This window comes from Pseudomonas sp. H3_D04, assembly GCF_054669175.1.
This window is the reverse complement of record NZ_CP162801.1, coordinates 3724459-3781354: the sequence shown is the minus strand read 5'-3', so window position 1 is coordinate 3781354 and position 56896 is coordinate 3724459. Positions and strand designations below refer to the sequence as shown.

At 58.8% G+C, this 56896-nt stretch carries 48 protein-coding genes, 2 tRNA genes, 3 rRNA genes and 4 pseudogenes (2 of these 57 running past the window's edge); 31 read left to right on the top strand and 26 right to left on the bottom strand.

The annotated features are described in order from the left end of the window. The 4 genes in view from AB4N91_RS17375 to AB4N91_RS17360 are tightly spaced (each overlapping or abutting the next) and all read right to left on the bottom strand, a layout consistent with a single transcriptional unit that may run on beyond the window. Positions 1–250: the 5' portion of a DUF6162 family protein gene (locus AB4N91_RS17375; RefSeq protein WP_010461172.1), read on the bottom strand. 323 nt of this gene lie to the left of the window's left edge; the window shows 250 of its 573 coding nt (coding positions 1–250); the start codon lies at positions 248–250; its stop codon lies beyond the left edge, outside the window. After that, a complete protein-coding gene (locus tag AB4N91_RS17370) occupies positions 247–570 on the bottom strand; it encodes a hypothetical protein (RefSeq protein WP_427700429.1) in 324 nt (107 codons plus the stop codon). Before AB4N91_RS17370 ends, AB4N91_RS17375 begins: the two co-directional genes overlap by 4 nt. Continuing rightward, positions 567–1109, bottom strand: coding sequence for a thiamine pyrophosphate-binding protein (locus AB4N91_RS17365; protein ID WP_460111336.1), 543 nt, complete (start codon positions 1107–1109; stop codon positions 567–569). Before AB4N91_RS17365 ends, AB4N91_RS17370 begins: the two co-directional genes overlap by 4 nt. Next, a complete protein-coding gene (locus AB4N91_RS17360; protein ID WP_460111333.1) occupies positions 1106–2299 on the bottom strand; it encodes a PepSY-associated TM helix domain-containing protein in 1194 nt (397 codons plus the stop codon). The genes AB4N91_RS17365 and AB4N91_RS17360 overlap by 4 nt, the downstream gene beginning before the upstream one ends. A 404-nt stretch (positions 2300–2703) precedes the next feature. Between AB4N91_RS17360 and leuC the strand changes: the two genes are divergently transcribed. Together leuC and leuD are read left to right on the top strand one after the other, a co-directional pair. After that, on the top strand, positions 2704–4125 hold the full coding sequence (gene leuC / locus AB4N91_RS17355) for a 3-isopropylmalate dehydratase large subunit (RefSeq protein ID WP_427700428.1): 1422 nt from the start codon (positions 2704–2706) through the stop codon (positions 4123–4125). Continuing rightward, positions 4122–4736, top strand: a complete 615-nt coding sequence (gene leuD, locus AB4N91_RS17350; RefSeq protein ID WP_102594889.1) for a 3-isopropylmalate dehydratase small subunit — start codon at positions 4122–4124, stop codon at positions 4734–4736. Before leuC ends, leuD begins: the two co-directional genes overlap by 4 nt. 96 nt (positions 4737–4832) lie before the next feature. Here the strand turns inward: leuD and AB4N91_RS17345 are convergent, their stop codons facing one another. From AB4N91_RS17345 to soxR, 4 genes are all read right to left on the bottom strand, one after another. Further along, positions 4833–5783: a LysR substrate-binding domain-containing protein gene (locus tag AB4N91_RS17345; RefSeq protein WP_077747879.1), complete on the bottom strand. Its 951-nt coding sequence runs from the start codon at positions 5781–5783 to the stop codon at positions 4833–4835. Positions 5784–5801: 18 nt separating this feature from the next. Then, complete coding sequence (locus AB4N91_RS17340) at positions 5802–6677, bottom strand: alpha/beta fold hydrolase (protein WP_427700427.1); 876 nt, start codon at positions 6675–6677, stop codon at positions 5802–5804. 241 nt (positions 6678–6918) lie between these two features. Continuing rightward, positions 6919–7377, bottom strand: a complete 459-nt coding sequence (locus tag AB4N91_RS17335) for a VOC family protein (protein WP_311099035.1) — start codon at positions 7375–7377, stop codon at positions 6919–6921. Between the two features lie 280 nt (positions 7378–7657). Then, on the bottom strand, positions 7658–8125 hold the full coding sequence (gene soxR, locus AB4N91_RS17330) for a redox-sensitive transcriptional activator SoxR (RefSeq protein ID WP_010461153.1): 468 nt from the start codon (positions 8123–8125) through the stop codon (positions 7658–7660). A gap of 95 nt (positions 8126–8220) precedes the next feature. Here soxR and AB4N91_RS17325 point away from each other — a divergent pair, with 95 nt between their 5' ends. Further along, positions 8221–8586 (top strand): antibiotic biosynthesis monooxygenase, encoded by a 366-nt coding sequence (locus tag AB4N91_RS17325; RefSeq protein WP_010461151.1) that lies wholly within the window; start codon positions 8221–8223, stop codon positions 8584–8586. On the opposite strand, the pseudogene AB4N91_RS17320 reads toward AB4N91_RS17325, so the two are convergent. Next, positions 8583–8768: pseudogene (locus tag AB4N91_RS17320) on the bottom strand (sigma-54-dependent Fis family transcriptional regulator); the annotation flags it as partial. The gene AB4N91_RS17325 and the pseudogene AB4N91_RS17320 overlap by 4 nt on opposite strands. Before the next feature lie 119 nt (positions 8769–8887). Here AB4N91_RS17320 and AB4N91_RS17315 point away from each other — a divergent pair. The 4 genes from AB4N91_RS17315 (at position 8888) to AB4N91_RS17300 (ending at position 13110) form a co-directional block, all read left to right on the top strand. Further along, positions 8888–9157, top strand: coding sequence for a hypothetical protein (locus AB4N91_RS17315; RefSeq protein WP_010461147.1), 270 nt, complete (start codon positions 8888–8890; stop codon positions 9155–9157). Positions 9158–9259: 102 nt separating this feature from the next. Beyond that, complete coding sequence (locus AB4N91_RS17310) at positions 9260–9874, top strand: LysE family translocator (protein ID WP_077747875.1); 615 nt, start codon at positions 9260–9262, stop codon at positions 9872–9874. Positions 9875–10078: 204 nt separating this feature from the next. Beyond that, complete coding sequence (locus AB4N91_RS17305) at positions 10079–11236, top strand: cysteine desulfurase family protein (protein WP_010461142.1); 1158 nt, start codon at positions 10079–10081, stop codon at positions 11234–11236. 65 nt (positions 11237–11301) lie between these two features. Next, positions 11302–13110 (top strand): aminopeptidase P family protein, encoded by a 1809-nt coding sequence (locus tag AB4N91_RS17300; RefSeq protein WP_460111326.1) that lies wholly within the window; start codon positions 11302–11304, stop codon positions 13108–13110. On the opposite strand, the gene AB4N91_RS17295 is transcribed toward AB4N91_RS17300, so the two are convergent. Beyond that, complete coding sequence (locus AB4N91_RS17295) at positions 13103–14011, bottom strand: LysR family transcriptional regulator (protein WP_411960626.1); 909 nt, start codon at positions 14009–14011, stop codon at positions 13103–13105. The two genes, AB4N91_RS17300 and AB4N91_RS17295, sit on opposite strands and share 8 nt — an antisense overlap. 115 nt (positions 14012–14126) lie before the next feature. Between AB4N91_RS17295 and AB4N91_RS17290 the strand changes: the two genes are divergently transcribed. Next, positions 14127–15125, top strand: coding sequence for a zinc-dependent alcohol dehydrogenase family protein (locus AB4N91_RS17290; RefSeq protein ID WP_460111322.1), 999 nt, complete (start codon positions 14127–14129; stop codon positions 15123–15125). On the opposite strand, the gene AB4N91_RS17285 is transcribed toward AB4N91_RS17290, so the two are convergent. Together AB4N91_RS17285 and AB4N91_RS17280 are read right to left on the bottom strand one after the other, a co-directional pair. Further along, positions 15122–15712, bottom strand: coding sequence for a 2-hydroxychromene-2-carboxylate isomerase (locus AB4N91_RS17285; protein WP_010461134.1), 591 nt, complete (start codon positions 15710–15712; stop codon positions 15122–15124). The two genes, AB4N91_RS17290 and AB4N91_RS17285, sit on opposite strands and share 4 nt — an antisense overlap. A 39-nt stretch (positions 15713–15751) precedes the next feature. Then, the gene (locus AB4N91_RS17280; RefSeq protein WP_314638526.1) at positions 15752–16480 is read right to left on the bottom strand and encodes an SDR family oxidoreductase; all 729 of its coding nucleotides are present in this window, start codon (positions 16478–16480) and stop codon (positions 15752–15754) included. 92 nt (positions 16481–16572) lie between these two features. Here AB4N91_RS17280 and AB4N91_RS17275 point away from each other — a divergent pair, with 92 nt between their 5' ends. After that, positions 16573–17145, top strand: coding sequence for a TetR/AcrR family transcriptional regulator (locus AB4N91_RS17275; RefSeq protein WP_102595806.1), 573 nt, complete (start codon positions 16573–16575; stop codon positions 17143–17145). Here the strand turns inward: AB4N91_RS17275 and AB4N91_RS17270 are convergent. Together AB4N91_RS17270 and rhtA are read right to left on the bottom strand one after the other, a co-directional pair. Further along, the gene (locus AB4N91_RS17270; RefSeq protein WP_010461128.1) at positions 17132–17413 is read right to left on the bottom strand and encodes a hypothetical protein; all 282 of its coding nucleotides are present in this window, start codon (positions 17411–17413) and stop codon (positions 17132–17134) included. The genes AB4N91_RS17275 and AB4N91_RS17270 overlap by 14 nt on opposite strands. Before the next feature lie 168 nt (positions 17414–17581). Next, entirely contained in the window at positions 17582–18469 is an 888-nt protein-coding gene (gene rhtA, locus AB4N91_RS17265) for a threonine/homoserine exporter RhtA (RefSeq protein ID WP_460111317.1), read from the bottom strand. A gap of 670 nt (positions 18470–19139) precedes the next feature. Here rhtA and AB4N91_RS17260 point away from each other — a divergent pair. The 5 genes from AB4N91_RS17260 (at position 19140) to rrf (ending at position 24370) form a co-directional block, all read left to right on the top strand. Then, a 16S ribosomal RNA gene (locus tag AB4N91_RS17260) occupies positions 19140–20678 on the top strand. 123 nt (positions 20679–20801) lie between these two features. Further along, positions 20802–20878 (top strand) — tRNA-Ile (locus AB4N91_RS17255). 10 nt (positions 20879–20888) lie between these two features. After that, positions 20889–20964, top strand: a tRNA-Ala gene (locus tag AB4N91_RS17250). Between the two features lie 240 nt (positions 20965–21204). Next, positions 21205–24096: ribosomal RNA gene (locus AB4N91_RS17245) — 23S ribosomal RNA — on the top strand. Positions 24097–24254: 158 nt separating this feature from the next. Beyond that, positions 24255–24370 (top strand): 5S ribosomal RNA (gene rrf, locus AB4N91_RS17240). Together the 16S, 23S and 5S rRNA genes with 2 tRNA genes alongside form the textbook arrangement of a ribosomal RNA operon. Positions 24371–24484: 114 nt before the next feature. Here rrf and AB4N91_RS17235 read toward each other — a convergent pair. After that, a complete protein-coding gene (locus AB4N91_RS17235; RefSeq protein WP_010458390.1) occupies positions 24485–25408 on the bottom strand; it encodes a TIGR03571 family LLM class oxidoreductase in 924 nt (307 codons plus the stop codon). Between the two features lie 274 nt (positions 25409–25682). On the opposite strand from AB4N91_RS17235, the gene mrdA reads away from it, so the two are divergent. Next, entirely contained in the window at positions 25683–27575 is a 1893-nt protein-coding gene (gene mrdA, locus AB4N91_RS17230; protein ID WP_010458391.1) for a penicillin-binding protein 2, read from the top strand. Between the two features lie 12 nt (positions 27576–27587). Here the strand turns inward: mrdA and AB4N91_RS17225 are convergent. Continuing rightward, positions 27588–27725 (bottom strand): annotated as a pseudogene (locus tag AB4N91_RS17225) (LysR family transcriptional regulator); the annotation flags it as partial. Between AB4N91_RS17225 and AB4N91_RS17220 the strand changes: the two are divergent. From AB4N91_RS17220 to qhpG, 5 genes and pseudogenes are all read left to right on the top strand, one after another. Further along, a pseudogene (locus AB4N91_RS17220) lies at positions 27724–27930 on the top strand (histone deacetylase family protein); the annotation flags it as partial. The pseudogenes AB4N91_RS17225 and AB4N91_RS17220 sit on opposite strands and share 2 nt — an antisense overlap. A 246-nt stretch (positions 27931–28176) precedes the next feature. Then, a complete protein-coding gene (locus AB4N91_RS17215; protein ID WP_460111313.1) occupies positions 28177–30081 on the top strand; it encodes a sigma-54-dependent Fis family transcriptional regulator in 1905 nt (634 codons plus the stop codon). Further along, entirely contained in the window at positions 30081–31799 is a 1719-nt protein-coding gene (locus AB4N91_RS17210) for an ABC transporter ATP-binding protein (protein WP_010458394.1), read from the top strand. The genes AB4N91_RS17215 and AB4N91_RS17210 overlap by 1 nt, the downstream gene beginning before the upstream one ends. After that, on the top strand, positions 31789–32466 hold the full coding sequence (gene qhpE, locus AB4N91_RS17205) for a subtilisin-like serine protease QhpE (protein ID WP_010458395.1): 678 nt from the start codon (positions 31789–31791) through the stop codon (positions 32464–32466). Before AB4N91_RS17210 ends, qhpE begins: the two co-directional genes overlap by 11 nt. After that, entirely contained in the window at positions 32463–33752 is a 1290-nt protein-coding gene (gene qhpG / locus AB4N91_RS17200) for a flavin-dependent monooxygenase QhpG (RefSeq protein ID WP_458369370.1), read from the top strand. Before qhpE ends, qhpG begins: the two co-directional genes overlap by 4 nt. A gap of 50 nt (positions 33753–33802) precedes the next feature. Here qhpG and AB4N91_RS17195 read toward each other — a convergent pair whose 3' ends face one another. Next, a complete protein-coding gene (locus AB4N91_RS17195) occupies positions 33803–35293 on the bottom strand; it encodes an aldehyde dehydrogenase family protein (RefSeq protein ID WP_083374666.1) in 1491 nt (496 codons plus the stop codon). A gap of 274 nt (positions 35294–35567) precedes the next feature. Here AB4N91_RS17195 and AB4N91_RS17190 point away from each other — a divergent pair. Next, positions 35568–35795: pseudogene (locus tag AB4N91_RS17190) on the top strand (DUF1652 domain-containing protein); the annotation flags it as partial. A gap of 72 nt (positions 35796–35867) precedes the next feature. Here the strand turns inward: AB4N91_RS17190 and AB4N91_RS17185 are convergent. Next, on the bottom strand, positions 35868–36224 hold the full coding sequence (locus AB4N91_RS17185) for a hypothetical protein (RefSeq protein ID WP_460111308.1): 357 nt from the start codon (positions 36222–36224) through the stop codon (positions 35868–35870). A gap of 345 nt (positions 36225–36569) precedes the next feature. Here AB4N91_RS17185 and peaA point away from each other — a divergent pair, with 345 nt between their 5' ends. The 4 genes from peaA to peaD all read left to right on the top strand — a co-directional run bounded on the left by peaA (position 36570) and on the right by peaD (position 41130). Beyond that, positions 36570–38150 (top strand): quinohemoprotein amine dehydrogenase subunit alpha, encoded by a 1581-nt coding sequence (gene peaA, locus AB4N91_RS17180; protein ID WP_200668017.1) that lies wholly within the window; start codon positions 36570–36572, stop codon positions 38148–38150. A gap of 81 nt (positions 38151–38231) precedes the next feature. Then, a complete protein-coding gene (peaB, locus tag AB4N91_RS17175) occupies positions 38232–39662 on the top strand; it encodes a quinohemoprotein amine dehydrogenase maturation protein (RefSeq protein WP_010458403.1) in 1431 nt (476 codons plus the stop codon). A gap of 1 nt (position 39663) precedes the next feature. Then, entirely contained in the window at positions 39664–39987 is a 324-nt protein-coding gene (gene qhpC, locus AB4N91_RS17170; RefSeq protein WP_008027961.1) for a quinohemoprotein amine dehydrogenase subunit gamma, read from the top strand. Positions 39988–40011: 24 nt separating this feature from the next. Continuing rightward, positions 40012–41130, top strand: coding sequence for a quinohemoprotein amine dehydrogenase subunit beta (gene peaD / locus AB4N91_RS17165; protein ID WP_010458411.1), 1119 nt, complete (start codon positions 40012–40014; stop codon positions 41128–41130). A 135-nt stretch (positions 41131–41265) separates the two neighbouring features. Here peaD and AB4N91_RS17160 read toward each other — a convergent pair whose 3' ends face one another. Further along, the gene (locus AB4N91_RS17160; protein WP_200668021.1) at positions 41266–41667 is read right to left on the bottom strand and encodes a lysozyme inhibitor LprI family protein; all 402 of its coding nucleotides are present in this window, start codon (positions 41665–41667) and stop codon (positions 41266–41268) included. A 273-nt stretch (positions 41668–41940) separates the two neighbouring features. Between AB4N91_RS17160 and AB4N91_RS17155 the strand changes: the two genes are divergently transcribed. Together AB4N91_RS17155 and AB4N91_RS17150 are read left to right on the top strand one after the other, a co-directional pair. Further along, complete coding sequence (locus tag AB4N91_RS17155; RefSeq protein WP_010458415.1) at positions 41941–42429, top strand: SRPBCC family protein; 489 nt, start codon at positions 41941–41943, stop codon at positions 42427–42429. 7 nt (positions 42430–42436) lie between these two features. Continuing rightward, on the top strand, positions 42437–43237 hold the full coding sequence (locus AB4N91_RS17150) for an aminoglycoside phosphotransferase family protein (RefSeq protein WP_460111303.1): 801 nt from the start codon (positions 42437–42439) through the stop codon (positions 43235–43237). A 468-nt stretch (positions 43238–43705) separates the two neighbouring features. On the opposite strand, the gene inhA is transcribed toward AB4N91_RS17150, so the two are convergent. After that, positions 43706–44383 (bottom strand): isonitrile hydratase, encoded by a 678-nt coding sequence (inhA, locus tag AB4N91_RS17145; protein WP_288111675.1) that lies wholly within the window; start codon positions 44381–44383, stop codon positions 43706–43708. Positions 44384–44471: 88 nt separating this feature from the next. Between inhA and AB4N91_RS17140 the strand changes: the two genes are divergently transcribed. Then, positions 44472–45455 carry a GlxA family transcriptional regulator gene (locus AB4N91_RS17140; protein ID WP_077748911.1) on the top strand — a complete coding sequence of 328 codons (984 nt, stop codon included), beginning with the start codon at positions 44472–44474 and terminating at the stop codon, positions 45453–45455. On the opposite strand, the gene AB4N91_RS17135 is transcribed toward AB4N91_RS17140, so the two are convergent. The 6 genes from AB4N91_RS17135 to AB4N91_RS17110 form a co-directional block, all read right to left on the bottom strand. Next, the gene (locus AB4N91_RS17135) at positions 45424–46326 is read right to left on the bottom strand and encodes an alpha/beta fold hydrolase (protein WP_154911478.1); all 903 of its coding nucleotides are present in this window, start codon (positions 46324–46326) and stop codon (positions 45424–45426) included. The two genes, AB4N91_RS17140 and AB4N91_RS17135, sit on opposite strands and share 32 nt — an antisense overlap. Before the next feature lie 50 nt (positions 46327–46376). Further along, on the bottom strand, positions 46377–47333 hold the full coding sequence (locus AB4N91_RS17130; RefSeq protein WP_154911479.1) for a putative phage abortive infection protein: 957 nt from the start codon (positions 47331–47333) through the stop codon (positions 46377–46379). 68 nt (positions 47334–47401) lie between these two features. After that, entirely contained in the window at positions 47402–48490 is a 1089-nt protein-coding gene (locus tag AB4N91_RS17125) for an SIR2 family protein (RefSeq protein WP_154911480.1), read from the bottom strand. A 134-nt stretch (positions 48491–48624) separates the two neighbouring features. Next, positions 48625–49014 (bottom strand): hypothetical protein, encoded by a 390-nt coding sequence (locus tag AB4N91_RS17120; protein WP_154911481.1) that lies wholly within the window; start codon positions 49012–49014, stop codon positions 48625–48627. Between the two features lie 326 nt (positions 49015–49340). Further along, positions 49341–51167, bottom strand: a complete 1827-nt coding sequence (locus AB4N91_RS17115; RefSeq protein ID WP_154911482.1) for a glycoside hydrolase family 15 protein — start codon at positions 51165–51167, stop codon at positions 49341–49343. Then, on the bottom strand, positions 51160–51948 hold the full coding sequence (locus AB4N91_RS17110) for a glucose 1-dehydrogenase (protein ID WP_154911483.1): 789 nt from the start codon (positions 51946–51948) through the stop codon (positions 51160–51162). The genes AB4N91_RS17115 and AB4N91_RS17110 overlap by 8 nt, the downstream gene beginning before the upstream one ends. Positions 51949–52180: 232 nt before the next feature. On the opposite strand from AB4N91_RS17110, the gene AB4N91_RS17105 reads away from it, so the two are divergent. From AB4N91_RS17105 to AB4N91_RS17095, 3 genes are all read left to right on the top strand, one after another. Then, complete coding sequence (locus AB4N91_RS17105; protein WP_154911484.1) at positions 52181–53353, top strand: MFS transporter; 1173 nt, start codon at positions 52181–52183, stop codon at positions 53351–53353. Between the two features lie 239 nt (positions 53354–53592). After that, complete coding sequence (locus AB4N91_RS17100; protein WP_083374655.1) at positions 53593–54327, top strand: thioesterase II family protein; 735 nt, start codon at positions 53593–53595, stop codon at positions 54325–54327. Positions 54328–54516: 189 nt separating this feature from the next. Further along, a protein-coding gene (locus tag AB4N91_RS17095) for an amino acid adenylation domain-containing protein (protein ID WP_460111296.1) crosses the window boundary here: on the top strand, positions 54517–56896 show its start. The gene runs 8588 nt beyond the window's last position; 2380 of the gene's 10968 nt are visible here — the first part of the coding sequence; its start codon is at positions 54517–54519; the stop codon falls past the right edge of the window.

The following is a 56896-nucleotide window of genomic DNA, read 5'->3' as shown; positions in this document are numbered from 1 at the left end:
GTTCCTGACGCAGCAGATGAATCTCGTCCAGCGTCACCCGCAGGTCGGCATAGATGCCTTGCTCGGATGCGCTCAGATCGCGACGGGCATCCAGCTGATGGCTGCCTACGCTGCTGACTTCCTGAGGCTCATGGCGCCAGGCGACCACCGAACCGGCTACCGCCAGGATCATCAGGCACAACAGCAACACATACAGGGTTTCATGGCCGGCACCGGCCGGGCGGACGACGTGCGTGGTAGGCGTACTCATGGCGTTTCGATGTCCGCTTGGTCGATCTCGACGACGTGGCCGGGGCCTGCGTCGAACAGCACGTAGAATTCGGCACCGGGCTTCTTGAAAGTCAGGGTCGAATCGGCGCCGAGCTTGCCCGGTACCAGGATGGTTTCGTCGTAGCCGATCACATCCAGCGTCACCCCCGGTGCGCCGCTGCCGTCGGAGAAACCGCCCGTGCATTTGATTTGTTCGGCGTCGATGGCTTTGCATTCGCACATCGGGTTGTGGGCCAGGGCGCTGGCGCTGAACCCGGCGCAGAGCACCAGTAAAACCGCGTTTAGAGAACGTAGCATCATGGTTTGCCTCCTTGTTTGTTCAGCCACGCGAGGGTGGCGGGGGATGCCTGGCTCAGGGGGATCGACGCTTGATGCATCGCGCCGTCCCAGCCTTCCATGGTGATCCACAGTTCGGCGTCGGCTTTGGTCTTTTCGGGGATCGGCAGCATCGCGCCCATGCGGTACGGCGTGCCGAAGAAAATCACCCCGGCGGCGCGCAGGCTGCGGGGTTTGCCGATGCGCAGATACGTCGCCTTGACCTGGTCGCGGCAGCTGTCGCACAGCGCCGCGTTGAAGCTCTTCATGTGGCCGGCCGGGCCATCGAGGGTCGGGGCTTCGTTGCGCAACTCGGCGAGGCGCAGGCTCCAGGGCCCGACCAGTACTTCACCGATTTCCCGCTCACCCAGGCCGGTGTCGCCGCGAAACAGCGCCGCGTCGGCAAAGTATTTGGGCATGAACCCCAGCGGCACCAGCAGCAGCAGAACGTTGATGTGGAAGCGCCACTTGTGCCAGAAGCGGCTCAGTGTCGAGGCTGGTTTTTCAGCGGTGAACAGGCTCATTGGCTGACCTCCGTGGTTTCGCGGCGATCGACAGCGGCGGTGCGAGGACGTTTGTCTTTGCGCTTGAGGGCGTTGGCCGTGGCCAGGGCGGTGCGCTTGGTCCAGATCAGCAGGCCGCTAAGGACCATCATGCTCAGGATCAAACCGAAGAAGAACCAGATCAGCTTGATCCAGAGGCCGCCGAAATCACCGGTGTGCAGCGGCCGCATGGATTCGGTCACCAGCTCCAGGCCGGATCGGTCGGACAGCAGGCGGGTGGCGGCGATATCGCCGGTGTACGGGTTGATCTCGGCAGTCTGGAACATCAACGGATACCAACTGCGACCGCCCACCGTGAGGTAGCTATAGGCGTTGGCGGGCAGGCTGACGAAGCTGTCTTCCAGACCCGGGATGCGTTCCTTGGCCTGGGCAATCGCGGCTTCCAGGCTGATCATCGGCGCTGGCGAGCCATCGGTGCTCACCGGCACGCTCTCACGCGGAACCACCAAGGCCACCGGCGCGGTGGAGATCGACACCTGGTTATCGAACATGAACGCCTGGATGAGGAACCAGGTGCTGGTGATGGAAATCACCGCGATGAACCAGATCGACCAGATGCCGCTCAGGCGGTGAAAGTCGCCCCAGAAAATCCGCGCGCCATGACGGATGCGTAACGTCGGCCTAAAGAAGCCTTTCCAGAAGCGCTTGTAGACCACCAGCCCGGTCACCAAAGACGCCAGCAAAGGCAGGCTCAGGAACGACACCAGGTACCAGCCCCAGCTGTAACCGTTGGTGAACGGCACCAGCCACCAGCCATGCAATGCACGGGTGAAGGCCTGGAAATTGAATGGCGGGGCGGCGCCCTGAATCACGCCGCTGTACGGGTTGACGTAAACCTTCACCGAGCGCCCGTCGGGGTAGCTGACATCGACATCGAGCGCGAAGTGCGACTCGTCGGGCCGGCTGATGGCCTCGACCAGGGTGTTCGGTTCCGCCTTCTTGATGGCGTCGACGATCTGGTCATAACTGAGCAGCGGTGCGTCGTCGGTGGGTTGGCTGGCGCGCATCTGCGGGTTGGCCAGCCAGACAATTTCCTGACTGACCACCGCCAGTGTGCCGGTGACACAGACGATCAGTACGAAAAACCAGATCGGCAAGGCCAGCCAGCTATGGACCAGAAACCAGAGTTTGGAGCGGGATTTCTTCGACATGATTAAAGGTCTTGTATCGATGGGAAGGCCTCTGCTGCGGGCTTCCCAGCGATGAGGTCCATGAAAAGTCGTCCGTGGCTTTTGCCTACGCGGACTGACTGCATCTATATAGGACGGATGAGGAACGGAAATCCCGAACGACAATGTGAAAGAAAATGTTTCGCGTTCCGGTCGGCGCGTAGACAACCCCTGTAGGAGCGAGCCTGCTCGCGATAGCGGTCGTTCAGCCCGCTTCAACGTGACTGGCACACCGCTATCGCGAGCAGGCTCACTCCTACAGGGGGGGAACCGATCCAACACGAACCATGGTTCACGGGATCACTGTCCGGCCATTGATGGCGATGTCCTACTCCCTAAGATGGAGCTCAGACGCCTTTCACCCGCGAGCCTGAGCGAGCCTTTCCATGCCTCCAGCAAGAACTCTCTACGACAAACACATCGATTCCCACACGGTGTGTCGCCTCGATGACCAGGGTCACGTCCTGTTGTACATCGATCGCCAGGTCATCAACGAATACACCAGCCCCCAAGCGTTCAGCGGGTTGCGCGAGGCCGGACGCGGGGTCTGGCGGGCCGGCACCGCGCTGGCGGTGGTCGATCACGTCAACCCCACAGCCCCAGTGCGCATCGCCGCGATGCCGGACCCCGGCGGCGCGCGACAGGTGTCGTACCTGGCGGAAAACTGTCGTGATTTCGGCATCGAACTGCTCGACATCCTCAACAAACGCCAAGGCATCGAACACGTCATTGCGCCGGAGCAGGGTTTCATTCTGCCGGGCATGGTCATCGCGGCGGGCGACAGCCACACCACAACCTATGGCGCCCTCGGTGCGTTTGGTTTCGGCATCGGCACCTCGGAAATCGAGCACCTGCTGGCGTCTCAGACGCTGGTCTACAAACGCCTGAAAAGCATGCGCGTGACGGTGGAGGGGGCGCTGGCGCCGGGGCTGACGTCCAAGGATGTGATCATGGCGCTGATCGGCCAGATCGGCGCCTCGGGTGCCACCGGCTACGCCATCGAGTTTCGCGGTTCGACCATCGATGCCTTGAGCGTCGAAGCACGCATGACCATCTGCAACATGGCCGTCGAGGCCGGGGCGCGGGGGGCGTTCATGGCCCCGGACGAGAAAGTCTTCGCCTACCTCAAGGGCAAACCCCGCGCACCCAAAGGCGTGTTGTGGGAGCAAGCGGTGGAGAAGTGGCGCGCCTTGCACAGCGATGCGGGCGCGCACTTCGACCGTGAAGTCCAGGTGGACGCCAGCGCTCTGGAACCAATGGTGACGTGGGGCACCAGTCCGGATCAGGCTTCCCCGATCGGCGCGTGCGTGCCAGACCCGCAAGACATCAGCGACCTGATCCTGCGTCAGGACATGCGCCGCGCCCTGAATTACATGGGCCTCGAAGCCGGGATGCCGCTGAGCGACATCGTCATCAGCCACGCCTTTATCGGCTCCTGCACCAACGCGCGCATCGAAGACCTGCGCGACGCCGCCAGCGTGGTGCGTGGCAAACATGTCGCCGGGCACGTGCGGGCGATGATCGTGCCGGGGTCCACCGAAGTGCGCAATCAGGCGGAGGCCGAAGGCCTGGCGGCGATCTTTATCGAGGCCGGGTTCGAGTGGCGCCAGTCCGGGTGCTCGATGTGCCTGGCGATGAACGACGACGTGCTGGCGCCGGGCGACCGCTGCGCCTCCAGCACCAACCGAAATTTCGAAGGCCGTCAGGGCGCGGGCTCGCGCACGCACCTGATGAGCCCGGCCATGGTCGCCGCCGCGGCGATCACCGGCCGCCTCACCGACATCCGTCACTTTGGAGACCGCGCATGAGCCTGCAACCCTTCACCCAGGTCACCGGCCAGGCGGCGCCGATGCTCGCCGCCAATATCGACACCGACGTGATCATGCCCAAGCAGTTTCTCAAGGGCATCGACCGCGCCGGGCTGGATCGCGGTTTGTTTTTTGACCTGCGATTTCTGCCCGACGGTTCACCAAACCCTGAGTTCGTGCTGAACCAACCGGCGTGGCAAGGCGCACGCTTCATGGTGGTCGGGCCGAACTTTGGCTGTGGGTCGAGCCGCGAACATGCGGTCTGGGGCTTGCGGCAGATGGGGATTCGGGCGTTGATCGGCAGTAGCTTTGCCGGGATTTTCTATGACAACTGCCAGCGAAATGGAGTGTTGCTGATCACCCTTGAGGAGGCCGTATCGCAGCGGCTTGGGCACGTGGTCAGTCAGCCGGACAGCGCGCTCATCAACGTTGATCTCGAGGCACAGGAAATTCGCCTCCACGACGGTAAAGTCATCTCGTTCGAGATCGACACCCTGCGCAAAACCGCACTGCTGCTGGGTCTCGACGCCATCGGCAGCACCCTGCAGCGCAGCGAGCAAATCAAAGCCTTCGAACGTAATCACCTGGCTGCCAACCCCTGGCTGAGCTGAAATCGCCTTCGTGGGCAAGCCTCTCTTCTTTAGGTTCTGCGCAATCCTTGTAGGAGCGAGGCTTGCCCGCGAAAGGGCCCGCCCTGACACAACCAATCAAACCGACAACCCCTTGAAATGCTCCTGCAAAAACTCCACACACGCCCGCAGCTTCCCCGAGTACGCCAGCCGCGTCGGGTACACCGCCCAGACGTTGGCGCTCTGACTGTATTCGGGCAGCAACTGCACCAGCCGCCCCTGATCCAGCAGCGGTTTCACGTCCCACAATGACCGCAGCACCACACCGCGCCCGTCCAGTGCCCACTGCAAGACAATCTCGCCGTTGTTGGATGACAGCGGGCCGCTGACCCGCACGCTTTCTTGAACCCCGTTGCGTTCCAGGTTCCAGATGCCGAACGCGTTGTCGCGCTCCTTGATCACCAGGCAATGATGCTGCTCCAGTTCATTTAAGGTCTGCGGCATGCCCTGCCGTTGCAGGTAACCGGGCGCCGCGCAGACAACCCGTCGATTGCTCACCAACTGCCGACCGATGTGCTGGCCGGGAATGTCGTCGCCGACACGGATCTCAAGATCGAAGCCTTCATTGACGATGTCCACCACCCGGTCGAACAGGTCGAGGCGAATCTCCAGCTCCGGATAACGCTCGGCCAGCAACGAAACGGCTGGCGCCACGTGATGACGGCCGAAACCGAAACTGCTGCACAGATGCAGGCGCCCGCGAGGGCTGTCGTGGGCGTCGGAGAGTTCGTCGTGCAGTTGCTGGAAGTCATCGAGAATGCGCAACGCCCAGCGCTGGACCCGTTCACCGTCCTCGGTCAGGGCGATGCGGCGACTGGTGCGATGGAGCAGGCGGGTGCCGAGGGTGGTTTCGAGAATCTGGATGCGCTTGCTGACATAGGCGGGCGACAGGCCCAGCTCATCGGCCGCGGCGGCGAAACCGCTCTTGCGGATCACGGTGAGGAGTACACGCAGGTCTTCGGGTAGGGGCACGTTGTCTTTCTTGGTGGTCATGGCAGAACGAACACTGGCGGCATGAGCCGCCAGCATAGCAGCGGGACTCAGCGATCAGCGCAGGAAACCCAGCACTTCGGCGAGCAGCAGTTCGGGGACTTCTTCAGCGATGTAATGGCCGGCGGGCAAGGCTTTGCCACGCACGTCGGTCGCCACGTGTTGCCATTCCTTGAGTGGCTCGAAACAGCGCCCGACCGTGCCTTCTGTACCCCATAGCACCAGTAACGGCAGGTGCAGATATTTACCTGCCTGGATATCGGCGCGGTCATGTTCCAGATCGATGCTGGCGCTGGCGCGGTAGTCCTCGCAGATGCCGCGCGCGGTGCCCTGCAGTTGCAGGCAGCGCAGGTATTCGCCGAAGGCATCGGCGGTGAACGGCTTGAGCCCGGCGCTGCGACTGCCCATCACGCTGCGCAGATAGGCGTCGGGGTCGGCTTCGATCAGGGTTTCCGGCAGCGGGGCCGGACGGATCAGGAAGAACCAGTGCCAGTAGGCGCGGGCAAAGGCTTCGTTGGTTTGCGCGTACATCGACAGGGTGGGAGCGATGTCCAGCAGCACCATGCGTTGCACGGCAGCGGGATGATCCAGCGCCAGGCGATGGGCCACGCGAGCGCCACGGTCATGGGCCAGCACCGAGAACTGCTCGAAGCCCAGGGTCTTCATCAGCTCGACGCTGTCCTTGGCCATTTCTCGTTTGGAGTAGTGGGTGTGGTGGTCGCTGGCCGGTGGTTTGCTGCTGTCACCGTAACCGCGCAAGTCGGCGGCGATCACGGTGAAGTGCTCGGCCAGTTGCTCGGCAACCTTGTGCCAGATGACGTGGGTCTGCGGGTGACCGTGCAGCAACAGCAGGCCAGGTCCGCTGCCGCCGATGCGGTAGGCAATGTCCACACCGTTGACGTGGCGCTGGTCTTTCAGGAATCCGGCGAACATGAGGCGAGTCCTTGTTGTAGTGGTCTGCATCCTGAAAGTGTTGCGCCGTCAGGGCAAGGCGTGAAACGTGGTGCGCTTGTTCATGAAGTGTGTTCGAGGGATCTGTGGTGTCAGGGATGCCGCCTCCGCGGGCAAGCCTCGCTCCTAAGGGGGATTGTTTTGTTCGCAAATATCCGGAACCACACCCCCCCTGTAGGAGCGAGGCTTGCCCGCGAAGAGGCACGCTCAGACGTTGAAGGATTCAACCCTGCTGAAACATCTTCTTGGCCCGCTGCTCGATCTGCTCCTGAGTCAAATCCTCCTTGCGCGTGGCCAGGAACCACAAATGCCCATAGGGATCTTTCAACGTCCCTGAACGGTCGCCATAAAACTGATCCTTGACCTCGGACACCACCGTTCCACCCGCCGCGATCGCCTGTTTATAGGACTTGTCCACATCGGTCACATACAAATGCAGCCCCACGGACGGCGATGTGTCGGGATTGCTTAACGGCCCTTGATCGCACGGCGTACCGAGCATGATCGGGCAATCGCCAATCCTCAGCTCGGCGTGGCCAATCCCGCCATCAGGCATGGACAGACGCATGACTTCCGTGGCGCCAAAAGCCTTCTTGTAGAACTCGATGGCTTCGGCCGCTTTTTGAATGCCCAGATAAGGCGTGATGCTGTGGTAACCCTCTGGAATGGGTTTGACGCTCATGACGGTTCTCCCTTGTTGTTGTGAATTGAAGGTGTTCCTTCGCCGATTTCCGGTCGGATAACTATAGGTCAGCGCTTTTTGCGCCACTGAGTGCCCGACGAGCAGCAGCGCCACTGTTTGCAGAAACGGGCCAAGGCGTTGAGTTCCGATGAGTTTCGGCAGTTCATCCTGACCCGCTGCAAAGCACTTCGCGGGCAAGCCTCGCTCCTACAGGTTTTGTGTCGTTCGCCAGTAACACGCAATCCTGTAGGAGCGAGGCTTGCCCGCGAAGGCCACGCCGCTATTTCGGATCTGCCCCAGATTCCAACAGTTGCGCCCCCGGCCCCTGTTCCCCCAGCACATCGCCAAAGTTACGCAACGGACACGCCTCCATCGACAGACACCCGCAGCCGATACAGCCATTGAGCTTGTCCCGCAGCAAGGTCAATTGACTGATCCGCTCATCCAGATCCCGACTCCACTGCGCCGACATCACCTTCCAGTCCGCCGCCGTCGGCGCTCGGTTATCCGGCAAGGCTTTCAGTGCCTCGCCAATCTCCGCCAACGGAATTCCCAGGCGCTGCGCGACTTTGATCAACGCCACCCGCCGCAGCACTTCCCGCGGATAACGCCGCTGGTTGCCCTGATTGCGATTGCTTTTGATCAACCCCTTGGACTCGTAAAAGTGCAGGGCCGTGACCGCCACGCCGCTGCGCGCGGCCAATTGGCCGACAGTGAGTTCCTTGTGCAGATGTTCCGGGGTGATCATTTGAAAAATGCCTCTTGACCTCTAGTTAAGTCGAGGTTTTACCCTGCACGCCTTCGGATCGCAAGGTCCGGCTTACACGTCAGTGGGGACTCTTCATGCAAGCGCCAGAGAAAAATCGCAGCTTCACCCAGTTGATCGAATTCGAGATCGAACCCCATCAGCAACCCGCGTTGGTGTCGGCCTTGTCAAAGCAGACCGAGCGCCTGGCCCAAGGCTACAGCGGGTTTTTGAGTGCGAGCATCCAGGCCAGCGACGACGGTCGGCGGGTGCTCAACTACCTGCAATGGCAAACTCGCGAGGCGGGGGAAGCCGCGTTTCAGAGCTTTGAAAGCGGCGAGCAGGATTTCTGGCAGCTGATTCGCGCGCATCAGGCGAAAACCGTGACGTTCGGCTCGTTCCAGGTGTTGCACAGTCTGGAACGTAGCCAAGACAACGCGCTGCACTGCAATCTGGTGAGTTAAATCGACAATCGCATCAGGCGCTCGCCTTGCACGTTTTCCGTGGGCCGGCGCTTGTTCACCGCCCGTTCGCCGATCTTGATCAGTCGTGTGCGCGTGACGTTGCGGCTCAAGCCCAGCAGGGCAGCGGTTTGCACCTGGTTGTAATGGCTGAGGCGATACGCTGCGCGCAACAACGTGGTTTGATGGTTAAACGGTATTAGCCAAATTCGATAGCCACTATCGAGAGCGTTGATTTCTGCCCTTCGAAGGGGGCGGGTAGCCTGTGTTCATTGCCCCGAACCCAGATGCCAGGACGCCACCCATGAAACCTCTAATCGCCACTTTCCTGCTGCTCGCGGTCTCCGTTCTTGCCGGATGTGCCAGCCATGTTTCGCCCGAATTGCGACCCTATACCGCTGAAGAAACTCGGGAACTGGCGCTGGAGGACTTGAATCGTCGCGGTTTGTCCTTCGACGAGTACCATGCGAAAAAAGCCGAATTGCTCGGCCTGCCGCAAAAACCGGTCGGTTTCGACAAACATGGCGAGATGAACGCTGAACGTGCTGTACAGCTTCACGGTCGTCCAAGCTGATCTCAAACTGTACCGTTCGAAGTTTCACGTAACTGTCCGTGGGTTTCCCCGGGGGCGTGCGATAGGGTCAACACCTGACTGACCCTGATTGGACTGCCGCTCATGACGCTCTCGCTCGATCTGCTGCTGGGCTTCGCCCTGTTTGCCCTCGTCACCTCGATTACCCCTGGTCCGAACAACACCATGTTGCTGGCATCGGGCGTGAACTTCGGCTTTCACCGCACCATTCCGCACATGCTGGGCATCACGTGTGGTTTCTTTGTGCTCGTCCTCGCGGTCGGTTTCGGGCTGGGTGCCGTGTTTCAAACCTACCCGTTGCTCTATACGGTTCTGCGTTATGTGGGCGCGGCGTACTTGCTGTATCTGGCGTGGAAAATCGCCCATTCCGGTCCGGTCTCCGAGAGTGAAAAGGGCGACAGCAAACCCATCAGCTATCTCGGAGCGGCGGCGTTTCAGTGGGTCAATCCCAAGGCGTGGATCATGGCCATCGGTGCCATCAGCACCTACACGCCGATGCAGGGGTACTTCACCAATGTGATCGTGATTGCTGCGGTCTTTGCCTTGATCAATTTGCCGAGCGTCGGCGTCTGGGCCGGTTGCGGCACCTTGTTGCGCAATGTGTTGAAGGATCGTCGCTGGTTGCGACTGTTCAACTGGGGCATGGCCCTGCTGTTGGTGGCTTCGCTGTATCCGTTGTTGCTCGAGAGCTTTAGCTGACACATCGCTTCAACCGGTTGGCCGATGCCTGTTAAGCTCGACTTCAGGAGCGTTCCTACGCACTTTTAAATGAAGTTGTCCTTCTTTAACGGCCTCCGATCAGGTATTTCTAACGCACTGAACGGTCAGCGCAGCTCACGAGGCTGCGCTTTGATGTTTCAGTGACGAGCCTCCTGATCCCGGAACATGCTCTGCGAGTCTTCTATGAATAAACGTCCTCTGTATTTTGACTACGCCGCCACCACGCCGGTGGATGAGCGGGTCATCAAGGTCATGGTCGAGTGTCTGGGTTTCAACGGAAACTTTGGCAACCCGGCGTCCAGCTCCCATGCCTTCGGCCAGCAGGCCCGGCAAACGGTCGAGCAGGCGCGGCGTCAGGTCGCCGAGCTGGTCGGCGCTCAGGCGGACCAGATCGTCTGGACCTCCGGCGCCACCGAATCGAACAACCTTGCCCTCAAGGGCGTGGCCCAGGCCCGCGGGGTTTCCGGCGGACACATCATTACCAGCCAGATCGAACACAAGGCAATCCTCGACACGGCGAAGCAGTTGCAGGACACAGGCGTTGCCGTGACGTATCTGGTGCCTGACGCCGAGGGCCTGATTACCCCGCAAGCGGTCAGCGAGGCGATGCGCGAAGACACCTTTCTGGTGTCGCTGATGCTGGTCAACAATGAACTGGGCACCGTCAATGACATTGCAGCCATCGGCCAGGTGGTGCGTGATCGTGATGCGCTGTTCCATGTCGACGCCGCCCAGGGCGCGGGCAAAGTGGCAATCGATCTTGCCCGCTTGCCGGTGGACCTGATGTCGTTTTCGGCGCACAAGATCTACGGCCCTAAAGGCATCGGCGCCCTGTACGTCGGCCCGCGCGCGCACCAGCGTTTGCTGGCGCAGATTCACGGTGGCGGTCACGAGGGCGGTTTGCGTTCCGGCACCTTGGCGACTCATCAGATCGCTGCGATGGGTGTGGCCTTCGCCTTGGCGGCGGCCGCATTCGACGAGGAAAAAGCCACGATCGTGCGGCTCCGCGAACGCTTGCTCGAGCAACTGCTGAGCATCCCCGGCGTGCGGCTCAATGGCAGCCCGACCCAACGCATTCCTCATACCCTGAGCCTGACCTTCAACGAAGGCGAGTTCAATTCTGCGGCGCTGAGCAGCTCGATCGCGTTTTCTGCGACCTCGGCCTGTAACTCCGCCAGCAATGCCCCGTCCCATGTGCTGCTGGCCCTGGGGCATGACGCCCGCTCGGCGGGTCGCACGATTCGCTTGAGCCTCGGCCGGTTCACCACCGAACAGGATGTCGACCAAGCGGCACAACTGATTAAAGCGGCCTGCGCCAGTGCTCCGGCATTCTGGCAATAAGGCCTGAAAGTGTCGGCACTGATCGGCACTCAACAATAATGATGAAGTGATTAGCAGGAGACATGATGAGTACGCAGCCTTCGATCAATGGATCGGTGCCCCAACGTTTGGCGCAAACCCGCGAGCTGATGAGCCGGGAGGGCATACATGCCCTGCTGGTGCCGTCGGCCGATCCGCACTTGTCGGAATACCTGCCAGGCTATTGGCAAGGGCGGCAGTGGTTGTCGGGCTTTCATGGCTCGGTCGGCACACTGATCGTGACCCCGGACTTTGCCGGCGTCTGGGCCGACAGCCGTTACTGGGAACAAGCGAGCAAGGAACTCAAGGGCAGCGGCATTGAACTGGTCAAGCTGCAGCCGGGCCAGCCTGGCCCACTGGACTGGTTGGCCAAGCAAACCCCTGAAGGCGGTGTCGTCGCGGTAGATGGCGCGGTGATGGCCGTGGCGTCGGCGCGGACGCTGGGCGGCAAACTTGAAGAACGCGGCGCACGTCTGCGCACTGACATCGACCTGTTGAGCGAAGTCTGGAGCGACCGCCCGACGCTGCCGAATGAGCCGATCTACCAGCACTTGCCACCGCAGGCGACGGTCAGTCGGGGTGAAAAGCTCGCGAAATTGCGTGAGGTGTTGAAAGATCGTGGTGCTGACTGGCACTTCATTGCCACCCTGGATGACATCGCCTGGCTGTTCAATCTGCGTGGCGGCGACGTGTCGTTCAACCCGGTATTCGTGTCCTTCGCGCTGATCAGTCAAGAGCAGGCCACTCTGTTCGTGGCCCTGAGCAAGGTCGATGCCGAGCTGCGTGCGGTCCTGGAACAAGACGGCGTGATCCTGCGCGATTACAGCGAAGTGGCCGACGCCTTGCGCGCCGTGCCGAGCGGCGCGAGCTTGCAAGTCGATCCGGCGCGCGTGACGGCCGGTTTGCTGGATAACCTGAACAGCGGCGTGAAACTGGTCGAAGGTCTGAACCCGACCACGTTGGCCAAATCACAGAAAAGCCTGGCCGATGCCGGGCACATTCGTCAGGCCATGGAGCAAGACGGCGCGGCGCTGTGCGAGTTCTTCACCTGGCTGGACTCGGCGTTGGGTCGTGAGCGCATCACCGAACTGACCATCGACGAACACCTGACGGCCGCGCGTACCCGACGTCCGGGTTATGTGTCGCTGAGTTTCAACACCATTGCCGCGTTCAACGCCAATGGCGCGATGCCGCACTACCACGCCACCGAAGAAGAGCACGCGGTGATCGAAGGCGACGGTCTGTTGCTGATCGACTCCGGCGGCCAATACCTGGGCGGTACCACCGACATCACGCGGATGGTGCCGGTCGGTACGCCGACGGATGAGCAGAAACGCGATTGCACGCGGGTGCTCAAGGGCGTCATCGCGCTGTCCCGTGCGCAATTCCCTCGTGGCATTCTCTCGCCTTTGCTCGACTCGATTGCCCGCGCGCCGATCTGGGCTGAAAGTGTTGATTATGGACACGGCACCGGTCACGGCGTCGGCTACTTCCTCAATGTGCACGAAGGCCCGCAGGTCATTGCCTATCAGGCCGCCGCAGCACCGCAAACCGCGATGCAGCCGGGCATGATTACCTCCATCGAACCGGGCACCTACCGACCGGGCCGTTGGGGTGTACGGATCGAAAACCTGGTGTTGAACACCGAGGCGGGCAAGAGCGAATTCGGTGAGTTCCTGAAATTCGAAACCCTGACCCTGTGCCCGATTGACACTCGCTGTCTGGAACCGTCGCTGCTGACTGACGACGAAAAGCAGTGGTTCAACGCCTACCACGCCGAGGTGCGCCAGCGCTTGAGCCCGTTGCTCGAAGGCGCAGCCCTTGAGTGGTTGAACACCCGGACTGCAGCTATTTGACCGGTTGGAGTTCAGGCGCTGTTTCGAGCGCCTGACTCATGTAGTCGACAAAGGCTTTGACCCTGGCGGATTGGCGACGATTCGCCGGGGACACGGCATGAATCGGCAGCGACTGCGCGGTGTAGTCCTGCAAAATCGCAGTCACTCGCCCGGCGTTCAGATCCTCACTGAACAACCACACCGGCGACAAAGCAATTCCCAATCCTCCCAGCACCATCTCGCGGATCGCCTCTGAGTTGTTGCTTTTTGCATTGCCCTTGATCCGCACCTCATGATGCTGGGCTCCGCTTTCGTAAACCCATAGGTTCTGACTGTTCAGCAGGTTGAATTGCAGGCAATTGTGTCCGCGCAGTTCTTCTGGTGTTTGCGGCTGGCCGTGTTGCTTGAGGTAGCCTGGCGCAGCGACGGTCACTCGGTGGGTGGTGCCTATGCGGCGGGCGATCAGACCGCTGTCGATCAATTCGCCGATTCTGAACGTGACGTCGAGGCCTTCGCTGACCAGGTCCTGATTCTGGTCACTGAGTTGCAGGTCAATCTGTACCTGGGGGTGTTGTTTCAGAAACTCAGGAAGCCGCGGTGCAATCTGCAATCGCCCGAAACTGACCGAGGAACCGATCTTCAGGTTGCCGGCAACGGTTCCGCGTCCTGAATGAAAACTGTGTTCCGCCGCGTCCACGGCCGCGAGGATTTGTCGGCACTCGCTGTAGTACCGCTGACCTTCGTCAGTCAGCGAGAGTTGACGCGTGCTGCGGGATATCAGCTTCCCGCCCAGTTCAGTTTCCAGCGCCCTTAGCACTTTGCTGATGGTTGGCTGGCTGGTCTGCATCTCCCTGGCAACGGCAGAAAAGCTGCCGCGCTCGACGACCCGGACGAAGATGGCCATTGCATTGAGTTTGTCCATGGGGTTTCTCATTGATGCCAAATGGGCATGGTCACTATAGCGATACAGCGTCTTATCGGCATGAGTGAGTGGGAGGAAGATCGTCCTACCGCCACCTCTGACAGGAATTTGCGAAATGACTGACTCACTTCAAATGCGTGCTCTGATTGTTGATGTGGCCAACGGGCCGTTACGCTTGGTTTCCATCCCGCGACCTGTGCCAGGGCCGGGTCAGGTGTTGGTCAGGATCAAAGCCAGTGGAGTGAATTCGCTGGATGGAAAAATTCGTTCGGGTCAGGCGGCTCATGCGCGTCAGCCCTTGCCAGCGGTGCTGGGCATGGATCTGGCCGGGACGATTGAGGCGTTAGGCGAGGGCGTAAGTGGATGGCTGCCGGGTGATGAGGTCTACGCGATGGCGACCGGAATCGGCGGTGCGCAAGGTTCGCTTGCGCAGTTCGCGGTGGTTGATGCGCGTCTGCTGGCGCACAAACCGGGCAATCTGAGTATGCGTGAGACCGCCGGGTTGCCCCTGGTGTTGATTACCGCATGGGAAGGATTGGTAGACCGGGCTCGAGTGCGTGCCGGTCAGAAGGTGCTGATCCATGGCGGTGCCGGGGGTGTCGGGCACGTGGCGGTGCAAATAGCCCGGGCTTTCGGTGCTGAAGTATTCGCCACGGGCTCTGCGGGTCAGCAGGCAATCATCGAAAGCTTCGGTGCGACGTTTATCGACTACCGCAAGTCTTCGGTTGAGGACTATGTGGCGGAGCACACGGGGGGAGAGGGGTTCGATATTGTCTATGACACGGTGGGCGGTGAAACGCTGGATGCTTCCTTCAAGGCCGCTCGGGTCTACGAGGGGCATGTGGTGAGCTGTCTCGGATGGGGGCAGCACAGTCTGGCACCGTTGTCGTTTCGGGCCGCGACTTACTCCGGAGTGTTTACCTTGTTGCCTTTATTGACTGGCAAGGGCGGCGAGCACCACGGACAGATCCTTCGGGACGCCGCGAAGTTGATTGAGGCCGGTAAGCTGAAGCCGTTGCTTGACCCGCGGCAGTTCACATTGCAAACCGCCGAGGCCGCCCATGAACTGCTCGCTGGTGGAGCGGCTCAAGGTCGTTTGGTCATCGAGATTTAACGCAGGGCCTCAAGGACGAAGTCCAGTCGATCCTGACCGAAGAACATCTGATCGCCGATAAACATGCACGGTGCGCCGAATACACCGCGCTGGACCGCTTGCTCGGTGTTGTCCTTGAGAGCGGCTTTGACGTCCTCATCGGCGGTAAGGGCCAGTACTTCGTTTGGATCGAAACCATTTCGCGTCAGCACGGCTGCAACAGTCGCCGGATCATCGAGGCTGCGTCCCTCGACCCAGAGTGCGTGGAACAGACAATCGATAAACGCGTGGAAGCGTTCGGGATGACGTAATTGCATACCGGTGACGGCGCGCATCAGCATCAGGGTATTGATAGGGAAGTGCGGGTTGAACTTCAGTGGCACGCCGTATCGTTTGGCGTAGCGGTCCAGGTCCTGAAACATGTACCGGCCTTTGGCCGGAATGGTTGCCGGTGAAGCGTTGCCCGTGGCTTTGAAGACCCCGCCCAGCAGCATGGGTTTGTAAACCAGTTGGCTGTCGGTCTGCTCGCAGATCTTCGGTAATTGGGTATACGCCAGATAGGTGGCGGGGCTGCCTAAATCGAAAAAGAACTCCACGGTTTTGCTCATGGTCGGTGCGCTCTGCTTATTGTTGTAGGGGAGGAGGGCTTACCAGCGTTCGTTCCAGGGGCGCAGATCCAGCTCGAAAGTCCACGCGTCCCGGGGCTGGCTGTGCAAGTACCAATAGTTCTCGGCGATGTGCTCGGGATTGAGGATGCCATCCTCGTCCTTGGTCGCGTACTTTTCCGGAAAACTGTTGCGAATGAAGTCCGTATCGATGGCGCCGTCGACGATGACATGGGCAACGTGAATGTTCATCGGCCCCAGTTCGCGGGCCATGCTTTGAGCCAGTGCACGAATCCCGTGCTTGGCGCCGGCGAAGGCTGCAAATCCTGCCGCACCGCGCAAGCCAGCGGTGGCGCCGGTGAACAGAATCGTGCCGCGTTGGCGCTTGGCCATCCGCTTGGCCACTTCACGGGCATTGAGAAAACCTGAGAAACAGGCCATTTCCCAGATTTTGAAATACTTGCGGGCAGTTTCTTCGAGAATGCTGCACGGCACATTGGCGCCGATGTTGAAAACAAACGCTTCGATGGGGCCGATCTCGGTCTCAATCTGCTCGACCAGCGCAATCACATCTTCTTCCTTACGTGCATCACAGGCAAATCCGTGGGCGTCACCGCCATTGGCCTTGATTGCATCGACCAATGGCTGGAGTTTGTCCGCGCTACGACGAGTGACGCAGGCAATGAAACCTTCCTGTGCAAAACGCTTGGCAATCGCGCCGCCGGTGGCATCACCGGCGCCGACAACCAGTACGACCTTCTTATTATTCATGGGTAGATCCCTTTGATGAACGATCGTTAACTGAACGAACGTTATGCTAGGATTTGGCACGCGTCAAGACAGTCAATCCTGAGGGCAAGGCAATGCGTTACTCGGCCAATCACAAGCTGGAAACTAGAGAGAAACTGCTGACAAGCAGCGCGGTTTCGGCCAAAAAGTCCGGTTTTTCCACGGTAGGCGTCGACGGGCTGATGAAGGCGATCGGCTTGAGTGGTGCTGCTTTCTACAGTCACTTTTCGTCGAAGGACGAACTGTTCGCTTCGATCGTTGAACGCGAGTTGTGCCAAAGCCTGGAGCGTTTGGGTGCTGATCAGGATTGCGACAGGCTCGAACGTTGCCTGAAGCATTATCTGAGCATGGCCCATGTCGAGCACCCGGAGTCCGGTTGTGCATTACCGGTATTGGGAGCCGAAATTGCTCGTTCAGATATCGCTGTTCGCCAGGAGGCGGAGGTCTGGATTTGTCGGCTGCAGGAGCGTTGGGCAAGTATTCTGGAAAGCGACAGTCTGGCGTGGGCGATTCTGTCGCAATGCATCGGTGCCTTGGTCGTGGCGCGAATGCTGGCCACTCCCGGCATCCAGCGCACCGTGCTGAAGTCCAGTTACGATGAGATTGGCCGCCAGATTGCCGGGCGGCATCAACCTATTTGCAAATGACGATCATGCTTCGGCTGGTATAGCCGGCAGGGTTGAGACCAAATGGATAATCACCTGGTTCTTCCACGGCATCTCCCGACTTGGCGATGACCTTGTAACCCTTGGGCGCGCACGAGTTGGCGGCGCTGGTGTAGCACTTGTCCCAGGATGACGAAAGCCCTGAACAATTGATATGCAGCCCTTTCTTGCCATGTTTGACTTGTGTTTTCGATGTCGCCGCGCAACCCGCAATTGCGAGCACGGCAATCAATAGCAAAATTCGTTTCATTACTGTCCTTATAGCGCTCCCGGATCTCGCGCCCGGGTGTGGCTGCATTCGCTTTCGATTGAAGCGTTCTGATATCCCTATCCTGAAAAATCCTTGGATGACATTCGGTTGCGGGCCTAAACATGGCCTAATTGAGCGGCAAATACCAGACCTGCGTCAAATCCTGTATCAATCCGCCGCGACCGCGGGCTTGGCAGCACTTCCCATGGTCATGGTCGCCCCCACGGAAGCCAGAATGATGCACATGATCGCCATCCACTGTGACAGTGTGAGGTATTCGTGGAGAAACAGCAGGCCAGAAAGCGCGCCAATAGCCGGTTCAATGCTCATCAATGTGCCGAAAGTCCGGGTTGGCATTCGGGTGAGCGCGACCATCTCCAGCGTATAGGGCAGGGCGGTGGACAGAAGGGCGACAGCGATGGCCACGGGGATCAATGACGGAGTCAGCAGGGCGGCACCGGCATGGACGATGCCGATAGGCGCGACGAACAGTGCGGCAATCATCACTCCCAACGCTGCGGTCTGTACGCCATTGTCGGCGCCGGCCTTCTGGCCGAACAGGATGTACAGCGCCCAGCACACCCCTGCACCCAAGGCATAACTGGCGCCTGCCAGGTCGATTCCCGCACTTGTCGCACCTGTCGGTATCAATAGCAGCAAGCCGATAGCCGCCAAGGCAATCCACAAAAAGTCGATTGGGCGGCGTGAGGCATAGATAGCCACCGCCAGTGGCCCGGTGAACTCCAGGGCGACGGCAATACCCAGGGGGACGGTGCGCAAAGACATATAGAAGAGGAAGTTCATGCCGCCCAGTGCCATCCCGTAGACGATAACGGTACGCAAGGATTTTGCGGTGAGCTTCGCTCGCCATGGGCGCAACAGGATCAGCATGATCACGCTGGCGAAGAGCAGCCGCAGGGTGGTGGTCCCCTGAGCGCCGATAATCGGGAACATGCTTTTGGCCAATGAGGCGCCGGACTGGATCGACGCCATGGCTATTAAAAGCAGGCCCACCGAGAACAGGGTCGAGACGAGGCTGCGGGGATGGTCATTCATAGCGTGGCATCGTCCGAAGTGGGAAGCGAAAGTGTTGTTCTATGGTTTGGGCAATATATTGCGCATTCGCGACGGTCGCGTCTATATATAAGCAGCGATTTTGGGCAACCTGATAGAAAAGCCAAATCAGGGGTTGACGGCAGATTCTGGAAGTCTATAATTCGCCCCACTTCCGGCGCAGTCGAAACGGAAAACTCTTTGGTAAACAAAGAGTTACGCAGTTTTCGACAGCGAGTTGCTTCAGGTCATCGAAGTCCAGAAGGAGTTGATCAGGCGGGGTTGTTTGGCTTGATTGACGGTTCGATCTTCTCGGTCGAAAGCGGAGAAAAAGAGGTGTTGACAGCAGCGAGTAACGCTGTAGAATTCGCCTCCCGCTAACGAGAGATCGGAAGCGCAAGTGGTTGAAGTTGCAAAGGAAACTTTGAAAACTTCTGAAAATAACCGCTTGACAGCAACAGAGGCTGCTGTAGAATGCGCGCCTCGGTTGAGACGAAAGATCTTAACCAACCGCTCTTTAACAACTGAATCAAGCAATTCGTGTGGGTGCTTGTGGAGTCAGACTGATAGTCAACAAGATTATCAGCATCACAAGTTACTCCGCGAGAAATCAAAGATGTAACCAACGATTGCTGAGCCAAGTTTAGGGTTTCTTAAAAACCCAAAGATGTTTGAACTGAAGAGTTTGATCATGGCTCAGATTGAACGCTGGCGGCAGGCCTAACACATGCAAGTCGAGCGGCAGCACGGGTACTTGTACCTGGTGGCGAGCGGCGGACGGGTGAGTAATGCCTAGGAATCTGCCTGGTAGTGGGGGATAACGCTCGGAAACGGACGCTAATACCGCATACGTCCTACGGGAGAAAGCAGGGGACCTTCGGGCCTTGCGCTATCAGATGAGCCTAGGTCGGATTAGCTAGTTGGTGAGGTAATGGCTCACCAAGGCGACGATCCGTAACTGGTCTGAGAGGATGATCAGTCACACTGGAACTGAGACACGGTCCAGACTCCTACGGGAGGCAGCAGTGGGGAATATTGGACAATGGGCGAAAGCCTGATCCAGCCATGCCGCGTGTGTGAAGAAGGTCTTCGGATTGTAAAGCACTTTAAGTTGGGAGGAAGGGCAGTTACCTAATACGTATCTGTTTTGACGTTACCGACAGAATAAGCACCGGCTAACTCTGTGCCAGCAGCCGCGGTAATACAGAGGGTGCAAGCGTTAATCGGAATTACTGGGCGTAAAGCGCGCGTAGGTGGTTTGTTAAGTTGGATGTGAAATCCCCGGGCTCAACCTGGGAACTGCATTCAAAACTGACAAGCTAGAGTATGGTAGAGGGTGGTGGAATTTCCTGTGTAGCGGTGAAATGCGTAGATATAGGAAGGAACACCAGTGGCGAAGGCGACCACCTGGACTGATACTGACACTGAGGTGCGAAAGCGTGGGGAGCAAACAGGATTAGATACCCTGGTAGTCCACGCCGTAAACGATGTCAACTAGCCGTTGGGAGCCTTGAGCTCTTAGTGGCGCAGCTAACGCATTAAGTTGACCGCCTGGGGAGTACGGCCGCAAGGTTAAAACTCAAATGAATTGACGGGGGCCCGCACAAGCGGTGGAGCATGTGGTTTAATTCGAAGCAACGCGAAGAACCTTACCAGGCCTTGACATCCAATGAACTTTCCAGAGATGGATTGGTGCCTTCGGGAACATTGAGACAGGTGCTGCATGGCTGTCGTCAGCTCGTGTCGTGAGATGTTGGGTTAAGTCCCGTAACGAGCGCAACCCTTGTCCTTAGTTACCAGCACGTAATGGTGGGCACTCTAAGGAGACTGCCGGTGACAAACCGGAGGAAGGTGGGGATGACGTCAAGTCATCATGGCCCTTACGGCCTGGGCTACACACGTGCTACAATGGTCGGTACAGAGGGTTGCCAAGCCGCGAGGTGGAGCTAATCCCAGAAAACCGATCGTAGTCCGGATCGCAGTCTGCAACTCGACTGCGTGAAGTCGGAATCGCTAGTAATCGCGAATCAGAATGTCGCGGTGAATACGTTCCCGGGCCTTGTACACACCGCCCGTCACACCATGGGAGTGGGTTGCACCAGAAGTAGCTAGTCTAACCTTCGGGGGGACGGTTACCACGGTGTGATTCATGACTGGGGTGAAGTCGTAACAAGGTAGCCGTAGGGGAACCTGCGGCTGGATCACCTCCTTAATCGACGACATCAGCTGCTCCATAAGTTCCCACACGAATTGCTTGATTCATTGAAGAAGACGATAGAAGCAGCTTTAAGCTCCAAGCTGATAGCTCCAAGCTAACAGTTGCGCGCTCGAAATTGGGTCTGTAGCTCAGTTGGTTAGAGCGCACCCCTGATAAGGGTGAGGTCGGCAGTTCGAATCTGCCCAGACCCACCAATTTTGTTATGGGGCCATAGCTCAGCTGGGAGAGCGCCTGCCTTGCACGCAGGAGGTCAACGGTTCGATCCCGTTTGGCTCCACCATATAACTGCTTCTGCTGTTAGAGTTTAGAAATGAATATTCCGGTGTGAATATTGATTTCTAGTCTTTGATTAGATCGTTCTTTAAAAATTTGGGTATGTGATAGAAAGATAGACTGAACGTTACTTTCACTGGTAACGGATCAGGCTAAGGTAAAATTTGTGAGTTGCTCTTAATTGAGTATTATCGAATTTTCGGCGAATGTCGTCTTCACAGTATAACCAGATTGCTTGGGGTTATATGGTCAAGTGAAGAAGCGCATACGGTGGATGCCTTGGCAGTCAGAGGCGATGAAAGACGTGGTAGCCTGCGAAAAGCTTCGGGGAGTCGGCAAACAGACTTTGATCCGGAGATGTCTGAATGGGGGAACCCAGCCATCATAAGATGGTTATCTTAAGCTGAATACATAGGCTTAAGAGGCGAACCAGGGGAACTGAAACATCTAAGTACCCTGAGGAAAAGAAATCAACCGAGATTCCCTTAGTAGTGGCGAGCGAACGGGGACTAGCCCTTAAGTGGCTTTGAGATTAGCGGAACGCTCTGGAAAGTGCGGCCATAGTGGGTGATAGCCCTGTACGCGAAAATCTCTTAGTCATGAAATCGAGTAGGACGGAGCACGAGAAACTTTGTCTGAATATGGGGGGACCATCCTCCAAGGCTAAATACTACTGACTGACCGATAGTGAACTAGTACCGTGAGGGAAAGGCGAAAAGAACCCCGGAGAGGGGAGTGAAATAGATCCTGAAACCGTATGCGTACAAGCAGTGGGAGCCCACTTTGTTGGGTGACTGCGTACCTTTTGTATAATGGGTCAGCGACTTATTTTCAGTGGCGAGCTTAACCGAATAGGGGAGGCGTAGCGAAAGCGAGTCTTAATAGGGCGTCTAGTCGCTGGGAATAGACCCGAAACCGGGCGATCTATCCATGGGCAGGTTGAAGGTTGGGTAACACTAACTGGAGGACCGAACCGACTACCGTTGAAAAGTTAGCGGATGACCTGTGGATCGGAGTGAAAGGCTAATCAAGCTCGGAGATAGCTGGTTCTCCTCGAAAGCTATTTAGGTAGCGCCTCATGTATCACTGTAGGGGGTAGAGCACTGTTTCGGCTAGGGGGTCATCCCGACTTACCAAACCGATGCAAACTCCGAATACCTACAAGTGCCGAGCATGGGAGACACACGGCGGGTGCTAACGTCCGTCGTGAAAAGGGAAACAACCCAGACCGTCAGCTAAGGTCCCAAAGTTATGGTTAAGTGGGAAACGATGTGGGAAGGCTTAGACAGCTAGGAGGTTGGCTTAGAAGCAGCCACCCTTTAAAGAAAGCGTAATAGCTCACTAGTCGAGTCGGCCTGCGCGGAAGATGTAACGGGGCTCAAACCATACACCGAAGCTACGGGTATCACTTAGGTGATGCGGTAGAGGAGCGTTCTGTAAGCCTGTGAAGGTGAGTTGAGAAGCTTGCTGGAGGTATCAGAAGTGCGAATGCTGACATGAGTAACGACAATGGGTGTGAAAAACACCCACGCCGAAAGACCAAGGTTTCCTGCGCAACGTTAATCGACGCAGGGTTAGTCGGTCCCTAAGGCGAGGCTGAAAAGCGTAGTCGATGGAAAACAGGTTAATATTCCTGTACTTCTGGTTATTGCGATGGAGGGACGGAGAAGGCTAGGCCAGCTTGGCGTTGGTTGTCCAAGTTTAAGGTGGTAGGCTGGAATCTTAGGTAAATCCGGGATTCTAAGGCCGAGAGCTGATGACGAGTGTTCTTTTAGAACACGAAGTGGTTGATGCCATGCTTCCAAGAAAAGCTTCTAAGCTTCAGGTAACCAGGAACCGTACCCCAAACCGACACAGGTGGTTGGGTAGAGAATACCAAGGCGCTTGAGAGAACTCGGGTGAAGGAACTAGGCAAAATGGCACCGTAACTTCGGGAGAAGGTGCGCCGGTGAGGGTGAAGCATTTACTGCGTAAGCCCATGCCGGTCGAAGATACCAGGCCGCTGCGACTGTTTATTAAAAACACAGCACTCTGCAAACACGAAAGTGGACGTATAGGGTGTGACGCCTGCCCGGTGCCGGAAGGTTAATTGATGGGGTTAGCTAACGCGAAGCTCTTGATCGAAGCCCCGGTAAACGGCGGCCGTAACTATAACGGTCCTAAGGTAGCGAAATTCCTTGTCGGGTAAGTTCCGACCTGCACGAATGGCGTAACGATGGCGGCGCTGTCTCCACCCGAGACTCAGTGAAATTGAAATCGCTGTGAAGATGCAGTGTATCCGCGGCTAGACGGAAAGACCCCGTGAACCTTTACTATAGCTTTGCACTGGACTTTGAATTTGCTTGTGTAGGATAGGTGGGAGGCTTTGAAGCGTGGACGCCAGTTCGCGTGGAGCCAACCTTGAAATACCACCCTGGCAACTTTGAGGTTCTAACTCAGGTCCGTTATCCGGATCGAGGACAGTGTATGGTGGGTAGTTTGACTGGGGCGGTCTCCTCCTAAAGAGTAACGGAGGAGTACGAAGGTGCGCTCAGACCGGTCGGAAATCGGTCGTAGAGTATAAAGGCAAAAGCGCGCTTGACTGCGAGACAGACACGTCGAGCAGGTACGAAAGTAGGTCTTAGTGATCCGGTGGTTCTGTATGGAAGGGCCATCGCTCAACGGATAAAAGGTACTCCGGGGATAACAGGCTGATACCGCCCAAGAGTTCATATCGACGGCGGTGTTTGGCACCTCGATGTCGGCTCATCACATCCTGGGGCTGAAGCCGGTCCCAAGGGTATGGCTGTTCGCCATTTAAAGTGGTACGCGAGCTGGGTTTAGAACGTCGTGAGACAGTTCGGTCCCTATCTGCCGTGGACGTTTGAGATTTGAGAGGGGCTGCTCCTAGTACGAGAGGACCGGAGTGGACGAACCTCTGGTGTTCCGGTTGTCACGCCAGTGGCATTGCCGGGTAGCTATGTTCGGAATAGATAACCGCTGAAAGCATCTAAGCGGGAAACTAGCCTCAAGATGAGATCTCACTGGGACCTTGAGTCCCCTGAAGGGCCGTCGAAGACTACGACGTTGATAGGTTGGGTGTGTAAGCGCTGTGAGGCGTTGAGCTAACCAATACTAATTGCCCGTGAGGCTTGACCATATAACACCCAAGCAATTTGCTGACCTGAAAGGGCACCAGATTGCGGTGTGTGAAGACGAAATGAACCGAAAGTTCGATTGTTCACAAACACCGAGATCTATCACATACCCATTCGCTGGAGCGTGCGCCGTAAGGCAAACGACCTGGCTACCGAATTTCTTGACGACCATAGAGCATTGGAACCACCTGATCCCATCCCGAACTCAGCAGTGAAACGATGCATCGCCGATGGTAGTGTGGGGTTTCCCCATGTGAGAGTAGGTCATCGTCAAGATTAAATTCCGAAACCCCTATCTGCGTATGCAGGTAGGGGTTTTGTTTTGTCCGCAGGAAAGTGGCGTGACAAAAAAGGATAGCCGACGGGCTATCCCAGGTTTCAGCAGCATCGTTAGTGAAACTTCGGCAGAACGTATTCAGCTATCTCTTCAATAACCTCTGCCACAGGGCGTTCGCTACGACGCATGTGCAAGCCGACATGCTGCACACCAGCCTCACGTAACGCCTGAAGCTCATCAATCAAGGCCAGCCGTCCACAACTGCCACCGAAGCGCACACGTCGCATGGGGGTATGAGGATTAGCAGTCAGGTCCAAGTGTACGAAGCTGATATAAGGCTTATCGCCTCCAACTTCCCTCCACAGCCCCACTCGACGTCGGTGCTCATCCGGCGTACCAGGGTAGGCGAGCCAACCATCCATGTGCTCACCAATCCAGGCCGGTGATTGTTGACCAAGACCTGCAACCAGCAGTGGCATAGGCTGATCTCGCTCCGGTAACAGGCGAGCGCCCTCAGGTAAACGACCTTCACCCTGGCTACGGATCAATTCAACCGTATCGCGAAAGATCTCCCCGCGCTGATCGTAATCCACCCCAAACAACGGATACTCCATCGGCCGGTCACCACTGGCCACCCCAAGGAGCAGACGCCCGTCACTCAGTTCATCAACACTGTTGGCGGCCTTGAGCGTTAGCCAAGGCTGACGCAATGGCAGCACAACCGCTGCTGTACCGAGCATGATGTTCTCCGTAATCCCGGCCAAATACCCAAGGTAAGAAAAGGTCTCAAAGACCTGTGCAGCGTCGCCAAAGTTGGGGTCGTAAACCGGCACATCACGTACCCAAAGTGCGCGAAAACCGGCGTTGTCAGCCAAACGTGCCATCGCCGCGTGCTGCTTCAAGTCGGGGACGCCAAAAGGCCGATCCTGAGCGATCCGCAGCCGCTGTCCATCACTGGACCAATCGTTATCCAGCGGCAGTTCCAGTCCGATGGAAAATCCATTCGAGCCGAGTAATCGTTGAAATCGTGGATGCATGAAAAGACTCCCAAACAACAAAATGGAATGACATGCACCCAGTATCTACAGGCTCATCTACAAGAAAAATGCATGAATCGGAATATCAATCTTGAGCAAAGCGCACGAGTCAAAGAAAAAGTCGATCGAAGTTTTGACCTTCAAGGACAACCATTCGAGAAAATCCCACTAAAGTGACTGCACAGTTTTTGGTATGGTGCAGCTCGTTTTTTAACGGATTGATTTGCAGGCCTAGGGATCGCCCCCCTTTTTTAGTCATAGAGCCGCTACAGAAATGCCCGAACCGATACCCATCAAGGACCACGAAAAAGAAACGCGTCTGGTCAACAAGCGGCTGATCGCCTGCGCCTTGTTCGTCGCCGCCATTTCCTGCGCGCTTGTGGTGCGCATGTATGTCCTGCAAGTGGTCGAATACGACTATCACTCGACCATCTCCGAAAACAACCGCGTCCATGTCCTGCCGATCACCCCGACCCGCGGGCTGATCTACGACCGCAACGGCGTAGTCCTCGCGGATAACCGTCCCAGTTTCAACCTCACCATCACCCGCGAACGCGCCTCCGATGTCAAAGAGGAGCTCGATGAGGTGGTCAACCTCCTGCACTTGCCAGCCGAAGACCGGACACTGTTCGACAAGGCCATGAAGCAGGCGCGCCACCCGTTCGTGCCGGTCACTCTGTTCTACGAGCTCAGTGAACAGCAAATCGCGGTTCTCGCGGTCAACGAGTTCCGTCTGCCGGGGATCGATGTCGAGCCCCAGTTCGTGCGCCATTACCCGTTTGGCGCACACTTTGCGCACTCGATCGGTTACGTTGGTCGTATCAACGAAAAAGAATCCAAAGCCCTCGACACGGTGGAGTATCGCGGCACCCAATCCATCGGCAAGACCGGCATTGAAAAATTCTACGAGTCGCAATTGCACGGCCAGGTGGGTTACGAAGAAGTCGAAACCAATGCCCAGGGCCGCGTACTGCGAGTGCTCAAGCACACCGATCCGATCCCCGGCAAAAACATTGTCCTGAGCCTGGACGTCAAACTTCAGGAAGCGGCCGAGGAAGCCTTGGGTGATCGTCGTGGTTCGGTGGTGGCGCTCGATCCGTCGACCGGTGAAGTGCTGGCCATGGTCAGCAAGCCCAGTTTCGACCCGAACCTGTTCGTCACCGGCATCAGCTTCAAGGAATACGCGGCGCTGCACGACTCCATCGATCGGCCGCTGTTCAACCGCGTTCTGCGCGGCCTCTACGCGCCGGGTTCGACCATCAAGCCCGAAGTAGCCATTGCCGGCCTCGACGCTGGCGTCGTCACCCCTCAGACCCGCGTCTTTGACCCCGGTTATTACCAGCTCCCGGACTTTGATCACAAATACCGTAACTGGAACCACAGCGGCGACGGCTGGGTCGACATGGACGCGGCGATCATGCGCTCCAACGACACCTACTTCTATGACCTGGCCCACAAGCTGGGCATCGATCGCCTGCACGACTACATGGCCATGTTCGGCCTCGGCGAAAAAGTCTCGCTGGACATGTTCGAAGAGTCTGCCGGCTTGATGCCATCGCAAGCGTGGAAGCGCGCCACGCGCCGTCAGGCCTGGTTCCCGGGCGAAACCGTGATCCTTGGCATAGGCCAGGGTTATATGCAGGTCACGCCGCTGCAGCTGGCCCAGGCCACCGCGCTGATTGCCAACAAAGGTGTGTGGAACCGACCGCACCTGGCAAAGACCGTGGATGGCGTAGCGCCGGTGGACGAGCACCCTATGCCGAACATCCTGCTCAAGGATCCGCGTGACTGGGAGCAGGTCAACCATGGCATGCAGATGGTGATGCACGACGCCCGCGGGATTGCCAGAGCCGCCGCGCAAGGCGCTCAGTACCGCATTGCCGGCAAGAGTGGTACCGCGCAAGTCGTCGCGATCAAGCAAGGCGAGCGCTACAACCGGGCGAAAACCCTGGAGCGCAACCGCGACAATGCCTTGTTCGTCGGCTTCGCCCCGGCCGAGCACCCGAAGATCGTCATCTCGGTGATGATTGAAAACGGTGAGGCCGGTGGTCGCGTCGCCGGCCCTGTGGTGCGGCAGATCATGGACGCCTGGTTACTCGATCAGGACGGCCATCTCAAGCCGCAATACGCCACGCCGAGCAAAGCTCCGGGCGACCCTCACGTCTAAGCGCTCAAAGTTTCACAGCACAGTCTCGCGAATACTGAGCATGTGCTGGAAGCTTTCGAGGAAGACCGTTTCGGCTTGACTCATCTTATGCTCGCGGGTCCACAACAGCTGAATATCGAAACCCACCACCCCATCCTCCGGAGGCAATCTGGTGCTGTCCCTGGGGTTCGATATTTTCGAACTGGACCCGCAGCGCAAAGTGGCAGTGACCCGTGAAGGGTTTGCGGTGTTGGGCGAACGGATTCGTAGCCTTGGGTTGCCGTGTCTGATTGTGCAGGAGGGCGGGTATCACCTGGAGAGTCTTGAGGACAATGCCCGGGCGTTTTTTGTGAATGCCGAGGTGTGGCAGCTCTGAGATCATTGGGGCCAGGTACGTCGCCTTCGCGGGCAAGCCTCGCTCCTACAGGTTATTTGCCTGGGGGGAAATTTTGGTTCGCCTCAATCCTGTAGGAGCGAGGCTTGCCCGCGAAGAACGATGACTCGGTCCACCTGACAGAACGCAAGTGCTGTAAGGCACTTGCCATCGCCCTGACGTTAACGTAAAGATTGCGGCAGGGCGCTGAACTTGAAAGGCGCAAAGCGGACCGATCCGGAGCGCTTGATGACGCTAATAAAAACACCTTCTCCCAAGCTGCACCGCGAAGCCCGGCTGGCCCGGGAAAAACTCCATCTGGAGGGCGAAGTCCCCGATGGTGTTCTGCGGGCAGAAATCGATGCGTCGTGGCGGCGCAGCCTCAGCCATGGCGTGCATTTCAACGCCAAGCACGAACTGGCGCTGGAATCGAGCGCCAGCCTCGACGTGCTGTTGGCAAGCAATCGCCTGCTGATCGACGCCGCATTACCGGCCATCGACTACCTGGCTGAACGCCAAGGCAAGGAAGGCCTGATCATCCTCGCCAACTCCGACGCCACCATCCTCGCCGTCGAAGGACGCGCCGACCGCCTCAAGGGCAGCGGCCTGCAAGACATCACCCTGGGCGCCTGCTGGAGCGAAGCCGCTCGTGGTACCAACGCACTGGGCACCGCACTGGTGGAAGCCCGGCCGACGATGATCGATTGCGGCGAGCATTACCTCGATCGTCTCAGCGATTTCTCCTGCACATCGGTGCCGATCCATTGCCCCCAAGGCGACATCCTCGGCGTCCTTGACCTGACCCGCGAAGGCCCCCTCGGCCGCGTTCATGACAGCACAGCATTGCTGGCCATGGCCGTCAGCCAGATCGAAAGCCGCGTGTTCAACGCCAGTTACCCGGACGAAATCGTCCTCGCGTTCCACAGCCGTCGGCAATACCTTGAATCCCCTTGGCAGGGCCTGCTGGCGGTGAGTCTCGGCGGACAGATCCTGGCGGTCAGCGCGCAAGCCTGTCAGTTGCTGCGTGCCGAGCGTTCGGCCCTGGTCGGTCGGCGTTGCGAGGAGTTTCTCGGTGTCGATGGCCTGCAATTGCTGTCCCGTCTGCATCAAGGTGGCGTCGGCAGTTTGCAGACCGCCAAAGGCGAATTCTTCTACAAAACCCTGCGGGCGCCGCAACGTTCCATCAACGTCAGCACACCGCCGCGCAGCCCCGCGAAAACCGCCAAGCCACAACCGGATCTCGAATCCCTGGCCGGCAGTAACGTGCGTTATGCCCGGGCCTTGCGCATGGCCCGCCAAGGGCTGGCCAATGAATTGCCGGTATTGCTGCTCGGTGAAACCGGCACCGGTAAAGAAGTCATCGCCCGTGCGCTGCACATGGCCGGAACCCGCTGTGACAAACCTTTCGTTGCGGTGAACTGCGCGGCAATCCCTGAAGGCCTGATCGAGTCGGAACTGTTCGGCTACCGCGAAGGCGCCTTCACCGGCTCCCGTCGTGGCGGCATGATCGGACGACTGCAACAGGCCCACGGCGGCACCTTGTTCCTCGACGAAATCGGTGACATGCCGCTGGCCTTACAAGCCCGTCTGCTGCGGGTGTTGCAGGACCGTAAAGTGGCGCCGCTGGGCGCGGGCGAGGAACAAGACATCGACGTCGCGCTGATCTGCGCCACCCACCGAGACCTCAAGCGCCTGGTCGAAGAAAAGCACTTCCGTGAAGACCTGTTCTACCGGGTCAACGGCATCAGCGTGATGCTCCCGGCCCTGCGCGAGCGCGAGGATTTCAGCGGTTTGGTTGCCCGTCTGCTGGCCAAACTTGATGCCCCGACGATGGTCCTGCATGACGATCTGAGCCGCTTGCTCGACGGCTACCATTGGCCGGGCAACATTCGCCAACTGGAAATGGTCCTGCGCACCGCGCTGGCCATGCGCGAAACCGGGGACACGGTGCTCACCCTCGACCACCTGCCCGACAGCATGCTCGACGAACTGACCGCCACTGAACGCCCGGCATCGGGCAGCATTCGCGAAAACGAACTGGAGCTGATCCGCCAAGCCCTGGACAGCCATCAGGGCAACGTCTCGGCCGCCGCCGACGCCTTGGGCATCAGCCGCGCGACCCTGTATCGCAAGCTCAAACAGTTGCGTTCGTGATGCAGCGCTTGATCGTTCGGCTGATCGACAGCCAGAACCCCGAAGCCCTGCAAGCGGCGTTGCGTTGGCTCTACAGTTTTGTACGCCCGCATCGATTGGCGATTGCCGGGCTGCTCGGCTTGTCGGTCTGCGCTTCGTCGCTGGTGCTGGTGCAGCCGTGGCTGACCAAACTGTTGATCGACGATGGCTTGCTGGCGAAAAACTTCCCGATGCTGGTGTTGATTGCCGGATTGATGATTCTCGCCGGGCTGCTCGGCACGGCGCTGTCGGGGATCAATCGCTACCTGCACACGCGACTGTCCGGGCGGATTCTGTTCTCCCTGCGCGACGACCTTTATCGACATCTGCAAACCCTGTCACCGAGCTTCTATGGACAGCGGCGCATCGGTGATCTGATGTCGCGCCTCGATGGCGACGTTGCGGAGATCCAGCGCTTCGCTGTGGATTCGCTGTTCTCGGCGGTATCGAGCGTGGTTGGCCTGGTGGTGGCGGTGGCGATGCTGCTGACCCTGTCGTGGAAACTTTCACTGCTGGCATTGGTGCTGATTCCCCTCGACATCCTCTGGCTACGCTGGATGCGGCGCAAAGTCGAGCGCGATGTACGGCAGTTGCGCGAGCGCTCGGCGGACATGTCCTCGTTCATGGTCGAGACCTTGCCGGTGATGAAATTCATCCAGTCTGCCGGCCAGCAACAACGCGAATCGCGCCGTCTGGAGTCGCTTGGTCAAGGCTATATGAGCCAGCTGCTGCGCCTGCAAGTCACCGAGTTTTTTACCCAGGCGGTGCCCGGCACGCTGACGTCATTGTCCCGGGCCTGTGCGTTTTTGATTGGCGGTTATTGGGTGGTGCAGGGGACCTGGCAACTGGGCGCGCTGATCGCGTTTTCCACGTACTTGGGGATGGCGGTCGGACCGGTTCAGAGCCTGCTCGGGCTCTATGTCGCGATTCAGCGGATGACCGTCAGCCTTGGCCGGGTCATGGAACTGCGTGGTGAAGAGCCCACCGTGCTAACACCGGTTGAACCCAAGCCGATGCCGACCTCTGGCGAGTTGCGTTTCGACGACGTGCACTTCAGCCATCCCGGTCGTCCGACGACCTTGCGCGGCATCGAAGCGCGAATTCCCTATGGCTTGAAAGTCGCCCTGAGCGGCGGCTCCGGCGTCGGTAAATCAACGCTGATCGATCTGCTGCAACGCCATCACGATCCGCAAGCTGGCCGGGTGCTGCTGGGCGAGGTCGATCTGCGTGAACTGGACCTGTTCCAGCTGCGTCGGCGGATAGCCGTGGTCAGTCAGGACATCGTGCTGTTTCGCGGTAGCCTGGCCGACAACCTCGCTTACGCGGTGCCGGACGCCAGCCGTGAAGCGATTGCCGAAGTCGCAAGACTGGCGCAACTCGACAGCCTGATCGAATCGTTGCCCGAAGGTCTCGACAGTCCGTTGGGCGAACGCGGCCAGCAGTTGTCCGGCGGGCAGAAACAGCGGATCGCCATCGCCCGGGCGTTGTTGCAGGATCCGCTGATTCTGGTGTTGGATGAAGCGACCTCGGCGGTGGATGAAGCCACCGAGCGCGAAGTCATCGAGGCCATCGACCGACTGTTTGCCGGGCGCACGCGGATCCTGATCAGCCATCGTCCTTCCACGCTGGCTGATGCTGATGTGCGTTTTGAATTGCTCGACGGCGTACTCATTTCAAAAGCGGTGCTGCATGAAGCCTGAGCTAAGGATTGGCGTGGTCGACAGCGGACATTCGGCGGCGCAGCGGGTGCAGGTGATCGCCGGACGGCGTTTTTCGCTGCTGGAGGATGGCCTGGCCGAAAGCGACTTGCGTGACGACCCGCTGGGCCACGGCAGCGCGGTGATCGAAGCCATCGGGCGGCGAGCCCCTGCGGCGGTGTTTTGCGTGGGGCAGGTGTTTGACCAGCGCGGCGTCACCAGCGCCTTGCAGATCGCCAGTGCCATCGACTGGCTGGTGGCGCAGGATGTTCGCTTGATTAATTTGAGCCTTGGATTACGCCAGGATCGCAGCCTGTTGCGCGAAGCCTGCGCAGCGGCGGTGGCGCGGGGCATTTTGTTGTGTGCCTCCAGCCCGGCCCAGGGCGAGGGTGTGTATCCGGCGAATTATCCACAGGTGCTGCGCGTCACCGGCGATGCGCGTTGTGCCGAGCATGAATGGTCGTGGCTCAACAGTGCCCAGGCCGATTTCGCGGCGTGCGTGCATGGGACCTATCCGGGACAGTCCGGTGCGAGCCTTGGGTGTGCGGCGTTGAGCGGACATATTGCGAGTTTCCTGGTTGCCCATCCCGACGCGAGTAACGAGCACGTCATCGAGTGGCTGCGCGAGAACGCCCGCTATCGTGGCCCTGAACGGCGCTTCGGCGCATGATTGTGATTCTTGGCGCTGGACCTGCCGGGGCGGCAGTCGCCCTGGGTTTGCGGCGACTCGGTTATGCGGTGACCCTGGTCAGCGAGTGGCGCCGGTTTGCGGCACTGGAAGGCGTTTCGCTTCGGGTACTGGAGGCCTTGCGCGGCGCGGGCCTGCAGCAGGCGTTGGCGGATGCGGCGTTGCCCTCCCAGCGGCAGGTGTCGTGGAACGGTCAGCAACATGCGCAGAACATCGAATTTCTGTTGGATCGCCCGAGTTTCGACCGAGGTTTGCGCGAAGACCTGCGTCTGGCTGGTGTTGAGCTGATCGAAGGGCGGGTGCTGAGCGTTCAGGCCTCGGGGGTGGGGCATCGGGTCGAGATTGAAGGGCGCGAGGCGCTGCTTGCGGATTTTCTGGTAGAGGCCCGCGGACGCCAGGCGCCCGCACTGGGCAAAGGCCTGCGCGGGCCGGAGACGGTCAGCCTGCTCAATCGTTGGCAAGGCACGCCGGGCAGCACCGCCAGCGCGGTGGAAAGCCTTGAGGACGGCTGGGCGTGGATGGCGCGGCGGGCCGACGGTCAGTGTTATTGGCAATGGACGGTGGACGTGGCCAGCGCGCAATTGCCGGGCAAGGCGACGTTGCTGGATTACTGCCGCGCACGGCGTCAGGGTTCGGCATGGGCGCGTGAGTTTTTCGGTGTCGGGCCTGAGACCGATCTCCAACTGCATGCGCGCAGCAGCACGGCGATTTTGAGTCCGCAGGTCTGTGGTGATCACTGGATCCGGGTCGGCGATGCCGCGATGGCGGTGGATCCGCTGTCGGGCAATGGTATTTTCCAGTCCTTGTCTTCAGCGTTACAGGCGCCCACGGTGATCAACACGTTATTGCGTAAACCGGAACGGGCGGCGCTGGCCCAACGGTTTCATCAGCAGCGGGTGGAGCAGCTGTTTTTGCGCTTTGCGCGGATCGGTCGCGACTTTTACGCCGATGAGCAGAGGTGGCTGGAGCAGCCGTTCTGGCAGGCACGGCGGCAGTGGCCGGATGCTGAAGTGGCCCATGCCGAGGCGGATTTTGCGGCGTTGAGGATTGAGCGGGCGCCGGTGTTGAAAGATGGGTTTGTCGATGACGCCGAGGTGGTGATCACGGCGGATCAGCCGCTGGGGATCTGGCATGTGCAGGGGGTTGAACTGGCGCCGTTGGTGCGGCGGTTGCAGACCGAACCGGCCGAGCAGGTGCTGGCGGGGTTGACGGTGGAGCAGGGGCGGATGGTTCGGAGTTGGTTACTGTCGCAAGGCTTCAAACCCTAACCGATCGTTCCCGCGCAGAGCGTGGGAACGATCAGCGAAGAACGGCGCTATTACAACTTGATCAACACCGACTTCAACTCGGTGTAATGCTCAATCGCCGCATACCCCATCTCCCGCCCGACCCCGGACATTTTGTACCCGCCAAACGGCAGCGCCGGATCGAGCGCGCTGTGGCAGTTGACCCACACCGACCCCGATTTGATTCGCGGAATCATCCGGTGCACCGCCGCCAGGTCGTTCGACCAGATACTCGCGCCCAGCCCATAAGGACTGTCATTGGCCATGCGCAACGCATCGGCTTCATCATCGAACGGAATCGCCACCAGCACCGGGCCGAAGATCTCTTCCTGCACCAGCGAGTGCTTCTGGTCGACATCGACAATCACCGTCGGCTTGACGAAAAAACCTGGCCCGAACTGCTCGCCACCGCAGGCGATGGTCGCGCCACTTTCCCGGCCTTTTTCGATGTACCCGTACACCCGTTCCTGCTGGCGAGCGGAAATCAGCGGCCCCATCTCGACGCTTGGGTCCAGACCGTTGCCGAGTTTCATGGCGTTGGCGATGTCGGCGATGTCCGCCACCACATTGTCGAAATGCTTGCGCTGCACATACAGCCTGGAACCGGCGCAGCACACCTGGCCCTGATTGAAGAAAATTGCGCTGGCGGCCCCGGCTGCGGCTGTTTTCAGGTCGGCATCGGCCATGACGATGGTTGGTGATTTGCCGCCCAGTTCAAGCGTGACACGGGTCATGGACTCCATGGCGATCTTGCCGATCTGCTTGCCCACGGCGGTGGAGCCGGTGAAGGTCAGCTTGTCCACCAGAGGGTTGTGGGTCAGCGCCGAGCCAGCGGTGATGCCGGTGCCGGTGACCACGTTGAACACGCCCTCGGGGTACCCGGCTTCCAGCACCAGTTCGGCCAGTTTCAGCGCGGTCAGCGGGGTTTCGTCGGCGGGTTTGAGCACCACGGTGCAGCCGGTGGCCAGGGCCGGGCCGAGTTTCCAGCAGGCCAGCAGCAGCGGGAAGTTCCAGGCAACGATGGCGCCCACTACACCTACCGCTTCGCGGCGGATGAAACTGTGGAACTGATCGTTGGGCATCAGCGGCAACGACACTTCAACGCTCGAGCCTTCGATCTTGGTCGCCCAGCCCGCCATGTAGCGAAGGAAGTCTATGGATAACTGCACGTCCATCACCTGGGCCACCGCTGCGCTTTTGCCGTTGTTCAGGCATTCCAGTTGCGCCAGCAGTTCGGCGTCGCGTTCCATCAGGTCGGCGAGTTTCCACAACAGGTTCTGCCGCTCTCGTGGGCGGGTGCGGGTCCAGGGCGAATCATCGAAGGCCTGACGAGCGGCCAGCACGGCGCGGTCGACGTCCTCGGGCGTTGCCCTTGGCACGACGCACAGCACTTCACCGGTGGCCGGGTTGTGCAGGGGCATGGTCTGGCCGTCGGCGGCCTCGACCCAGTCACCGCCGATAAGCATGCGCGGGGCGCGCTGGATGAACGCCGAGGTGGCGGGAAGCAAATAAGGGAGGGGCATGGCGAGACCTCTTGTTGTTCGTGAGAACGGAGGCTTTCGCAATGGCTGTGCCAAGTGCCAAGAAAGGCAGGGACGCCCTTGGTCGGCGGGGTTTTGGCGGCTCATGGGAACAGCGGACACAGAGGGGGTTGTTGCAAATTGCGACAACTATGAGACGACGAGCGACCTGCTGCGACCTTGAGACACCCACTTTAGGAGACTAGAATTTTCTGGCTCGGTGGATGAAGCGATGGTCCGTTCATCCGGCCAACCATCTGGCGTGAGGGAGGTAACGATGTTCCTTTCAACCCTGGAAATTCAAAACATCATTGAACACAGTATGTTGCCCGCTGTGTGCACATGCGTCATGGAGGCAGACCAGTCCCTGACGATCCGGGTCTGTGACTGCATGACAGGAAAAGTGGAACTGATCGCCACTAACGTCCCCATATGGAACTTGAACAGTCCCCATGACATTGCTGTACTTGTGGCGGATATTCAGCAAAAAATCGAGGCTCACAAAAACTTTCCTCGACATTGGCCAGTTGAGCCGGCGTCCCCCCGCAACACGCAAGTGCTGCGGGGAAATGGCAGATCAGGAATGGATCTTCCGAGAAATCTCTTCAAACGTGGCGCCATCTACGGCAGCCAACAGCTTTTTTTCATCATTGAGCGTCGCCAGAAAGGTCACTTCGGTCTCCTTGCCGGCCAACATGAACCCGGCGAGGGCGCCGATGGGCCCCAGCAACATCGCGCCCGCCACGCCGAAGCCGATGGCGTCCTTGATGTTGTTGATCGATTCCTGGTTAGCGACTTCCACATGCTTGAACGCTGAGAGCGGGAGGGTGATGCCGGGCCACGGGTGCAGCGACGTTCTAAGGGTAAAAACGCCGTCTCTGTACTCTCCATCACCCTGCAGAAAGTCCCCCGCCAGGACAGTGATGCTTGCCATTTTGTTTTCCCCTGACTGGCAATCGGTGAATCACCATTTCGCACCCGCCTGCAATGGCCGTCAATCGTCGGGCGATGAACTGTTCCGGCCGGGGGATCTATGCTTGTCTCAGGTTGCAACACCTGTCGCGATATTAGACGCAGGCGAACCCGCCCAGCCTCGATTCGCGGGCCTTGTCTTCGTGTAAGTGCTTGATAAGAAAGGCTGTCGTCAAGCTGGCACGCTCCGTGTATTGCTCATTGCAGACGTTTCTCTTGCCTCCGTCAGCGCTGCGCCGCCGACGGCAGAAACCATAAAAACGATAAGCCACAAAAATAAGAAAGCACTGTGCGAGGTTCGACGTTGATGAAGAGAAGACTCCGATCAGGCCTGAGCGCCAGTCTGCTGGCCGTGGCCGCGTGTGTGGCGCTGCATTCGCCATACAGCCTGGCAGCCCGCGACGCCCAGACCATCCTCAAGGAAACCTGTCAGGGCTGTCACACCCCCGAAGCTGACAATGCCCTGAGCCGCATCAGCCACCAGCGAAAAACCCCGGAAGGTTGGCTGATGAGCATCGCCCGGATGCAGACCATGCACGGTTTGCAGATCAGCGATGACGACCGCCGCACTCTGGTCAAATACCTGGCCGACACCCAAGGCCTGGCGCCGAGTGAAACCGATGGCGTGCGTTATGCGCTGGAGCGCCGACTCAATACCGTCGAGAAGTTCGACGATCAGACCAGTCAGATGTGCGGCCGCTGCCACTCCGGTGCGCGAGTCGCTTTGCAACGGCGTCCGGCCCAGGAATGGGAGCGCCTGGTGAACTTCCACCTCGGCCAATGGCCGTCCCTGGAATACCAGGCGCTGTCTCGTGACCGCGACTGGTTCGACCTGGCTCGAAAAGACATGGTGCCGCTCTTGGCCAAGCGTTACCCGCTGGACAACCCGGCCTGGAAAAAATGGCTGAGCAGCGCACCGAAAGCCGAAGCGCTGGTCGGCGACTGGAGCTTCAGCGGCCACTTGCCGGGTAAAGGCGAACTGGCCGGCATGATGAGCGTCACCGCCGATGGCAGCGACACCTTCAAGGTCGGCGTCAAAGGCCAATACGCCGACGGCAGCCCGTTCAACGGCGAGGGCAGCGCGATTCTCTACACCGGTTACGAATGGCGCGGCAACGTGACCATCGACGGCGTGACCATGCGCCAGGTGTTCGCGGCCCAAGGCAATGCCATGCAGGGGCGGATGTTCGAGGCCGAGCACGATGAGCGCGGTCTGGACTTCGTCGCCACCAAACACGGCAGCAGTCGTTTGCTGGCGGTGCAGCCGGGTTATTTGAAGGCAGGTACCGAAACGGAAGTGACCCTGATCGGCAGCGGTCTCACCGGTAAACCGAACTTCGGCAAAGGCGTGGACGTGGTGGAAGTCGTCGAGCAAAGCCCTGATCGCATCAAGGTCAAACTCAAGGCGGCCGCCAACGCCCAGCCGGGGCTGCGCAACGTCACCGTTGGCACGCTGAAAGGCCCGACCCTGTCGGTCTACAGCAAGATCAACCAAGTCAAAGTCGTGCCCGAGTTCTCGGTGGCACGGATCGGCGAGGGCGGTGGTTCGACGCCGAAAGTCCAGGGCCGGTTCGATGCCGAAGCCTGGGGCAAGGGTGCAGATGGCAAGCCGTATCGCATCGGCGTGTTCCCGGCGCAGTGGTCGGTCGAAGCCTTCGACGATCGCGCCAAGGAAGACGAAGACGTCAAGTTCGCCGGCACCATGCAGGCCGACAGCGGCGTGTTCACACCGGGCGATGCCGGGCCGAACCCGCAACGCAAGATGTCCACCAACAATGCCGGCAACCTCAAGGTGATCGCCGCCGTCGACGACGCAGGGAAATCCCTGACCGGCGAAGGCCACATGATCGTCACCGTGCAACGCTGGAACAATCCACCCATTCCATGAGTTCGCTGATCCCTAAGGCTTCAGACACTTTTTCGGAATGACCGCAGGCCCCGTCAACCGGGGTTTGCACAGGAGGTTGCAATGGGCGCTATTTTGAATCTGGTCGAACGGAACCTGCACGAAGTGCACGTCGATGCCGACCGCATGCTGTTTCATATCCCCAGCAGTTCGCTGTTCGCCAGCGATGAGCTGACGGGCACCATCATCGATACCTTGCGCGGTCCCGGCTGTTCGTCGGAGGACCTGATCCAGCGCCTGGCCTCGCGTTTCAACGGCGAGGAAATCACTGAGACCCTGCGCGAGCTGATGTCCCTGGAACTGGTCAGCGACGGCTCGCCGCTGACCCCGGACATCGGCACCAAACGGGTCGAGCGCACGGCGATCAATACCGTGGTGCTTAACGTCAACACCGGCTGCAATCTGAGCTGCACCTACTGCTACAAGGAAGACCTCGACAAGCCCTCGGCCGGCAAGAAAATGGACGTCGAAACAGCCGTCGCGTCGGTGGAAATGCTGCTGCGCGAATCGCCGGATGAAGAGCGCTTCACCGTGGTGTTTTTCGGTGGTGAGCCGCTGAGTAATCGCAAGCTGATCGAGTACATGGTCGACTATTGCGAGAAGCGCTTCCGCGAGGCCGGCAAGTTCGTCGAGTTCGTCATGACCACCAACGCGACGCTGCTCACTGAAGAGACCGTGGACTACCTGAATGCCCACCGCTTTGGCCTGTCAGTCAGTATCGACGGACCGAAAACCGTGCACGACCGCAACCGAATCACCGTGGGCGGGCAGGGCACTTACGACGTGGTGCGGCGCAAGGCCGAGATGCTGCTGTCGCGCTACAACAGTCGTCCGGTGGGTGCCCGGGTCACGTTGACCACCGGCGTCACCGATGTGGAAACCATCTGGGACCACCTGTTCAACGAACTGGGTTTTGCCGAGGTCGGCTTCGCCCCGGTGACCTCCGGCGACATCAGCACCTTCAACCTGTCCAGCGACGAGCTGATCGAAGTCTTCGCCAGCATGAAGAGACTTGGTCGGCGTTACCTGGAAGCGGCTCTGGAACACCGCAACATCGGTTTCTCCAATCTGCACCAGCTGATCACCGACATCCATGAAGGCCACAAAAAAGCCCTGCCTTGCGGCGCGGGCCTGAAGATGCTGGCAGTGGATCACAAGGGCGAACTGAACCTGTGTCATCGCTTTACCGGGTCGAGCCTGCCGACCTTCGGCAACGTCCACAGCGGTGTAAAACAGGTGGAGTTGAATGACTTCCTGTCCCAGCGCCTGGACCGTACCAACACCGGCTGCGAAGACTGCCAGATCCGCAACCTGTGCTCCGGCGGCTGCTACCACGAGAGTTACGCCCGGTACGGCGACCCGACCCATCCGACCTATCACTACTGCGAACTGATGCGTGACTGGGTCGACTTCGGCATCGAGGTCTACACCCGGATCATGGCCCACAACCCTGCGTTTATCAGCAGCTACATCACTCCGCGCAAGGCTCACTGATATGAAACATCTCAAGGCAATCAATAACAAAGCATTGAAACTGGATGAGGCCGCGGCCGAAAACCGTATCGAAGAAGTGGTGGCGATGAGCTCTGTCGCGGGCTGTGCCTCGACCACTGACCCGGGTTGGGAAATCGATGCGTTTGGCGGGGTGTCGTCGCTGTGCCAGCCGATGGAAGCCGACCTGTATGGCTGCTCCGACCCTTGCTGGTGGCCGGCCCAGGTGCCCGACATGATGAGCACCTACCCGGACTGGAACAAGGATGCCCAGGCGTCCAACGACAACTGGCGCAACCTCGGCACTGTCTTCCCGAAAGACAAGTGATCGGACATGAAGAAGGATTCCAGCATGCATCGCATTAAAGCCTGCGGCCTGGCCGCGTTCGCCGTCCTGAGCGTCTGTTCAATCAACGTTCTGGCCGATGAAAACACTGCATTACAAGCGGGTCACGAGTACATGGTGACCACCAATTACCCGAACAACCTGCACGTGCTCGACCTGGCGACGGACACCTTGTTCAAGACCTGCAAGATGCCGGACGCCTTCGGTCCGGGCACTGTGCAGTTATCGCCGGATCGCAAGACCGCTTACGTGCTGAACAATCACTACGCGGATGTCTACGGCGTCGAGCTGGACAGCTGCAAGCAAGTGTTCCACGCCAGCATCACCCAGAAACCTGGGGAGAAAGCGAAGTCGATGTTCGCCTTTACCCTCAGCCACGACGGCAAGGAACTGTTTGCCATCGCCAACCCGACGTTGATGCTCAACGACCGCTACGAAGTGCAACAGCCGCGGCTCGATGTCTACGCTACCGACGCCGGCCTGGACGCCAAACCCGTGCGCAGTTTCCCGGCGCCACGGCAGCTGACCATCATGCAGAGCGGTGACGACGGCACGCTGTACGTGGCGGGGGCGGATGTCTATAAGGTCGACGTGAAGACCGGCAAGTTCGACGTGCTGATCCCCAGTCGTCACTGGAAACGGGCGAACTACAGCGCGCCGGACGTGCTTTACGTGTGGAACCAGCAGACTTATCGCCATGATTTCTCGCTGCTCTACACCGCCGCGAAATTCAAGGACAAGAAACAGGATCCGGCCACCGCTGAATACCTCTACGGGCTGTTCAGCATCGACCTGAAAACCGGCAAGACCGAAACCACCGACTTCGGCCCTCTGACGGAAATCTACTTCAGCGGCATGCGCTCGCCCAAGGATCCGAACCTGATGTTCGGCGTGCTCAACCGCCTGGCCAAGTACGACATCAAGGAGAAGAAAATGCTCCAGGCGGCAACGCTGGATCATTCCTACTACTGCATTTCCTTCAACAAGGACGGCAGCAAGATCTACCTGGCGGGGACGTTTAATGATGTGGCGATCTTTGATCCGGAGAGCATGAAACAGATCGGCAACATCAAGTTGCCGGGGGGGGATATGGCGATCACGACGGCGCAGATATTTGTCCGGTAACGTGTGGCGTCTGAACTGACGCCTTCGCGGGCAAGCCTCGCTCCTACACGGTCGCGTCGTACCCAATAGTGCGATCACTGCGAACCTGTAGGCGCGAGGCTTGCCCGCGAAGAGGCCCTCAGCGTCACCGAAGTGTTACACCCCAGGTACCGGGCAACCCATATCCCCTTCCTGACACTTCAGATAATTCTTGAAAGTCTCCACCCGCGCCTTGGTCAATTCAGTCACGCAGTTGCTGTAGATCAGCGGATACACACTCCCGCCTTCCACCCCGGCACTCGCAAACTTGCACTCGGCATCCCGAAACGCCATCCACGAACGCTGTGCCCCGAGCAGCAGCTTTTTGCTGTCCGGGTTGCTCTTCAAGCGCTGGGTGATCTGCTGGTAAAGCGCATTCAACTCTTTGTCCGCCGCCTTGTGCTGCTGCGCCGCGCATTGATTCATCGTGGCCTGGTCGGTGGCGTTGTCACAGTCCGCCGCGTGGGCGACGGTGGTGAACAGCAAAGGGGTCAGGGCCAGGAGGAAGCGTGGGTGCATAGTGATTCTCGCTGTGATGGGTAAACGTAGAGATGCAGTGTAGCGAAGAGGGTGGTCAACCAATAATGAAGTCAGGTGTAACCTCTTTAGCCAAGGGGCTTGCCTGCGTCAACGGTCCGCGTACTGTGCCTGGCATTCGCCTGCGAGCCAGAACTTCCCACTGGAAATGCAGCCGAATATTTCAGACGTGCTTGATAACAACACCCCATTGATACAACTTTAAGGTTGGTCTTGTGGTCTTACAGGCCTACTGTTCAGTACAGGAGGTGACTTATGAACCCAGCATCAGATCGCATCGAAAGGAAAATCCTGCTCAAAGTACCGCGCTCGCAGGTGTGGCGCGTGCTGGCCAATGCCGAGGCCTTCGGGCAGTGGTTTGGCGTGGCGCTGGAGGGCAAGCGCTTTGTCGCCGGTGAATGGACGCAGGGGCAGATTACTTACCCGGGTTATGAGTACCTGCTGTGGAATGTGCTGGTGGAGCGGGTCGAGCCGGAGCGGGTGTTTTCGTTTCGCTGGCATCCCTATGCGGTGGAGCCGGACACCGATTATTCCCAGGAACCCACCACGCTGGTGAAGTTCGAGCTCGAAGACATGGATGAGGGCACGTTGCTGAAGGTCACCGAGTCCGGTTTTGATCACATCCCGCAGACGCGCAGGCTCAAGGCGTTCCGTATGGACAGCCGTGGCTGGGATGAGCAGATGAGCAATATCGAAGAATTTCTGAAAACCGGCGCCAAGGCTCACGAGCGTCAGGAAGAGTAAAGGCTGCATGTTTGAAACCTGGTTGAAACGCTGGGCCCTGGCGCCGGACGGCGAACCGATCATCACGCCCGGCAGTCGTTTGCTGCCGGTACGGATGGGTGATTTGCCGGCCATGTTGAAGGTCGCCGTCGATGCCGAGGAAAAGTTCGGCAATCTGCTGATGACCTGGTGGGACGGCGAGGGCGCCGCGCGGGTTTACGCTCATCATGGCGATGCGTTGGTGCTGGAACGTGCCGAGAGCGATCGATCGCTGATGCACATGGCGCTCAACGGCCAGGATGACGAGGCCAGCCGGATACTGTGCACGGCGCTGGCTCGTTTACACGCCCCGCGTTCATCATCGCCGCCGCCCCTGATTCCCTTATGGTCATGGTTCGCTTCCTTGCGCATGGCCGCCGAACAGCAGGGCGGCACTTACTTGCTCGGTCTGAAAGCCGCCGAAGCGCTGCTCGCCGAGCCGCAGGATGTGGTGGTTTTGCACGGCGATATGCATCACGACAATGTTCTGGATTTCGGCCCGCGAGGCTGGCTCGCTATCGATCCGAAGCGGGTGATCGGCGAGCGCGGGTTCGACTACGCCAACTTGATCTGCAATCCGGATTTGCCGACGGCTAATGATCCGCAGCGCTTCAAAAAACAAATCGAGGTCGTGGCCCAGGCCGCGGCGCTGGAGCGTCAACGGCTGCTGCAATGGGTGTTGGCGTTTGCCGGGTTGTCGGCGGCCTGGTTTCTCGAGGATAAGGATGAGCTTGCGGCGCAAGGACAGCTGCAGGCCGCTGAACTCGCGGCTTTCATGCTGATTGGCTGACGCGTCTAAGGGTTTTCGGAAGGGCGGGTATAGCGAATGTCTTACACGCGATGGTAGCTATGTCGTCTATTGCACATTGGATCCGAAGCGTAATCTAGCCTCATCAACTGAAGCACAGGAAGTGCTCCAGGATCACGGATGATCGACCATTAGCAAGGATTCGCTGCCGACAGGGAGTCGATATGGTCTTGGGAAAACCCGCTTCGGCGGGTTTTTTTTCGCCTTTTGAAAACTGTAGTGTTCGTGTGGATTTTTGATCTTATGGTCAAAGGCTTACACCTGCTGACGGGTATGTCGTCTTTTGGTGCTTCACCATTGCGCTTATTCTGGATCCATCAACTGAAGTACAGGGAGTACTCAGGATCAGGGATGATCGACCATTGGCCAGGATGGCTGCCGACAGGATGTCGAAAATGGTCTTGAGAAACCCGCCGAAGCGGGTTTTTTTTCGCCTGTCGAAAAGTACTGCTACAGCCTGGCCGCCGCCCGTCCAGTGATCTGCGCCCTTTGCTGCAGGGATGGCGCCGCCCGCCGATGCGCTTCTGCCAATACGCTCGGCGGCGCTGTTTCAGGGCTGCCGGACTGGAACGGCGGTGCCGGGGCGTATTCCAGCTGCAACTGCACCAGCTCGGCCGTGTCCTTATCGAACAACTCGGCCGCCAGGGTCAGGGCAAAATCGATCCCTGCGGTAATCCCGCCACCGGTCAGCAGATTGCCGTCGCGCACGACGCGATCCTTCACCGGTATTGCCCCCAAAGGCCCCAGCAATTCGTGATAAGCCCAGTGCGTGGTCGCGCGTTTGCCTTTCAGCAGACCGGCCGCACCGAGCACCAGCGCGCCGGTGCACACCGACGTGACATAACGCGCGTTAGCCGCTTGGGCCTTGATAAACGCCAATGTCTGCTCATCTTCCATCAACGGCCCGACGCCGCTGCCCCCGGGAATGCAGATCACATCGAGTGGCGGGCAATCATCGAAGGTCATGGTCGGCTTCAGCACCAGCCCGGTGCTCGAAGTAACCGGCACCAGGTCCTTCCAGATCAGATGCACCTTCACGTCCGGCAGCGATGCCAGCACGTCGTAAGGGCCGGTGAGGTCCAGTTGTTGAACCTGTGGAAACAACAGAAAACCGATCTGCAACGTCATGGTGTTTTCTCATGAAGTGGGTGGACGGCTTCACTTTAGGCTCGTAGGATCTGGCGTATACGCCAATAACCCCACGAATTACGCCAATATGCCAAAAACCATTCATGTGCTCGCGTTCACCAATGTGCAATTGCTCGACGTCACCGGGCCGTTGCAGGTGTTTGCCTCGGCCAACGACATCGCCCGTCAACAAGGCTTGCCGGCGCCCTACGCGCCGACGGTAATTGCCAACGGTGGCGGGGTGGTGATGTCGTCGGCGGGGCTGGCGCTGTTAGCCGAGCCGTTGCCCGAGCAAGGCAGCGACACCTTGATCATCGCCGGTGGTTGGGGTGTCTACGCGGCGGCGGAGGATGAGTCGCTGGTGGCCTGGGTGCGTGAACAGGCGACGGCATGTCGGCGGGTTTCATCGGTGTGCACCGGGGCGTTCTTGCTGGCGGCCAGTGGTTGGCTTGACGGTCGGCGTGTGGTGACTCACTGGACCCGTTGCGAGCAATTGGCGCAGAAACATCCCCGGTTACGGGTCGAGCCCAACCCGATCTTTATCAATGACGGCCCGGTCTGGACCTCGGCCGGCGTTACGGCCGGCATCGATCTTTCATTGGCGATGGTCGAAGAGGATCTCGGTCGCACCATGGCCCTGGACGTCGCTCGGCAACTGGTGGTGTTCCTCAAGCGCCCGGGCGGTCAGTCGCAGTTCAGTGTGACCTTGTCTCTGCAAAAGGAAGGCAGCCGGTTCGACGAACTTCATGCCTGGATCAGCGAAAATCTCACCATGGACCTGGGCATTCCGACACTCGCCTTGCAGGCCGGCATGAGCGAACGCAGCTTCGTTCGCCATTACCGCGCCGACACCGGCCAGACGCCGGCGCGGGCCATCGAGCTGATCCGGGTCGAGACCGCGCGACGCTTGCTCAGTGATACCGGTCTGCCGATCAAACGGGTGGCGGTGCAGTGCGGGTTCGGCAGTGAAGAAACGCTTCGTCGCAGTTTTCTGCGGGCCATGGGCGTAACGCCGCAAGCCTATCGCGAGCGGTTTTCTGTCAGCGCTGAAGCAGATCCAGTAATGCCTTGAGCGTCGCTTCGGGTGCTTCTTCGGGAATGTTGTGGCCGACGCCCGCCAGCACTCGCCGCTCATAAAACCCAGAGAAATGTTCAATGTCCTCATCAATCTCCTCGGCCGGTCCGACGCCATCGTCGGCACCACACAGGGAAATCGTCGGGACGCTGATCGACGGTTGCCGGGTCAGCGCTTCTTCCATCCACGCCAGTGCCGGGTCCCCTGGCGCGTACATGAAGCGGTGACGGTACGAGTGAATCACCACCTCGACGAAATCCGGGTTGTCGAAGGCCGGCGCGCTCAGTGGGTAGCGCTCAGGGCCTTTGGCCCAGGTCGGTGACCATAATTTCCAGAGCAATTCGCACAAGTCCCGGCGACTTTTCGTCAGGCCCTCGACACCGCGCGGGGTGTGAAAGTAATACTGATACCAGAGGCGATGCTCGGTTTCCGGGGCCTGTGGCTGGGTGGAGCCGGGAATATTCTGCAGGTTGTAGCCATCGCCCGTCACCAGACAGCGAACCCGCTCCGGCCAAAGCGCCGCGACGATGCACGCCGCCCGACCGCCCCAGTCGTAGCCGCAAAGGGCGGCCTTCGGGAGGGCCAGCGCGTCCATCAAGTCCAGCAGATCCTGGGCGAGGGCGGCTTGCTGGCCGGAGCGCAGGGTGTCGGGGCTGTTGAAGCGGGTCGGACCGTAGCCGCGCAGGTACGGAACGATAACGCGGTAGCCCCGAGCGGCTAGGGCTGGCGCAATTTCATCAAAGGCGCGAGGCGAGTAGGGGAAGCCGTGGAGGAGGATGACGGGGTCGCCGCTGGTGGGGCCGTGCTCTTCGTAGGCAATAGTCAGAGTTGTCAGATGAGCGCGCTTAATCGTCGAGTTTTTTTTCATAATTGGCTAGCTCTATGATGTAAGAAATACCCTAACATAATCTTATTGCTTTAATCTTGTCTTGGTTCGTCTGTCTCGTCCCATTCAAAGTAGTTTCTGCTAAATAAGGATTCGGTGTTTAGTTCTGTGGCAGGGTCAAAGAAATTAAATGGAATATTTTTTACTAGCTTATAAGTTTCCAAGTAGTAATTGGTTATCCATTTTTCTCCAATGGGTGATAGGCTGTTAATAAGTAGAAGTGCTTGTTCGTGCGTAGATAGCTGAGCTCTTATTGTTTTGACGTATTCGTATTTTGTTATGTCAAGTTTTTGTTGGTCTACGTATTTTACTGTTTGATATAGGTGGCGATAATAATGACCTAGTCGTGATTGATGTCCTTCAAAAGGTGTGTAACTAAAAGCCCTGTCTTTTTTTATTTTTGATTTGGTTTCGGTCGCGTTTAGTGTGTTTATTAGATCTTCAATAAATGGTTGGTTGAATGTTTTTAATGATTCTTTTAGCATGCGAGAGGAGTTTGGTCCAGTGCCGAAAAACAGACAGTAGTACGATATGTGAATAAGGTTGTGCTGTGAGAAGTCTTGGGAGTGAGTTTTTGAAACCGATTTCGTTATTTTCAATATCTCTCTGAATTCGCGTATTAAATTTACGAAAATTTTTCTTCCTTTTGATTTGGATAGTTCTAGTTCTGCCACGTTGTCACGGTGCATTTTTATCAACTCAAAGTACTTTGTTTCGAAGTAAAGTTGTTGTGAGGCTATTCTTTGGTTGCGGAGTGTGGCGAATAAAAGAACTACACTTATAAGGGTGAATATTGTTCCGAAATAACCACCGATGAAATCTCCAAGTTGGCCTGCTGTTGTTGGGTCAACTGTGTCTGATGCTCGATATGCTTTTGCAATAAATATGAGATTCATGAGCAGTAGGCCTGTGGCTGCTATAAGACTTTCAAGCCAGTAGACTTTATGCCAAGGCAACTTTAGTTCTGGTTTTTCGTATTGTTTTTTCATCTTAATTGGTTTTGTTGACCGGTGGTGGAGGAAGTGAGTATTGTGTAAATTTGTATTTTGCGTCTGCGTTAGACGTTTAATCCAAGAAGATTGCAGAACGCGCCTTTTACATCAGTCCAGTTTCTGATCCATCCTGGTCGGACCCCTAGATGAATAAGAGCTTCGTTATTGAGTTTTTTTAGGACCGGATTCGTAGGGTCAGTCGTGATCCAAATATGCTGAGGAGTCATATTATTTAACTGTGTCATAGCGTTAAGGTCTTGCAAAGTACTTAAATTTGAAAGAGCCAACCATCGACGCATGTTCGGATCGGACATTGAGAACCCAAGAAAGGTCATTCTCGTCGTCTGTGCATGAAACATAAATAAGGTTTCGGCCCAAGAAGACGCAACTGTAGCAACCCGAATGTATTCACTCTCTAAGAATACCAGCCGATCTCGCGAGTCTCGGGGTTGATGAGTTGCCAACAACGCTTTAGGTTTAATAGATCCGTGGCAATGATAAATTGGCGTTTGTACTTTTGCGGAATCTGTGGGGCGAAATACTGGCTTGAAGCCATACTTTGGATGGGAGTGAGGCGGAGGTCCGCGATAGTGATCGCGACGTTGAAAAAGTTCCAGTAGTGTGTGGAGAAGTGTGTCGGCATTGAAGCTGATGACAGCCTCTGGTAGTTGATCATCTTTGGCGCATTGCAAAAGCACTTGGATTACTGCAATTAGGGATGACTGTGGGTAGTTAGTTTCAAAGAAGCTACAGATACGAAAAACATCTTCGCGGGAAGCATTTCTAGGTCTATCAAGAACGTTTACCAGTACATCTTCAATACCTGAGTTTTTTCCTTTGTTACGAAGGTCTGAATAAAGATGTTTCTCGATGAGATCAAAAAAATCCGCTGTTGACTTTGTGTTGATTTGATAGTGATTGGCACAAGCTTGTATCCAACTGTCGAGACTCCAAGCGCTGTCGGATACTAGTTTTTGAAAGTCTAATTCCGAAAGATTTGTATTGAATGTCTCGTTTACAAGTCGTCTTGTGAGTTCTAGCCATGTAGGTACGATTCCATAAGAAACACCGGCACCAATACATAAGGTCCATTTACCTGATTTTAAGTTTCCTTTGAACTTTTGGTTCAGCGCATCAAGTTCTTTTACGCTCATTCGCCTGTCTCAATAGTGTGAGTTTTATAGTTTTTTGTAATGTGTGTGGGAGCATGTTAACTGTTGTTTGCGTCATGCTTGGTTATATGGTGCATTGGGGGCGGAAGCTAGTTTTCGAGAAATTTTTCCTATTTTCAAGCATCAAGCTCTACGGCCGGATTAAAATACTTCGACCGGTCCGGCGTAAACGTCACCACCATCCTCGTCCGCGAACACGTCAGAGGCCGCTCTTCACTCAGATCAACATCCAGATCCTCCCCACGCAAACCCTGCCACTGGGCCAGGTATTTGAGGGATCCGTACTTTTCGAGTTTCTTCAGGCTGCGACTCACGCCACCTTTCCAGCCCAGCACCGGCAACTCACCGACGAGGCAGCGTTGGGCGAGTTCGGGGAAACGGGCGGCGCGTTGGCGGCCGATTTCCCAGCATTTGATCAGGCCTTTGTCGTGGGCCTCCCACAGTTCATCGCGGTTCAGGCCTGAACGCAGAGGGGTGTCGATGGGGCGGTGGATACGCTGGTTCATTCTGGTTCCTTGAATTCGGGTTTTATCGGGCAGCTCCGCTGCACCCGTTGACGGTCGATGGTAGGGGGGGATGTAACGGCTGGCAACAAACGTTTTCGGGCTGTTGGAATGAGCGGTTTCGGGTGATTGGGCAGGTTTGTTTAATGGTTGTAGGAGTCTGGACCCTACCGCTCACTTTTTTCGCTGGTATTCAGCCAGTCCCGAGCTATGGCTGATGACGTCTTCGCGAGCAGGCTCGCTCCCACAGGTTTGGTGTCGTTCACAAATAGCGTGTTTGACACAAATTCTGTGGGAGCGAGGCTGCTCGCGATAGGGACAACGCGAACTCAAGGCTGCCAGTAATTTTTCTCCCCACTCAATTTCCGATCCAGAAAGCTCGCCGCGCTGATCAGCGCCAGGTGCGTCAACGCTTGCGGCGTGTTGCCCAGGTGTCGCCCATGGCTGTCGAACTCTTCGGCGTATAAGCCCAGCGGGTTGGCGTACCTGAGCAATTGTTCAAACTCCAGGTGCGCCTTTTCGACCTGGCCTGCCCGGGCCAGGCATTCGACGTACCAGAATGAACACGCAGCAAAGGCGCCTTCGGTGCCGCTGAGGCCGTCGATCTGGCTGTCTTCGTTGCGATAGCGGTAGACCATGCCGTCGCGCACCAGGGTTTTCTGAATGGCTTCGAGGGTCGATAACCAGCGCGGATCCTTGGCGCTGACGAAGCGCACCAGCGGCATCAGCAACATCGAACCATCCAGCGTGGTGCCGCCGATGTACTGCACGAAATGCCCGCGTTCTTCGTTCCAGAAGTTGTCCCAGATGTCGGCGTAGATCGCTTGACGGGTCTGGTCCCAGCGGGAAAACGGCGCGGGCAGGGAGCGTTTGGAGGCGAGTCGAATGGCCCGGTCCAGGGCCACCCAGCACATCAGTCGCGAGTGCAGGAAGTGATGCTGTTCGCCGCGCATTTCCCAGATGCCCACATCCTCTTGCTGCCAGGTTTCACAGACTTGGTCCACGACGCCCACGGCGTGTTTCCAGCCTTCATGGGAGATCGCGTCGCCGTATTTGTTGACCAGGTACACCGCGTCCATCAGCTCGCCGAAGATGTCGAGCTGGACCTGATCATAAGCCTGATTGCCGATGCGCACCGGCGTCGCGCCGCCATGGCCGGACAGGTGCGTGAGCTCGGTTTCCGGCAGTTCCTGGCGCCCGTCGATGGCGTAGAGGATGTTGAGTTTCATCGGTTTGCCGTGGCAATCGCTGACCCGCCCGCGCAGCCAGCGCATGTAATCGTTGGCTTCCTGAACGAAGCCCAGGCGCATGAACGCATAGACGGTGAACGAGGCGTCGCGGATCCAGGTGTAGCGGTAGTCCCAGTTGCGTTCGCCGCCGGGTGTTTCCGGCAGGCCGAACGTGGCCGCCGCGAGGATCGCGCCGTGTTTGCGCGAGGTCAGCAGCTTCAGGGCCAGGGCTGAGCGGTTGACCATTTCCCGCCAGCGACCACGGTAGTTGGACTGACCGCTCCAGTCGCGCCAGAACTTCAGCGTGCGTTCCAGGCACAACCCGGCCGCGCCTTCGTTGAAACGCGGGTCGTCGATGCCGCCGAGCAGGAATTCCGCGCTCTGATCCTGTTTGAGGGTGAATTCAGCGACGGCCGCGTTGCCGTCGATACGCAAGGTCTGATCCGATGCCAGGCGCAGAGAGGGCTGATCATCGGCCTCGAATGCCACGTCTTTGGCATCCATGCGCGCGTGGGTCCTGGCGCGAGCGTAGTCATGCCGCACGGCGCAGCGCATGTGAAACGTTGCCTGGCCGCTGACCACCCGGACCCGGCGCATCAACACCGGCAGATCATCTTCGCTGTCGCCGATGGGCAGCAGGTCGGTGACTTCGACCACGGCGCGCTCGCTCAGCCAGCGGGTTTGCAGCACGTTGGTGTCGGGCAGGTAAATCTGTTCGCGGCGCGCATCAGGCAAGTCCGGCGATAGCTGGAAAATGCCTGCCTCGGGCGTGTCCAGCAGCGAGCAGAAGATCGACGGGCTGTCGAATTCCGGCCAGCAGAAAAAGTCGACGCTGCCCTTGTCATTGACCAGCGCCGCGCTGCGCATGTCGCCGATGATGCCGTGGGCGTCGATGTTGCTTTGTCGCTCGGGATGATGATCAGCCATTGCCGCGAAACTCCGGATAGAGGCTCATGCCGCCGTCGATGAACAGGGTGGTGCCGACGATGTAGTCCGACGCATCGGAGGCGAGGAAGACCAGCGCGTTGGCGATGTCCTCGACTTCACCGACCCGGCCGTAAGGAATGAGTTTGAGCAGTTGCTCCTCGTTGGCATCGCGATTGATGTCTGTACGAATCGCCCCCGGTGCGATGCCATTGATGCGGATGCGCTGGTGGCTGACTTCCTGGGCGAGGGTTTGCATCAGCATGTCGACGCCGCCCTTGGACGCGGCGTAATTGACGTGGCCGGCCCAGGGAATGCGCTGGTGCACCGAGCTCATATGAATAATCTTGCCGGCGGCCCGGGACACGCCTTCGCGAATACCCTGACGGTTGAAAATACGCAGGGCGGCGCGGGCGCAGAGGAACTGTCCGGTGAGGTTGACGCCGATCACCTGGTTCCAGTCGGCGAGGGTCATGTCCACCGCCTTGGCGTCTTTTTGCATACCCGAATTGGCCACCAGAATGTCCAGCGAACCGAACGCCTCGAGGGTTTGCGCGAACAGCCGTTCGACGTCTTCTTCTTTGGAAACGTCGGCACCGATGGCGATAGCCCGACCGCCTTCAGCGTTGATCTGCCGGGCCAGTTCTTCGGCGGGTTCAGCCTGGGAATGGTAGTTGATCACCACCGCGGCCCCGGCGGCGGCCAATGCCTTGGCGGCGCCTGCGCCGATGCCTGAGCTGGCACCAGTGACGAGGGCGACTTGTTGGTCGAGGGAAATCTGCATCAGCGTGAGCGCCTTGAGTGTGAGGGCTTAATCAGCTGACTGACGGGGGCTGGCGAGAGTTCACGTCGAACCATGAAAGTTTCGTCACCTGACCGCGTGACACCTGATCGTTCCCACGCCGAGCGGGGGGAACGATCAACGTGTGAGGCCTTCACATTCAACCAACAATTGCCTGCTTTCCCCTCGGTCCGCCTTATGGCAACTTGCTCGCCCTGACTGAGACTCGCACCCCATGACCAACCCCTACCGCGACCTGTTCAAAGCCCCTGGCAGCCGAGCGTTCGTGTTGGCCGGGATGATCGCGCGCATGCCCATTTCCATGACCGGCATCGGCCTGATCACCATGCTCTCGCAACTGCAAGGCGGCTACGGTCTGGCCGGTGCGGTGGCGGCGACGTTTGCCCTGGCCACGGCGTTTTGTGCACCGCAAGTCTCGCGGCTGGTGGATCGCTTTGGTCAAGGCCGGGTTCTGCCGGTTTCGGCGTTGATCGGTGGTGGGGCGTTGTTGCTGGTGTTGCTTTGCACCCGCCTGCAGGCGCCGATCTGGACGTTGTTTGTGTTCGCCGCGCTGGCCGGTTGCATGCCGAGCATGTCGGCGATGGTCCGTGCGCGCTGGACCGAGGTGTATCGCGGCCAGCCGGAGCTGCAAACCGCTTATGCGCTGGAATCAGTGCTGGACGAAGTCTGCTTCATTGTCGGACCGCCGCTGTCGGTGGGGTTGTGCGTGGTGGCGTTTCCCGAGGCCGGTCCGTTGGCGGCGTTGCTGATGCTGGCGATCGGGGTGACGGCGTTTGTCCTGCAACGGGACACCGAGCCGGCGGTGCATCCCCATGAAGAACACCATCAGGGCTCGATGATCCGTTCGCTCGACATTCAATTGCTGATGCTGTTGATGGTCGCCATGGGCACCATCGTTGGGGTGGTGGATGTGGTCAGCGTGGCCTTCGCCCAGCAGCAGGGCCAGCCGGCAGCAGCGAGCGTTGTGTTGTCGGTGTATGCCATTGGATCCTGCCTGGCGGGATTGGCGTTCGGGGCGTTGCGCTCGAAAGTGCCGCTGCCGCGATTGTTCTTGTATGGCGGGGTGGCCACGGCGGTCACCACCTTGCCGTTGCTGTTGGCGACGAACATTCTCGGGCTGTCGCTGGCGGTGTTTGTCGCCGGTCTGTTCTTTGCGCCGACGCTGATTGTGGCAATGGCGTTGGTGGAGCGCATCGTGCCGCCGGCCAAACTGACTGAAGGCCTGACCTGGCTGGTCACCGGGTTGAGTATTGGCGTGGCAATCGGTGCGGCCGGTTCGGGTTGGCTGATCGATGCATTCGGGGCCCGTAGTGGATTCTGGCTGGCGATTGCTGCCGGTGCGGTGATCCTCGGTTCCGCAGTCCAAAGCTATCGCCACCTGAGATAAGCGAAACACAGAACCTGTGGCGAGGGAGCTCGCTCCCGCTGGGTCGCGAAGCGGCCCCAAAACCATTTACTGAGATTTTTCAGATACACCGCATCCACCCGTTTTACGACTGCTGCGCAGCCGAGCGGGAGCAAGCGCCCTCGCCACGATGTCAGTGTTCGGCACTTCTACAACCTTGGGACTAATTCAAGGCCGGCCTCATCCGTTCCCTTGATAGACAACTTTTCGAGGTAAGCCCGGTGACCCAGCTGACATTGCTGTGCCTGCCCTATTCAGGCGCGAGCGCCATGGTCTACAGCCGCTGGCGGCGCAAGCTGCCGGAATGGCTCACGCTGCAGCCGGTGGAACTGCCGGGGCGTGGCGCACGGTATGGCGAGCCGTTGCACACCGACATGCGACGCCTGGCGCTGCAACTGGCCCAGGAACAAAAAGCCACGCTCAAGGCGCCATACGCATTGTTCGGTCATAGCCTGGGCGCGTTGCTGGCCTGTGAAATGGCCCATGCGTTTCGCTCGCTGGGGTGCCCGGAGCCGGTGGCCCTGTTCGCCTCGGGCACGGCTGCACCCACCATGCGGGCCGACTACGATCGCGGCTTCGCCCAGCCCAGGACCGATGCCGAATTGATCGATCAACTGCGCACCCTCAATGGCACCAGCGAAGAAGTGCTGGCCAATAAAGAGCTGATGAGCCTGACACTGCCGGTCCTGCGCGCGGACTTCCTGCTGTGCGGGCGCTTCGAACCGCAGCAGCGTCCCTTGCTCAAGTGCCCGGTGCATGTGCTCGGTGGCAAGGATGATCGGGCCACCACCGAGCAGTTGATCGGCTGGAGCAAGGAAACCCACGGTAGTTTTTCGGTGGACATGCTCGCGGGCGGGCACTTCTTTATCCATGAGCACGAAGCCAAGGTGTTGCGGGTGATCAAGGATCAGCTTGAGGTTCACCATCGGCGGCACGCCATGGCTGCCAGCGCCTGACGCAATCCCGGGCGTCACTCAATCCCTGTGGGAGCAAGCTCGCTCCCACAATGATTCTTATCCCTCTGACACCCCGCGTTTTACCTCCTGCCTGATACTTGTTCTCATTCGCTAATTTTTCCGGTCTGCATTCGTTTTATAGGGACGACGTGCCTTTGTGCTTCCCGCCACTGATCCGGATGCTTAGAAATGAATGCTGAAGACTCCTTGAAACTTGCTCGCCGGTTTATCGGGTTGCCCCTGGAAAAGCGCCAGATGTTCCTTGCGGCCTTGCAAAAGGAAGGCGTTGATTTCGCCCGGTTCCCCATTCCAGCCGGCGTCGACGCCGAAGATCGCCAGGCGCTGTCGTATGCCCAGCAACGCATGTGGTTTCTTTGGCAACTGGACCCACAAAGCGGCGCCTACAACCTGCCCGGCGCGGTGCGCCTGACCGGGCGTTTGAGCCTGCCGGCGCTGGAGCAAGCCTTCGCCAGCCTGGTGGCGCGTCACGAAACCCTGCGCACGGTGTTCCAGCGCCACGCCGACGACACGTTGCTGCAAGTCCCGGCCAGCGCGCCGCTGGTCATCGATCATGTGGATTTCAGCGCCTTGCCAGCCACGGAGCGCGAAGTGGCAGTTGCCAAGGCAGCCGAGCAGCAATCGGTGTTGCCGTTTGATCTGTCAGTCGGCCCGCTGCTGCGCGTCACTTTGCTCAAGCTCGCCGAGCAGGAACACGTCCTGCTGCTGACCCTGCACCACATCGTTTCCGATGGCTGGTCGATGAACGTGCTGATCGACGAATTCATCCGCTGCTACGACGCCTTTGAGGCGGGCGCGCAACCGCAAATCGCGCCATTGCCGATCCAGTACAGCGACTACGCGTTGTGGCAACGCCGCTGGCTCGAGGCGGGCGAACAGGCGCGTCAACTCGACTACTGGCAAGCGCAACTGGGTGATGAGCACCCTGTGCTGGAACTGCCCACCGATCACCCGCGCCCGGCGATGCCGAGCTATCGCGGCACCCGTTACGAGTTTGCGGTCGACCCGCAACTGGCCGAGCAACTGCGGGCCACGGCGCAGAAACACAGCGTCACCCTGTTCATGCTGTTGCTCGGCGCCTTCAACGCGCTGCTGCATCGCTATACCGGGCAGACCGACATCCGCGTCGGCGTGCCGATTGCCAACCGTAACCGCGCCGAGATCGAAGGCCTGATCGGCTTCTTCGTCAACACCCAGGTGTTGCGCACGAAGCTCGATGGTCAGACCCGCGTCGACGAGTTGCTGCGCGCCATCAAGGAAACCGCCCTTGGCGCCCAGGCCCATCAGGACCTGCCATTCGAGCGCCTGGTCGAGGCGCTGAAACTGGAACGCAGCCTCAGCCACACGCCGCTGTTCCAGGTGATGTACAACCACCAGCCGCAGGTCGCGGACATTTCCACGGTCAGCACCGCCTCCGGCCTGGCGCTGGGCGTAATCGAGTGGGAAGGGCGCACCACGCAGTTCGACCTGACCCTCGATACGTATGAAAAGGGCGGCAAACTGCACGCGGCGCTGACCTACGCCAACGACCTGTTCGACGCCGCGACCATCGCGCGCATGGCGCAGCACTGGACGCACCTGCTGCAGGGCATCGTCAGCGATTCACAGCAGCGCATCAGCGATTTGCCGCTGCTGGAAAGCACTGAATACCAGCGCATCGTGCATGACTGGAATCGCGCTGACGAAAGCTTCGGGCAGGATTTGTGCATTCATGAACTGATCAGCCAGCAAGTCGCGGCCAGCCCGGACGCGTTGGCGGTGACCTTCGCCACCCAGCATCTGACCTACGCCGAACTCGACGCTCAGGCCAATCGCCTGGCCCACCGGCTGATCGAACTGGGTGTCGGCCCGGAAGTCCGGGTCGGCGTGGCGATGCAGCGTTCCGACAGCTTGCTGGTCGCGCTGCTTGCCGTCCTCAAGGCCGGTGGCGCCTACGTGCCACTGGACCCGGATTACCCGGCCGAACGCGTCGCCTACATGCTCGAAGAAAGTCGCGCCCTGGTGTTGCTGACCGAGCATTCGGTCGCCGCGACATTGGCCGTGGCAGCCGATACCCCGGTGTTGCTGATGGACGATATGACCTGGGCCGCTTACCCGAGCAGCGCGCCGGTCACCCGCGTCACGCCGGACAACCTGGCCTACGTGATCTACACCTCCGGCTCCACCGGAAAACCCAAGGGCGTGGCCATCGCCCATCGCAACGTGCTGGCGCTGATCGACTGGTCTAAATCGGTGTACAGCCGCGAAGACATCCAGGGCGTGCTGGCCTCGACCTCGGTGTGCTTCGACCTGTCGGTATGGGAGCTGTTTGTGACCCTGGCCAACGGCGGCTCGGTGATCATCGCCCGCAACGCCCTGGAGTTGCCGCAACTGCCGGCCCGGGATCAGGTGCGCCTGATCAACACCGTGCCGTCGGCAATCAACGCCTTGCAACGCGACGGACAGATCCCGCCGAGCGTGCGCATCATCAACCTCGCCGGCGAGCCGCTGAAGCAGAGCCTGGTGGACGCGTTGTATGAGCAGTCGACCGTCGCACACGTCTACGATCTGT

Bases quoted from the DNA above. Each gene is read 5' to 3' on its own strand.
- AB4N91_RS17370 (WP_427700429.1), bottom strand. From the start codon at position 570: ATGATGCTACGTTCTCTAAACGCGGTTTTACTGGTGCTCTGCGCCGGG.
- AB4N91_RS17365 (WP_460111336.1), bottom strand. From the start codon at position 1,109: ATGAGCCTGTTCACCGCTGAAAAACCAGCCTCGACACTGAGCCGCTTC.
- AB4N91_RS17360 (WP_460111333.1), bottom strand. From the start codon at position 2,299: ATGTCGAAGAAATCCCGCTCCAAACTCTGGTTTCTGGTCCATAGCTGG.
- leuC (WP_427700428.1), top strand. From the start codon at position 2,704: ATGCCTCCAGCAAGAACTCTCTACGACAAACACATCGATTCCCACACG.
- leuD (WP_102594889.1), top strand. From the start codon at position 4,122: ATGAGCCTGCAACCCTTCACCCAGGTCACCGGCCAGGCGGCGCCGATG.
- AB4N91_RS17345 (WP_077747879.1), bottom strand. From the start codon at position 5,783: ATGCTGGCGGCTCATGCCGCCAGTGTTCGTTCTGCCATGACCACCAAG.
- AB4N91_RS17340 (WP_427700427.1), bottom strand. From the start codon at position 6,677: ATGTTCGCCGGATTCCTGAAAGACCAGCGCCACGTCAACGGTGTGGAC.
- AB4N91_RS17335 (WP_311099035.1), bottom strand. From the start codon at position 7,377: ATGAGCGTCAAACCCATTCCAGAGGGTTACCACAGCATCACGCCTTAT.
- soxR (WP_010461153.1), bottom strand. From the start codon at position 8,125: ATGATCACCCCGGAACATCTGCACAAGGAACTCACTGTCGGCCAATTG.
- AB4N91_RS17325 (WP_010461151.1), top strand. From the start codon at position 8,221: ATGCAAGCGCCAGAGAAAAATCGCAGCTTCACCCAGTTGATCGAATTC.
- AB4N91_RS17315 (WP_010461147.1), top strand. From the start codon at position 8,888: ATGAAACCTCTAATCGCCACTTTCCTGCTGCTCGCGGTCTCCGTTCTT.
- AB4N91_RS17310 (WP_077747875.1), top strand. From the start codon at position 9,260: ATGACGCTCTCGCTCGATCTGCTGCTGGGCTTCGCCCTGTTTGCCCTC.
- AB4N91_RS17305 (WP_010461142.1), top strand. From the start codon at position 10,079: ATGAATAAACGTCCTCTGTATTTTGACTACGCCGCCACCACGCCGGTG.
- AB4N91_RS17300 (WP_460111326.1), top strand. From the start codon at position 11,302: ATGAGTACGCAGCCTTCGATCAATGGATCGGTGCCCCAACGTTTGGCG.
- AB4N91_RS17295 (WP_411960626.1), bottom strand. From the start codon at position 14,011: ATGGACAAACTCAATGCAATGGCCATCTTCGTCCGGGTCGTCGAGCGC.
- AB4N91_RS17290 (WP_460111322.1), top strand. From the start codon at position 14,127: ATGACTGACTCACTTCAAATGCGTGCTCTGATTGTTGATGTGGCCAAC.
- AB4N91_RS17285 (WP_010461134.1), bottom strand. From the start codon at position 15,712: ATGAGCAAAACCGTGGAGTTCTTTTTCGATTTAGGCAGCCCCGCCACC.
- AB4N91_RS17280 (WP_314638526.1), bottom strand. From the start codon at position 16,480: ATGAATAATAAGAAGGTCGTACTGGTTGTCGGCGCCGGTGATGCCACC.
- AB4N91_RS17275 (WP_102595806.1), top strand. From the start codon at position 16,573: ATGCGTTACTCGGCCAATCACAAGCTGGAAACTAGAGAGAAACTGCTG.
- AB4N91_RS17270 (WP_010461128.1), bottom strand. From the start codon at position 17,413: ATGAAACGAATTTTGCTATTGATTGCCGTGCTCGCAATTGCGGGTTGC.
- rhtA (WP_460111317.1), bottom strand. From the start codon at position 18,469: ATGAATGACCATCCCCGCAGCCTCGTCTCGACCCTGTTCTCGGTGGGC.
- AB4N91_RS17235 (WP_010458390.1), bottom strand. From the start codon at position 25,408: ATGCATCCACGATTTCAACGATTACTCGGCTCGAATGGATTTTCCATC.
- mrdA (WP_010458391.1), top strand. From the start codon at position 25,683: ATGCCCGAACCGATACCCATCAAGGACCACGAAAAAGAAACGCGTCTG.
- AB4N91_RS17215 (WP_460111313.1), top strand. From the start codon at position 28,177: ATGACGCTAATAAAAACACCTTCTCCCAAGCTGCACCGCGAAGCCCGG.
- AB4N91_RS17210 (WP_010458394.1), top strand. From the start codon at position 30,081: ATGCAGCGCTTGATCGTTCGGCTGATCGACAGCCAGAACCCCGAAGCC.
- qhpE (WP_010458395.1), top strand. From the start codon at position 31,789: ATGAAGCCTGAGCTAAGGATTGGCGTGGTCGACAGCGGACATTCGGCG.
- qhpG (WP_458369370.1), top strand. From the start codon at position 32,463: ATGATTGTGATTCTTGGCGCTGGACCTGCCGGGGCGGCAGTCGCCCTG.
- AB4N91_RS17195 (WP_083374666.1), bottom strand. From the start codon at position 35,293: ATGCCCCTCCCTTATTTGCTTCCCGCCACCTCGGCGTTCATCCAGCGC.
- AB4N91_RS17185 (WP_460111308.1), bottom strand. From the start codon at position 36,224: ATGGCAAGCATCACTGTCCTGGCGGGGGACTTTCTGCAGGGTGATGGA.
- peaA (WP_200668017.1), top strand. From the start codon at position 36,570: ATGAAGAGAAGACTCCGATCAGGCCTGAGCGCCAGTCTGCTGGCCGTG.
- peaB (WP_010458403.1), top strand. From the start codon at position 38,232: ATGGGCGCTATTTTGAATCTGGTCGAACGGAACCTGCACGAAGTGCAC.
- qhpC (WP_008027961.1), top strand. From the start codon at position 39,664: ATGAAACATCTCAAGGCAATCAATAACAAAGCATTGAAACTGGATGAG.
- peaD (WP_010458411.1), top strand. From the start codon at position 40,012: ATGCATCGCATTAAAGCCTGCGGCCTGGCCGCGTTCGCCGTCCTGAGC.
- AB4N91_RS17160 (WP_200668021.1), bottom strand. From the start codon at position 41,667: ATGCACCCACGCTTCCTCCTGGCCCTGACCCCTTTGCTGTTCACCACC.
- AB4N91_RS17155 (WP_010458415.1), top strand. From the start codon at position 41,941: ATGAACCCAGCATCAGATCGCATCGAAAGGAAAATCCTGCTCAAAGTA.
- AB4N91_RS17150 (WP_460111303.1), top strand. From the start codon at position 42,437: ATGTTTGAAACCTGGTTGAAACGCTGGGCCCTGGCGCCGGACGGCGAA.
- inhA (WP_288111675.1), bottom strand. From the start codon at position 44,383: ATGACGTTGCAGATCGGTTTTCTGTTGTTTCCACAGGTTCAACAACTG.
- AB4N91_RS17140 (WP_077748911.1), top strand. From the start codon at position 44,472: ATGCCAAAAACCATTCATGTGCTCGCGTTCACCAATGTGCAATTGCTC.
- AB4N91_RS17135 (WP_154911478.1), bottom strand. From the start codon at position 46,326: ATGAAAAAAAACTCGACGATTAAGCGCGCTCATCTGACAACTCTGACT.
- AB4N91_RS17130 (WP_154911479.1), bottom strand. From the start codon at position 47,333: ATGAAAAAACAATACGAAAAACCAGAACTAAAGTTGCCTTGGCATAAA.
- AB4N91_RS17125 (WP_154911480.1), bottom strand. From the start codon at position 48,490: ATGAGCGTAAAAGAACTTGATGCGCTGAACCAAAAGTTCAAAGGAAAC.
- AB4N91_RS17120 (WP_154911481.1), bottom strand. From the start codon at position 49,014: ATGAACCAGCGTATCCACCGCCCCATCGACACCCCTCTGCGTTCAGGC.
- AB4N91_RS17115 (WP_154911482.1), bottom strand. From the start codon at position 51,167: ATGGCTGATCATCATCCCGAGCGACAAAGCAACATCGACGCCCACGGC.
- AB4N91_RS17110 (WP_154911483.1), bottom strand. From the start codon at position 51,948: ATGCAGATTTCCCTCGACCAACAAGTCGCCCTCGTCACTGGTGCCAGC.
- AB4N91_RS17105 (WP_154911484.1), top strand. From the start codon at position 52,181: ATGACCAACCCCTACCGCGACCTGTTCAAAGCCCCTGGCAGCCGAGCG.